50 protein-coding genes (1 of these 50 running past the window's edge) are annotated in these 57671 nt (G+C 65.4%); 33 read left to right on the top strand and 17 right to left on the bottom strand.

The genetic code is table 11. The annotated features are described in order from the left end of the window. From HOV91_RS02440 to HOV91_RS02405, 8 genes are all read left to right on the top strand, one after another. A protein-coding gene (locus HOV91_RS02440) for an acyl-CoA dehydrogenase family protein (RefSeq protein ID WP_174183769.1) crosses the window boundary here: on the top strand, positions 1–984 show its 3' portion. 204 nt of this gene lie to the left of the window's left edge; only the last 984 of its 1188 coding nucleotides appear in the window; its start codon lies off the left edge, out of view; its stop codon occupies positions 982–984. A gap of 131 nt (positions 985–1115) precedes the next feature. Then, positions 1116–2285, top strand: coding sequence for a thiolase family protein (locus tag HOV91_RS02435; protein ID WP_174183768.1), 1170 nt, complete (start codon positions 1116–1118; stop codon positions 2283–2285). 35 nt (positions 2286–2320) lie between these two features. After that, complete coding sequence (locus HOV91_RS02430; protein ID WP_174183767.1) at positions 2321–2737, top strand: Zn-ribbon domain-containing OB-fold protein; 417 nt, start codon at positions 2321–2323, stop codon at positions 2735–2737. Next, positions 2734–3879 (top strand): thiolase family protein, encoded by a 1146-nt coding sequence (locus HOV91_RS02425; RefSeq protein WP_174183766.1) that lies wholly within the window; start codon positions 2734–2736, stop codon positions 3877–3879. Before HOV91_RS02430 ends, HOV91_RS02425 begins: the two co-directional genes overlap by 4 nt. A 15-nt stretch (positions 3880–3894) precedes the next feature. Further along, the gene (locus HOV91_RS02420; RefSeq protein ID WP_174183765.1) at positions 3895–5118 is read left to right on the top strand and encodes an acyl-CoA dehydrogenase family protein; all 1224 of its coding nucleotides are present in this window, start codon (positions 3895–3897) and stop codon (positions 5116–5118) included. Beyond that, positions 5115–6131, top strand: coding sequence for a phosphotransferase family protein (locus HOV91_RS02415; RefSeq protein WP_174183764.1), 1017 nt, complete (start codon positions 5115–5117; stop codon positions 6129–6131). The genes HOV91_RS02420 and HOV91_RS02415 overlap by 4 nt, the downstream gene beginning before the upstream one ends. A gap of 49 nt (positions 6132–6180) precedes the next feature. Beyond that, positions 6181–7047 (top strand): acyl-CoA thioesterase, encoded by an 867-nt coding sequence (locus HOV91_RS02410; RefSeq protein WP_174183763.1) that lies wholly within the window; start codon positions 6181–6183, stop codon positions 7045–7047. A 253-nt stretch (positions 7048–7300) separates the two neighbouring features. Next, positions 7301–10579, top strand: coding sequence for a protein kinase domain-containing protein (locus HOV91_RS02405; RefSeq protein WP_174183762.1), 3279 nt, complete (start codon positions 7301–7303; stop codon positions 10577–10579). Positions 10580–10651: 72 nt separating this feature from the next. On the opposite strand, the gene HOV91_RS02400 is transcribed toward HOV91_RS02405, so the two are convergent. Next, complete coding sequence (locus tag HOV91_RS02400) at positions 10652–11287, bottom strand: PucR family transcriptional regulator (protein WP_174183761.1); 636 nt, start codon at positions 11285–11287, stop codon at positions 10652–10654. Between the two features lie 159 nt (positions 11288–11446). Between HOV91_RS02400 and HOV91_RS02395 the strand changes: the two genes are divergently transcribed. Further along, on the top strand, positions 11447–12037 hold the full coding sequence (locus tag HOV91_RS02395; RefSeq protein ID WP_174183760.1) for a hypothetical protein: 591 nt from the start codon (positions 11447–11449) through the stop codon (positions 12035–12037). A 532-nt stretch (positions 12038–12569) separates the two neighbouring features. Here HOV91_RS02395 and HOV91_RS02390 read toward each other — a convergent pair. From HOV91_RS02390 to HOV91_RS02375, 4 genes are all read right to left on the bottom strand, one after another. After that, positions 12570–13736 carry a hypothetical protein gene (locus HOV91_RS02390; protein ID WP_312884436.1) on the bottom strand — a complete coding sequence of 389 codons (1167 nt, stop codon included), beginning with the start codon at positions 13734–13736 and terminating at the stop codon, positions 12570–12572. 69 nt (positions 13737–13805) lie between these two features. After that, entirely contained in the window at positions 13806–14720 is a 915-nt protein-coding gene (locus HOV91_RS02385) for an LLM class flavin-dependent oxidoreductase (RefSeq protein ID WP_174183759.1), read from the bottom strand. Positions 14721–14812: 92 nt separating this feature from the next. Next, the gene (locus HOV91_RS02380) at positions 14813–16057 is read right to left on the bottom strand and encodes a cytochrome P450 (protein ID WP_174183758.1); all 1245 of its coding nucleotides are present in this window, start codon (positions 16055–16057) and stop codon (positions 14813–14815) included. Beyond that, entirely contained in the window at positions 16057–16911 is an 855-nt protein-coding gene (locus HOV91_RS02375) for an SDR family oxidoreductase (protein WP_246349723.1), read from the bottom strand. Before HOV91_RS02375 ends, HOV91_RS02380 begins: the two co-directional genes overlap by 1 nt. A 44-nt stretch (positions 16912–16955) precedes the next feature. Here HOV91_RS02375 and HOV91_RS02370 point away from each other — a divergent pair, with 44 nt between their 5' ends. Further along, on the top strand, positions 16956–17600 hold the full coding sequence (locus HOV91_RS02370) for a TetR/AcrR family transcriptional regulator (protein ID WP_174183756.1): 645 nt from the start codon (positions 16956–16958) through the stop codon (positions 17598–17600). Positions 17601–17644: 44 nt separating this feature from the next. Here the strand turns inward: HOV91_RS02370 and HOV91_RS02365 are convergent, their stop codons facing one another. After that, on the bottom strand, positions 17645–18307 hold the full coding sequence (locus tag HOV91_RS02365) for a nuclear transport factor 2 family protein (protein WP_217439310.1): 663 nt from the start codon (positions 18305–18307) through the stop codon (positions 17645–17647). Between the two features lie 41 nt (positions 18308–18348). After that, positions 18349–19107, bottom strand: a complete 759-nt coding sequence (locus HOV91_RS02360) for an SDR family NAD(P)-dependent oxidoreductase (protein ID WP_174183755.1) — start codon at positions 19105–19107, stop codon at positions 18349–18351. Between the two features lie 184 nt (positions 19108–19291). Here HOV91_RS02360 and HOV91_RS02355 point away from each other — a divergent pair, with 184 nt between their 5' ends. Then, positions 19292–20707 (top strand): phenylacetate--CoA ligase family protein, encoded by a 1416-nt coding sequence (locus tag HOV91_RS02355; RefSeq protein ID WP_312884435.1) that lies wholly within the window; start codon positions 19292–19294, stop codon positions 20705–20707. Then, positions 20704–21402, top strand: coding sequence for a hypothetical protein (locus tag HOV91_RS02350; RefSeq protein ID WP_174183754.1), 699 nt, complete (start codon positions 20704–20706; stop codon positions 21400–21402). The genes HOV91_RS02355 and HOV91_RS02350 overlap by 4 nt, the downstream gene beginning before the upstream one ends. Positions 21403–21488: 86 nt before the next feature. On the opposite strand, the gene HOV91_RS39395 is transcribed toward HOV91_RS02350, so the two are convergent. Then, positions 21489–21596: an SDR family oxidoreductase gene (locus tag HOV91_RS39395; RefSeq protein ID WP_217439308.1), complete on the bottom strand. Its 108-nt coding sequence runs from the start codon at positions 21594–21596 to the stop codon at positions 21489–21491. A 195-nt stretch (positions 21597–21791) separates the two neighbouring features. On the opposite strand from HOV91_RS39395, the gene HOV91_RS02345 reads away from it, so the two are divergent. After that, the gene (locus HOV91_RS02345) at positions 21792–22367 is read left to right on the top strand and encodes a TetR/AcrR family transcriptional regulator (RefSeq protein WP_174183753.1); all 576 of its coding nucleotides are present in this window, start codon (positions 21792–21794) and stop codon (positions 22365–22367) included. A 65-nt stretch (positions 22368–22432) separates the two neighbouring features. Here the strand turns inward: HOV91_RS02345 and HOV91_RS02340 are convergent, their stop codons facing one another. From HOV91_RS02340 to HOV91_RS02330, 3 genes are all read right to left on the bottom strand, one after another. Then, positions 22433–23173 (bottom strand): FadR/GntR family transcriptional regulator, encoded by a 741-nt coding sequence (locus HOV91_RS02340; protein WP_312884434.1) that lies wholly within the window; start codon positions 23171–23173, stop codon positions 22433–22435. Between the two features lie 341 nt (positions 23174–23514). Beyond that, a complete protein-coding gene (locus HOV91_RS02335; protein WP_174183751.1) occupies positions 23515–24117 on the bottom strand; it encodes a TetR/AcrR family transcriptional regulator in 603 nt (200 codons plus the stop codon). Positions 24118–24161: 44 nt separating this feature from the next. Continuing rightward, positions 24162–24950 (bottom strand): FadR/GntR family transcriptional regulator, encoded by a 789-nt coding sequence (locus HOV91_RS02330; RefSeq protein WP_174183856.1) that lies wholly within the window; start codon positions 24948–24950, stop codon positions 24162–24164. A gap of 129 nt (positions 24951–25079) precedes the next feature. Here HOV91_RS02330 and HOV91_RS02325 point away from each other — a divergent pair, with 129 nt between their 5' ends. The 3 genes from HOV91_RS02325 to HOV91_RS02315 all read left to right on the top strand — a co-directional run bounded on the left by HOV91_RS02325 (position 25080) and on the right by HOV91_RS02315 (position 28306). After that, positions 25080–26228, top strand: a complete 1149-nt coding sequence (locus HOV91_RS02325) for an acyl-CoA dehydrogenase family protein (RefSeq protein WP_174183750.1) — start codon at positions 25080–25082, stop codon at positions 26226–26228. A 202-nt stretch (positions 26229–26430) separates the two neighbouring features. Further along, positions 26431–27546, top strand: coding sequence for an acyl-CoA dehydrogenase family protein (locus HOV91_RS02320; RefSeq protein WP_174183749.1), 1116 nt, complete (start codon positions 26431–26433; stop codon positions 27544–27546). A 19-nt stretch (positions 27547–27565) separates the two neighbouring features. Further along, entirely contained in the window at positions 27566–28306 is a 741-nt protein-coding gene (locus tag HOV91_RS02315; RefSeq protein WP_174183748.1) for an SDR family NAD(P)-dependent oxidoreductase, read from the top strand. Positions 28307–28359: 53 nt separating this feature from the next. Here HOV91_RS02315 and HOV91_RS02310 read toward each other — a convergent pair whose 3' ends face one another. The 3 genes from HOV91_RS02310 to HOV91_RS02300 all read right to left on the bottom strand — a co-directional run bounded on the left by HOV91_RS02310 (position 28360) and on the right by HOV91_RS02300 (position 32017). Continuing rightward, a complete protein-coding gene (locus HOV91_RS02310; protein ID WP_174183747.1) occupies positions 28360–29301 on the bottom strand; it encodes an alpha/beta hydrolase in 942 nt (313 codons plus the stop codon). A 314-nt stretch (positions 29302–29615) separates the two neighbouring features. Continuing rightward, the gene (locus tag HOV91_RS02305; RefSeq protein ID WP_312884433.1) at positions 29616–31127 is read right to left on the bottom strand and encodes an acyl-CoA synthetase; all 1512 of its coding nucleotides are present in this window, start codon (positions 31125–31127) and stop codon (positions 29616–29618) included. Further along, positions 31124–32017, bottom strand: a complete 894-nt coding sequence (locus HOV91_RS02300) for an enoyl-CoA hydratase (RefSeq protein ID WP_174183746.1) — start codon at positions 32015–32017, stop codon at positions 31124–31126. The genes HOV91_RS02305 and HOV91_RS02300 overlap by 4 nt, the downstream gene beginning before the upstream one ends. Positions 32018–32157: 140 nt before the next feature. On the opposite strand from HOV91_RS02300, the gene HOV91_RS02295 reads away from it, so the two are divergent. The 8 genes from HOV91_RS02295 to HOV91_RS02260 all read left to right on the top strand — a co-directional run bounded on the left by HOV91_RS02295 (position 32158) and on the right by HOV91_RS02260 (position 43065). After that, complete coding sequence (locus tag HOV91_RS02295) at positions 32158–32934, top strand: crotonase/enoyl-CoA hydratase family protein (protein WP_174183745.1); 777 nt, start codon at positions 32158–32160, stop codon at positions 32932–32934. A gap of 46 nt (positions 32935–32980) precedes the next feature. Beyond that, positions 32981–33754 carry an SDR family NAD(P)-dependent oxidoreductase gene (locus HOV91_RS02290; protein WP_174183744.1) on the top strand — a complete coding sequence of 258 codons (774 nt, stop codon included), beginning with the start codon at positions 32981–32983 and terminating at the stop codon, positions 33752–33754. Positions 33755–34653: 899 nt separating this feature from the next. Continuing rightward, positions 34654–37380, top strand: coding sequence for a branched-chain amino acid ABC transporter permease/ATP-binding protein (locus tag HOV91_RS02285; protein ID WP_174183743.1), 2727 nt, complete (start codon positions 34654–34656; stop codon positions 37378–37380). Beyond that, positions 37373–38122 carry an ABC transporter ATP-binding protein gene (locus tag HOV91_RS02280; protein ID WP_174183742.1) on the top strand — a complete coding sequence of 250 codons (750 nt, stop codon included), beginning with the start codon at positions 37373–37375 and terminating at the stop codon, positions 38120–38122. Before HOV91_RS02285 ends, HOV91_RS02280 begins: the two co-directional genes overlap by 8 nt. A 70-nt stretch (positions 38123–38192) precedes the next feature. Beyond that, positions 38193–39464: an ABC transporter substrate-binding protein gene (locus HOV91_RS02275; RefSeq protein ID WP_174183741.1), complete on the top strand. Its 1272-nt coding sequence runs from the start codon at positions 38193–38195 to the stop codon at positions 39462–39464. 369 nt (positions 39465–39833) lie between these two features. Continuing rightward, positions 39834–40868 carry a hypothetical protein gene (locus HOV91_RS02270; RefSeq protein WP_174183740.1) on the top strand — a complete coding sequence of 345 codons (1035 nt, stop codon included), beginning with the start codon at positions 39834–39836 and terminating at the stop codon, positions 40866–40868. Positions 40869–40906: 38 nt separating this feature from the next. Further along, complete coding sequence (locus HOV91_RS02265) at positions 40907–42352, top strand: class I adenylate-forming enzyme family protein (RefSeq protein ID WP_312884432.1); 1446 nt, start codon at positions 40907–40909, stop codon at positions 42350–42352. Between the two features lie 86 nt (positions 42353–42438). Then, positions 42439–43065: a TetR-like C-terminal domain-containing protein gene (locus HOV91_RS02260; RefSeq protein WP_174183739.1), complete on the top strand. Its 627-nt coding sequence runs from the start codon at positions 42439–42441 to the stop codon at positions 43063–43065. Positions 43066–43083: 18 nt separating this feature from the next. On the opposite strand, the gene HOV91_RS02255 is transcribed toward HOV91_RS02260, so the two are convergent. Together HOV91_RS02255 and HOV91_RS02250 are read right to left on the bottom strand one after the other, a co-directional pair. Beyond that, entirely contained in the window at positions 43084–43761 is a 678-nt protein-coding gene (locus HOV91_RS02255; protein WP_174183738.1) for a TetR family transcriptional regulator, read from the bottom strand. Between the two features lie 70 nt (positions 43762–43831). Next, complete coding sequence (locus tag HOV91_RS02250; RefSeq protein WP_174183737.1) at positions 43832–45181, bottom strand: acyl-CoA dehydrogenase family protein; 1350 nt, start codon at positions 45179–45181, stop codon at positions 43832–43834. A gap of 131 nt (positions 45182–45312) precedes the next feature. On the opposite strand from HOV91_RS02250, the gene HOV91_RS02245 reads away from it, so the two are divergent. From HOV91_RS02245 to HOV91_RS02205, 9 genes are all read left to right on the top strand, one after another. Beyond that, a complete protein-coding gene (locus tag HOV91_RS02245; protein ID WP_174183736.1) occupies positions 45313–46410 on the top strand; it encodes an amidohydrolase family protein in 1098 nt (365 codons plus the stop codon). A gap of 135 nt (positions 46411–46545) precedes the next feature. Beyond that, positions 46546–47091, top strand: a complete 546-nt coding sequence (locus HOV91_RS02240; protein ID WP_217439306.1) for a PaaI family thioesterase — start codon at positions 46546–46548, stop codon at positions 47089–47091. Between the two features lie 140 nt (positions 47092–47231). Next, positions 47232–48575, top strand: a complete 1344-nt coding sequence (locus HOV91_RS02235; protein ID WP_312884431.1) for a phenylacetate--CoA ligase family protein — start codon at positions 47232–47234, stop codon at positions 48573–48575. Then, complete coding sequence (locus HOV91_RS02230) at positions 48572–49261, top strand: hypothetical protein (protein ID WP_174183735.1); 690 nt, start codon at positions 48572–48574, stop codon at positions 49259–49261. Before HOV91_RS02235 ends, HOV91_RS02230 begins: the two co-directional genes overlap by 4 nt. A 69-nt stretch (positions 49262–49330) precedes the next feature. Beyond that, positions 49331–51790, top strand: coding sequence for a GNAT family N-acetyltransferase (locus HOV91_RS02225; protein WP_174183734.1), 2460 nt, complete (start codon positions 49331–49333; stop codon positions 51788–51790). A gap of 114 nt (positions 51791–51904) precedes the next feature. After that, complete coding sequence (locus HOV91_RS02220) at positions 51905–53503, top strand: class I adenylate-forming enzyme family protein (protein WP_174183733.1); 1599 nt, start codon at positions 51905–51907, stop codon at positions 53501–53503. A gap of 191 nt (positions 53504–53694) precedes the next feature. Then, positions 53695–54711: an ABC-2 transporter permease gene (locus HOV91_RS02215; protein ID WP_174183732.1), complete on the top strand. Its 1017-nt coding sequence runs from the start codon at positions 53695–53697 to the stop codon at positions 54709–54711. Beyond that, positions 54708–55736: a hypothetical protein gene (locus HOV91_RS02210; protein WP_174183731.1), complete on the top strand. Its 1029-nt coding sequence runs from the start codon at positions 54708–54710 to the stop codon at positions 55734–55736. The genes HOV91_RS02215 and HOV91_RS02210 overlap by 4 nt, the downstream gene beginning before the upstream one ends. A 248-nt stretch (positions 55737–55984) precedes the next feature. Next, a complete protein-coding gene (locus HOV91_RS02205) occupies positions 55985–56800 on the top strand; it encodes an SDR family NAD(P)-dependent oxidoreductase (protein WP_174183730.1) in 816 nt (271 codons plus the stop codon). Positions 56801–56898: 98 nt separating this feature from the next. On the opposite strand, the gene HOV91_RS02200 is transcribed toward HOV91_RS02205, so the two are convergent. Next, positions 56899–57645: a thiolase family protein gene (locus tag HOV91_RS02200; RefSeq protein ID WP_174183729.1), complete on the bottom strand. Its 747-nt coding sequence runs from the start codon at positions 57643–57645 to the stop codon at positions 56899–56901. Between the last annotated feature and the right edge of the window lie 26 nt (positions 57646–57671).

Below are 57671 nucleotides of genomic sequence, written 5' to 3'. Positions count from 1 at the left end.
TACGGCGGACGCGGCGCGACCACCGCCCAGGAGATCGTCTTCGAGTACGAGTACGCCAAGGCGGCGGCGCCCGCGCGTGTCGGAACTCAGGCTCTCGAGCTGCTCGGGCCGAGTCTGCTGGCATACGGCACGGAGGAGCAGAAGGCCCGCTTCCTGCCGCCGATCCTGGCGGTGGAGGAGATGTGGGGCCAAGGTTTCAGCGAGCCGGGGGCCGGCTCCGACCTCGCCGCGGTGAGCACGCGCGCGTCGCTGGAGGGTGACGAGTGGGTCATCCACGGTCAGAAGGTGTGGACCACGTTCGGCCACCACGCCGACTGGTTGTATGTACTGTGCCGCACCGACCCCGATCGCAGCCTGCGGCACCGTGGTCTGACATTGCTCCTGGTTCCCGTCGACCAGCCAGGGGTGCGGATCAGTCCTATCGAGAACATCGCGGGCTCAGCGGAATTCAGTGAATGCTTCTTCGACGGAGCCCGTACCGCCGCGGAGATGGTCGTCGGAGACGTCAACGGTGGCTGGTCGGTCGTCATGGGCACGCTGGCGATGGAGCGGGGGTCGGCGCTCATGCCGATGCAACTCGCCATGCAGCGGGAAGTCGCGGCGGTGCTGGAGAACGCCAAGCGTTCCGGCGCCTCCGGCGATCCTCGGGTGCGGCAGCGTCTGGCGGATGCCTACATCGCCACGCATGTGATGGGCGCGACGACCCTGCGAGTGGTGTCGTCGATCATCGAGGACAAGCAGCAGACAACTTCGAGCGCGGCCACGATCAGCAAGTTGTACGCGGCCACGGAGCACCAGAGGCTAGCCGAACTGGCGATCGATCTGCGGGGGGACGACGCGATGGTAACCGGAGGCCTCGGGCCTGATGGACTGGATGCGGATCAGAAGTCTTTCCTGCTCTCCCGCGCGGAAACCATCTACGGCGGCACTGCCGAGATCCAGCGCAACATCATCGCCGAGCGGGTGCTCGGACTCCCGCGCTGACCGTGAACCCTGGCTCGGGCATGGCCGAGCCTGTATTATCAAGCATAATTATCTAACTAGAAAAATTGTTGGTCGTGGGTCCGCGGTTTCGTGCGCGGGGTAGTCGGCGACCACAGGCGAGAGGACATCAGATGCGTGACGCCGTGATCGTCGAGGCTCTGCGCACACCGGTAGGCAAGCGCGGCGGCGGGCTTGCCGATGTGCACGCGGTCGAGTTGTCGGCCCTGGTACTGACCGCGATCGCCGAGCGAACCGGCATCGACCCCGCGGTCATCGATGACGTGCACTGGGGCAACGTGCTGAGCGTGGGCCAGCAGTCCGGGAACATCGGCCGCATGGCGGTGCTCGGTGCCGGATGGCCGGAGCACGTCCCCGGCTTCACCATCGACCGGCAGTGCGGCTCGTCCCAGCAGGCCATCTCCACCGCGGCCGCCGCGGTGGTCTCCGGTCAGGCCGATGTGGTCGTGGCCGGCGGCGTCGAGATGATGTCGGCCGTGCCGATGGGCGCGTCCCGCGTGCCTGGCACGGGTGAGATGGGCGGCCCCGCGGTCGACAGGTACGCGAGCGAATTGGCCGAACCCGGCTTCAACGGCACGTTCAACCAGGGTTACGGGGCCGAGAAGATCGCGGCCGAATGGAACCTTTCGCGCACCAGGTTGGACGAATACTCGATTCGCTCGCACGAGCTGGCGGCAGCGGCGCAGGACAGTGGCGCCTTCGACGCCGAAATCATCCCCGTTGTGACCGAAGGCGGGACCGTGGTCGCGGACGAAGGGATCCGGCGTGGATCGACGGTCGAGAAACTGGCCACGCTCAAAACGCCCTTCATGGAAGGCGGACGGATCAGCGCGGGCAACGCGTCGCAGATCTCCGACGGCGCGGCCGGAGTGCTCGTCACCACCTCGGAGAACGCCGCGCGCCTCGGGCTCACTCCGCTCGCCCGCATCCACACCGCGGTCGTGACCGGTGACGACCCGGTCAAGATGCTCACCGGCCCGATCCCGGCAACGGCGCTGGCGCTGAAGAGGTCGGGATTGACGATCGATGACATCGACGCCTTCGAGGTCAACGAAGCGTTCGCATCCGTACCGCTGGCCTGGCTGGCGGAAACCGGTGCCGACGAGGCGAAGCTCAATCCGCTGGGCGGGGCGATCGCCCTGGGCCACCCACTCGGATGCTCCGGTGCGCGGCTCGCCACCACTCTCATCCACCACCTCGTGGGGACGGGCAAGCGCTACGGGCTCCAGACGATGTGCGAAGGCGGCGGCACCGCCAACGCGACCATCTACGAACGTCTCTGACCACGAGCACACCCTCACTGTTGCAGGAGTCCGAAATGCAAGTTCCCATCGCGACCGGCCTTTTCACGTGGCCCGATGAGCGGCCGCGACTGATCGCCTCGCGGCGTGGCGCCGACGTGCCGCCGGAATTCCCGGCGGTGCCCGGCGACGATCAGGTGCTGCTGTCCAGGTCGGGAACGTTGTACACCTGGACGACTCAGCAGTTTCCACCGCCGTCGCCGCCGTACCGGGGACCAGAGGAATTCGAGCCGTTCGCCGTCGGCTATGTCGAGTTCCCGGAGGGCATCCTCGTCGAGGGCAGGCTCACGACCACCGACATCGAACAGCTGTGGATCGGCCGGACGATGCACGTGGTCACCGTGCCGTTCCGTACCGACGAGGACGGCAACACCGTTGTGACGTTCGCGTTCGCGCCTGGACCGAGCGGGACCGAGAGCGAGGACGCCGCATGAGCAACGTATCCATCGTAGGTGTCGGGTTGCACCCGTTCGGCCGCTTCGGCGACAAGCAGGCGCTGGACATGGGCGCCGAGGCGGTGCGGGCGGCACTCGCCGACGCGGGCATCGGCTGGGAGGACGTGCAGCGCGGGTTCGCCGGCAGCCTCGAAGTGTCCAATCCCGATGCCATCGTCGGCAAGCTCGGGCTGACCGGAATCCCGTTCTTCGGCGTGTTCAACGGCTGCGCCACGGCGAACACCTCGCTGAGTATGGCCGCTGAAGCGATCGAGCACGGCGAAGCGGACATCGCGATCGCGGTGGGTTTCGACAAGCATCCGAAGGGGGCCTTCGCGGCGGATCCATCGGTCCTCGGACTGCCGTCCTGGTACGGCGAGACCGGTTTGTTCATGACCACGCACTTCTTCGGCATGAAGATCAACCGGTACATGTCGATGCACGGCATCTCCACCCAGACCCTCGCCAAGGTGGCGGCGAAGAACTTCGCCAACGGGGCGCGCAATCCCAAAGCGTGGCGGCGGACAGCGATGACCGAAGCGCAGATTCTCGCGGCCCAGTATGTCAACTACCCACTCACGCAATACATGTACTGCGCTCCGGATGAGGGGGCCGCCGCGGTGGTGCTCGCGCGCCGCGACCTGGCGCGTCGATTCACCTCGACGCCGATCCACCTGGCCGCCACGTCGCTGCGGACCCGCCGCTTCGGCGCGTTCGAGATGCAAAGCCCTTCGCTGCCCGCGAATTCGGTGCCGAGCCCGACGGTCGACGCGTCGCGCGAGGCGTTCGAGAAGGCCGGTATCGGCCCGGGCGACGTGGACGTGGCCCAGTTGCAGGACACCGACGCGGGCTCGGAGATCATCCACCTGGCCGAGAACGGCTTCTGCGCAGACGGTGAGCAAGAAAAGCTCATCGCGGACGGCTACACGGAGATCACCGGCAAGCTTCCGGTCAACACCGACGGCGGCCTCATGGCCAACGGTGAGCCGATCGGCGCGTCGGGCCTGCGCCAGATCCACGAACTCGTCCTGCAATTGCGCGGAACGGCGGGCGACCGGCAGATCGCGGGTCCGCACCAGGTCGGCTATGCCCACCTGTACGGCTCGCCCGGTACCGGTGCCGTGACCATTCTGACGACGTAGACCCGAGGAGCATCGGTGACGATCGATCTGGCGTATTCCGGCCAGGTGCAAGAGCTTGTCGCACGCACCCGCGCATTCGTGCATGAGGTGGTTCTCCCTGTCGAGGACGAATACCGAGGCGACATCACCGCCGCGGGCGGCGACGCCATGCGGGTCCGGCTCCAAGATGCGGCGAAGGAAGCTGGCGTGTTCGCCCCGCATGCGCCGGTCGAATACGGCGGGCACGGACTCGGCATGTCGGACCGGGCCCCGGTGTTCGAAGAGGCCGGGTATTCGTTGTTCGGTCCGATCGCGTTGAACATCGCGGCCCCCGACGAGGGGAATGCGCACATGCTCACGCACATCGCCGACCCGGATCAGAAGTCCCGGTTCCTGGAGCCGCTCGCTCGGGGTGCGGTCCGTTCCGCGTTCGCCATGACCGAGCCCGCCCCCGGCGCGGGGTCGGATCCGTCGGCACTGCGCACTCGTGCGCACCGAGTCGACGGAGGCTGGCGTATCACCGGCCACAAGCACTTCATCACCGGCGCAGACGGCGCGGGCTTCTTCATCGTGATGGCACGGACGTCCGGGGAGCCCGGCATGCGGGGTGGCGCAACGATGTTCCTTGCGCCTGCCGACAGCCCCGGCTTGCGAGTCGGCCGGCACATCGGCACGCTGGATCGGTCGATGGTCGGTGGTCATTGCGAAGTGTTCTTCGACGACATGTTCGTGCCCGACGACGCCGTTCTCGGCGCGGTCGACCGCGGCTTCGAGTACGCACAGGTCCGTCTCGGACCCGCCCGGATGACCCACGTGATGCGGTGGCTCGGTGCCGCACGGCGCGGTCATGACATCGCCTTGGAACGAGTCGTGCGGCGCGAGGCGTTCGGAGACCGTCTCGGCGATCTCGGCATGGCGCAGAAGATGATCGCCGACAACGAGATCGATATCGCGGCTACCCGCGCGTTGCTGGTGCGGGCCTGCTGGGAACTCGACCGTGGCGAAGCAGCGGCGAATGCCACATCGATCGCCAAAACCTATGCCGCCGAGGCGATTTTCCGAATCGTCGACCGCAGCATTCAACTGTGCGGCGGGCTCGGCGTGTCCGACGACCTCCCGTTGGCGCGTCTGTCGCGCGAAGTCCGGCCGTTCCGCGTCTACGACGGCCCCTCCGAAGTACATCGGTGGGCGATCGCCAAACGCGCCGTCGGCGCGGCGAAGAGGGCGGCGGCTCGCCGGTCGGAGTTGGCCGCCCGATGACCGCCGACGTCGACATCGCGACTTTGCACAGGTACCTGACCGGTGCCGGGGTGCCGGTCGAAGGAGAGCTGCGCCTGGAGCTGATCAGCGGGGGTCGCTCGAATCTGACCTACAAAGTCTCCGATGACACCAGTACGTGGGTGCTCAGACGGCCACCGGTGAGCGGGGCGACGCCGTCCGCGCATGATATGTCCCGTGAGTACAGCGTCTGCCGTGCGTTGCAGGACACGGCAGTACCGGTGGCGCGCACAGTCGCGCTCGAGTCCACGGGCACGGTTCTCGGCGCACCGTTCGGTGTCGTCGAGTACGTCGAAGGACAGGTGATCCGCGACCGAGACGACCTGGCGGTGATCTCGAAGGACACCGATGCGGTATGTTCCGCGCTCGTCGGCGTGCTCGCCGAATTGCACGCGATCGCACCCGAGGCGGTCGGCCTCGGCGAGTTCGGTCGCCCCGACGGATTCCTCGCGCGGCAAGTCGCGCTGTGGGCGCGTCAATGGGAGCGAGTGAAAACCAGAGAGCTGCCCGACGTGCGGTCGCTGCACAGCGCCCTGGTCGACGGCATCCCCTCGCGGTCGGGCGCCTCGATCCTGCACGGTGATTTCCGCATCGACAACACCATTCTCGATGCCACTGATCCGACCGTCGTCCGTGCGGTGGTGGACTGGGAAATGTCCACATTGGGTGATCCGCTGACCGATGTCGCGCTGATGTGCGTGTATCGGTTGCAGGCCTTCGACACCGTGCTGGGCACCGGAGCCGCATGGACGAGCGCCACGCTGCCCGCACCGGAAACATTGGCGCACGAGTATTCACGAATTTCCGGTCGAGACTTAGCGCACTGGAATTTCTATCTCGCCCTCGCGGCGTTCAAGGTGGCCGTGATCGCGGAGGGAATCACCTTCCGGGCGCAGCGGGGCTCCGACGCGGGCAACGATGCTGCGCGCGCCGCGGAGGCCACGCCGGAGTTCCTGGCCGCCGGCCTGCGCGCTTTGCGGTCCGGGCAACTGTGAACCCTGTCGCCCAGCTCGTCCCCGTGCCCGCCCATTCATGGAGATTCCGATGACCACTTCGCTACCCGCGCTGCTCGAACTGTTCGACCTGACCGAGGTCGGCCCGAATCATTTCGTCGGCCGTTCTCCGGATACCTCGATGATCCGTGTCTTCGGTGGTCAGGTTGCCGGGCAAGCGTTGGCCGCGGCGGCGCGCACGGTGGGGGAGGGTCGGCTGCCGCATTCATTGCACGCCTACTTCCTGCGACCGGGGATCGTCGGGCGGCCGATCGAGTTCCGGGTGGACCGGCTCCGCGCGGGCCGCGCGTTCGATACGCGCCGAGTCAGCGCGATACAGGACGGGCGGACGATCTTCGAGATGTCGGCGTCGTTCCATGTCCCGGAGGACGGCCCGCAACATCAATGGCCGTCACCGGTGGCGCCGCCGCCGCACACGCTGCCGACCATGGAGGAGACCATCGCGTCGGATCCGGAAGGATGGCCGGAGTTCTACCTCGAGTGGGGCTCGGTGGATATCCGCCATGTGCAAGCGGCCGAAAGCGACGCTGCCGAGACGGTCGACGAGACAACCGGCAGCAGGCAGGTCTGGTTCAAGACCTCCGCGCCGCTGCCCGACGACCCGATCCTGCATGCCTGCCTGCTCGCCTGCTTCACGGATCTGACGTTGTTGTCGGTGGTGCTCATGCCGCACGGCGTCCTGCCTCGACACGACGGTTACCAGATGGCGTCGCTCGATCACTGTGTCTGGTTCCATCGGACGCCGCGGGTGGATGACTGGATGCTCTACGACCAGGTCTCGCCCTCGGCAGGAAAGGGTCGGGGCCTGGCTCAGGGCAGAGTGTTCGCCGCTGACGGCGCGCTGATCGCCACGGTCGTGCAAGAGGGCCTGGTTCGTCCGCTCCCGGCCGACCACTGACCCCGGACCTCGGCCCGCGATGCGACCGACTCCGTCAGTCGGGGACCGGCCGAGGTGATGGAGCGGCTCGATGGTCGGGTAACACCGAGCGACGCGGCCGGGCGCTTCGCGGTGCCGGTCCGATTACAGGCCCATTGCTGCGCCGCGGCCAGAATCAGCGATACACCTTTTCGGCGATAAGCTGGACCTCGGCGAAAGGTAGACGCGTGTGGCGCGATGACCGGAGAAAAATCGGTTCGGCCGACAGCGACCGATGACCGATGACGATCTACTGCGAACCCGCCGTGAGGTAACGACGCCTGTCACGGCGGAATTGGACGCGGCGGGTTTCGAGGACGCGGTAGAGGTCGGGCGCGGCGGTTTCAGCGTGGTGTACCGGTGCCGCCAGCCGACACTGGACCGGACCGTCGCGGTGAAGGTCCTGACCACCGAGTTGGATGCGGACAATCAGGCTCGATTCCTGCGGGAACAGCAGGCGATGGGCCGCTTGACCGGACATCCGAACATCGTCACCGTCTTGGAAGCGGGCACCACCGCAACGGGGCGGCCCTACTTGGTGATGCCCTACCACCCATTGGATTCTCTGGACGCCTGGATCCGCCGTGACGGCCCGCTCTCGGTGGAGAACGCGGTGGCGATCGGGGTGAAAATCGCCGGGGCACTCGAAAGCGCCCACCATCTCGGTATCCTCCACCGCGACGTGAAGCCGGGGAACATTCTGCTCACCGACTACGGTGAGCCCGCCTTGACCGATTTCGGCATCGCGCACGTCACCGGTGGGTTCCGGACCGGCCCTGGCGTCCTGACCGGGTCGCCTGCGTTCACCGCACCGGAGGTTCTCGAAGGGGACGATCCGACCCCGGCCGCTGACGTGTACGGCTTGGGCGCCACCCTGTTCAGCGCGCTGACCGGACATGCTGCGTTCGAGCGCCGCAGTGGAGAAAACGTGGTGGCGCAGTTCGTGCGGGTCACCACCGAGCCGGTCCCGGACCTGCGCGAGGGCGGAATCCCTGATGACGTGACGGCGGTAGTGGAGTCCGCGATGAACCGGGACCCGCACCAGCGGCCCTCGGCGACAGCTCTCGGGGAGGCTCTCGGGCGCATCCAGCGGCGTCGCGGGCTCTCGGTGGGCAGAACCGCACTCACCAGCGGGCCGCGCCTCGAGAACCGAGGCCGGAAACCGCAGCTGCCGGGACGCCCGGCAGCATCTGGTCGGGGTACCGAGGGCAATCTGCCGCTCGAACTGACCAGCTTCATCGGACGGCGTACCGAGCTGGCGGAGGTGAAGAGTCTGCTGTCGGCTTCCCGGCTGCTGACGTTGACCGGAATCGGGGGCGTCGGCAAGACACGGCTGGCCCTGCGCGCTGCCTCCAGCGTGAGATCGGACTTCAGCGATGGCGTGTGGCTGCTCGAACTGGCCGACATCACGGACCCCGCGCTGCTGGTCGATGTGGTTGCCATGACGCTCGGTGTGCGCGACGAGATGGCCAGGCCACTGCTCGATGTTCTCCTCGACCACCTGTGCGAACGGGAATTGCTGCTCGTGTTCGACAACTGCGAGCAGGTGGTCGATGCCGTGGCGGAGCTGAGCGAAGCATTGCTGCACAGCTGCCCCGAGCTGCGTATCCTCGCCACCAGTCGAGAACCGATGAACATCCCGGGCGAGTCAGTGCTGCGGGTGTCCCCGTTGTCCGTCCCGGATCCAGCGCAGCAGCCGACCCTGCTGGGGATGCCCCGTTTCGACGCGGTCACCTTGTTCGCCGACCGCGCCACCGTGGCGGAACCCGGCTTCGAGCTCGACGAGGACAACAAGACCGACATCGCACAGATCTGTGCCCGGCTGGACGGGTTGCCGCTCGCGATCGAACTCGCGGCAGCCCGTATACGCGCCATGTCACCGCACCAGATCCTGCAACGACTCGATGACCGCTACGCGCTGCTCAGTCGCGGCAGCCGAACTGCCCCCACGCGGCAGCAAACCCTGCGATGGTCCATCGATTGGAGCTACGACCTGTGCGCCCAGTCGGAGCAGCGACTCTGGGCTCGTCTGGCGATCTTCACCGGCGGCTTCGAACTCGACGCCGCCGAACAGATATGCGGCGTCGGCCTCACCCCTGGCCACGCGATCGATGTCTTGGCCTCTCTGGTGGACAAGTCGATTCTGATTCGCGAGGAAACCGGCACCGTGGTGTGGTTCCGGCTGCTCGAGACGCTCCGAGACTACGGCAGAGAGAAACTCCGGGCGTCCGGCGAATACGAGGACATACGGCGACGCCACCGCGACTGGTACCTGCAGTTGATTGCGAACGCCGAAGCCGACTGGATCAGCGACCGGCAACCGGATTGGATCGCCCGGTTCGAACGCGAACAACCGAACTTGCGCGACGCGCTCGAATTCTGCTTGTCCGAAGGCGCACCGGAAAGTGCCGAGGCCGGGTTGTCCCTTGCCGCCGCACTGTTCAACTTCTGGAACTTTCACGGCATGTTCGGTGAAGGCCGTGCTTGGCTCGAGCGCGTCCTCGCGCTGCCCGGCGAACCAGTGAAACCCGCTGTCCGCGCCAAAGCGCTGCGGGTCGGCACTCTCATGGCTTCCGCTCAGGGCGACTTCTCCTCAGCGGCAGCCTTCGTGCAGGCAGGGCGAGCACTCGCCGCAGATGATCCCACTCCGGCGACCCGGGCGCAGATTGCTTATGCCGACGGCATTCTCGCGCTTACCCGCGGCGATCCTGCTCGGGCCGCATCGTCTTTCGAAGATGCCGTCGAGCTACTCGGTTCGGGTGGCGTCGAGGAATTCCGCGTACACACGCGACTCCTGCTGGGCTGGGCGAACGAAGTAGGCGGACACGCCGCGGAGGCAGCCGAGCAGTATCGGCAGGTACTGTCGATCACCGGTGCCCGCGGCGAACTGGTCAATCACTCGGCAGCGCTGCGGGGTGTGGGTGTTGCCGCACTGCGGCAAGGCGCCCGGAGTCAGGCGCGGCAGTTGATCGAGGAATCGCTTCGCTTGGATCGTCGCCTGAAATCTCCGACCGCCGCCGCGTTCGGTCTCGAGGCTTTGGCCTGGACCATCGACGCCCCTGCCGATGCCGAGCGCGTCGCGGTGCTCATGGGCGCAGCAGAGGGGCTGTGGCCGCTGGGAGGCGGTGTGCGAACGGTTTTTTCGAATTTATCCACATTGCACGAGGACTGTGCGGAAAGGACGCGTCGCACTCTCGGCGCACGCCGTTTCGACACTGCTCTCCGGCGCGGGCGAACGATGGGTGTGGACGCCGCCGTGGCATTCGCACTCGGGGAAGAATCCAGCGGTGCCGCGCGGACGCAGGGCGCTGGCCCCAAGTTGACCAAGCGCGAGCGGCAGGTCGCCAACCTCGTCTCACAGGGGCTCAGCAACAAGCAGATCGCTGCCAAACTCGTCATCTCCCAACGCACGGCCCAAAGCCACATCGAGCACGTTCTGTCCAAGCTCGGATTCACCTCCCGTGCCCAGATCGCGGCGTGGGTGGTGACGGAAGCCGAACGGGGGAACGCGTGAGGAATGCAGTGTTCGAATGCGCAACGGCGCACGCCGCCGAACCCGTGATGGAACGGCTGTGCAGGCATCCGTTCACCCGGGAGGCGACGCGGCGGATCCGCTCGCCGCCGACAGGTAACTGCGGGCGATGAGGGCCGAGCGCAGGCGCCACAGGCCGTCCGACGCGGCAGTGTCCAGGCCGGTCAGGTGAGCGATGCGTTTCAGGCGTGAGTCGATGGTATTGGGGTGCACATGCAGCATGCGGGCGGTGAGTCGCCTGTTCGAACCGTTGGCGATATGGCACGTCAGGGTGAGAAGCAGTTCTGGGTAGTCGTCGATCGGATCGAGCAGCGATGACAGAACCATGCGTCCCGGACCCGGGCGCGTCAACTGGTATTCCAGGGCCAGATCCGGGAAGCGGTGCACTGTGCCGGCAATGCCCAGCCGTCGCACCATGTCGAGAAGACCTCTGGCATGCTCCGCGCAGGCGGGTATCTCGGAGACGGGTGAGCGTATCACCGTTGTGGTGATCTGTACCCCGACCGCCTGTTCTATTGCGTGGAACAACGAGTCCAGCCGGTCGTCGGCGAAATCCGTCGGCAAGAGGGTGAGACCACCCTCGATCGATAGCATCGGTAGCGCTCGATCGTCGGTGCGTCCCACGAGTTCGGCTTCGAGCCGCAGCAGTGCGCGGTGGGCGAGGGTGCGACGGTCGGTGCCGCGGTTCATCTCGCTGGACAGCTGCGGGGCGGTCGATTCGACCCGCAGCGCGAGAACCCAATACTCTGCGGACAGTTCGAAGCCGTAGCGGCTCGCCAACTCCGGCGTGGCTTGTCCGTTGAGTAGTGCGTAGGCCAACGCACGCGCCGACGTGCGGCGGGACGGGGGGTGTTCACCGAGTTCTCGAAGGTAGCCGCGGGAAATGGTGGAAGTGAGCGACTCGAGCAGATCGAGCATCGCGGTGGTGCCTCGGCGCAGGTCTGCTCGATCCTGCCCGAATGGCTCCGAGTGGCGGTAACGGTGCGAACGCTCACGCTCGCCGGTCGATTCGATACCGCCCCGCAGTGCGCGATGGACGATGCGCAGTGCCGTGTCCAGCGGAATCCCTTTTCGGGCCCACCCTGCGGCCTGTTCCTCGAGGTGGTCTGCCTTGCCGTCCGTGAAGGGCCCATGTTCGCGACAACGCCGGGCCTTCCCATCGGCATCCGCGCGACCGTTGGGCAGCGCTACTTCAGCGGTGAAGCGGGCAACGAATTCTCGCGCGATGCATTCGATCTCGGCGATCACACCGTCTGGATACGTCGGCCACCGGACCGGGCCGTTACCCGAAGTGTCGGCCTCGATCATGCTGCCGCGCACAGCTTGCCTCTTCGACAATCAGCGCTCCTCGGAATATGGCTGGAAAACGAGGTGGACGTCTCGCGACTGCAGCGGATTCGAGCCGATTCCGGCTTCGTAGAAAATCTGCCTCTCCCATGACACCGCAAATGGTCCGGTGAAACGGGCATGAGTCAAACCTCCGAAGCGCACCGATGGCCAGCGCAGCGCTGGATTGCCGCTGTGGCCAACCGTACCGATACAGAAAAGTTATTGCAATAATTTAACTGTATAGAGGGGTTTCGTGGCGCCCGCACGCACCGGCCGTCGACCATGAGAATCGATCCAGCTACATGGCCGTGAATCGGATAGCTGATCTGTGGGGCAGACCGTCCGATCGCACGAGGTTCCTGCCAGGGCAGCGGAACGTGAAGCCGATCACCGCGCGGCGAACCGTCTGGTCGGGGACCCTGGTTCCTATCCGAGTCGGGGAGGGCCGAAGGGATGACTTGCCTCGCCTGGATGGTCCGCAAGGACTCGGGCGAGCAAGAGCTCGGGGATCGGTCCATGTGGACCGATCCCCGAGCTCTTGCCGAATGAAGTTTTCAGATAGATCTGATCTGACTGCATCACGAAGGTTCGTGTAGACGAGCGCGTCCGGATGCTTCGAACCGGCGTCCGAGGCGCGCCTCGGTTACCAGTGGCGGCGTTCCCCGTGTCCGGGAACCGATTCACCCCATGCCATCCACACGTCCGGAGTACGCGTATCGGCCGCTCGATGCATCCGTCCTTCCTGCTGCGGGTTGGGGATCCGTCCCAGGCCCTCCATACGACCGTTGGGATCGGGATCGCACGTCCATGCTTCACCGTTGATCGTGTAGTCGATCCCGTCGTGCCAGTAGCCATCGGGATTGCGCTTCACCACCGCGTCCATCGTGTGGGCGGTGGTGACCGTGCCGTCGCTGTGACCGATGACCCCGACATGAAAATCGCCGTTCCCATACAGGAAGTGGCCGACCTCGGCACTGCCGTCCTCGTAGTGGTTGGCCCACGAATACCAGGTCGTGTACTGCGCATCGTGCAGCGGGTCCCTGTCGATGTACAAACGCGCCCCCTCCGGCATCCAGGCTTCTTCCCAGAACACGAATCCGCGCACGTGTTTCCCTCCCAGGTGTCCCTCCGCCAGCCAGGTCTGGGTGAGATAGAGCAGCGAAGACTCGGGGCCGGGGAGGTACCACTGCAAGGGCGGGACGGCCAGGGTGCCCGTCACGTCGATCACGTCGGTCTCCTGATAGTTCAGGAGATCGGCGGACATCGTCAGTGTCATCGAACGTCCATGATCGTTCGCCGGAGTCGTCATTTCCATTGCGCCGGAGTCGAGAACACGCCTGGCGATTTCGTTGCTTTCGGGCGCATACCGGGGCTCACGCCGCAGTTTCATCTGTTCTGCATCTCCGGTGCTGGACAGCAGAATGAGCTTGCCGCCCAACGATCGAATATCGCCGCTGGGCTTCTGGTAGTCGCTCACAGCCGGTATCCGCCGCATATGGGAGTGCAGGCCGCCCTCATCGTCGCGGAAAGTGCCCCAGATGTAGCCGGCTTCGGGAGCAAGTCCATGAACGGTCGATTGCGCGAGGACCGCCGCGGGTTCGAATCGGCGGCCGGAACAGAGCGCTGCGTGGTTGAACGATCCGGTCGGTGAGAGGTTGGCGATGCTGACGGTCAAGTCGATTGTCCTTCTGAACTCTGGGAGTGCACTTCCGGTGTACTCCTGATTGATATCCGCCGACAGGGTGAGGGCTCGGCAGAAGCAGGGTTGAGTCTTGACGAAATACGCGCCCCCCCCGGCGGTTTCGGTCACAGTTATTACCGTAATTAGTTGGGTGCGCGAAATCAATGGCTGATAGGCGCTAGGTACCCATGATCATGTTCAGCTTCCGGTTTTGACGTCGAGATGCGGTAATACCTCTGCCGCAAACAATTCGAGGCTTGCCCATGCCTTGTCCGGCTCGGTTCCGCCGAACAGAGGCCGCAGGATAAGGTGGCCCTCCGGCCCGAGTTCTTCTGCTATCGCGAGGCATTCGTCGGGAGTGACGATTTGGTATGCGCCTCCTGCTTTCAGCTCCTCGACCGACTGGATCGGTGGATACCACTGGCTGGAACCCTGCGCAGACTGGGCGATCCAGCGTGCATAGGTGTTGCCCGCGTGCAGAAGGTTCGGGCCGATTTCGTTCCAAGCGGCGGCTGGGTCGTGCGTCACGTAGAGGAAGGTCGGCCCGCGAGGGATCCATGGACCCGGGTCGCGGCCCAGCTTGAGGCACTCGTCGCGGTAGGCAGGCCACACGATGGGATTGCCGGGATCGAAGTCGTCACCGAGGTGAGCCGCGCGTCTGGCCGAGACCTCGGCCGTTCCGCCCATGATGATGGGAGGACCGGGTACCTGGTCGGGTGTGGGCGTTACCGTCACGGCGCGTCCGTGGAACTCGAACGGCTCTCCGGTCCATGCCTTTCGGCACACGTCGACGGCTTCGATCAGGCGGGCACGCCGTTCGCCGAGGTCGATGCCGAACATATCGAATTCGGCTTCCCGATAGCCCGCGGCGAACACTGGACTGACGCGTCCTCCGCTGACTACGTCGAGGACCGCCAGATCTTCGGCGAGACGCAGCGGATGGTACAGCGGAGTGAGAAGGATGGGTCGCAACTTCATCCGTGAAGTCCGGCCCGCTACCGCGGCGGCCGCGACCAAGGGAGAGGGCAGGTATCCGTCCGGCGAAGTATGGTGTTCGCCGAAGTAGACGAGGTCGAAACCGGCGGTATCGGCCCAACCGCAGATGTCGAGCATCGATGCGGCGAGTTCCGAGGCCTTCGCCTTCGTGAACTCCGGGCGCCGCAAATCGAACGAAAGACGAAGACGAGGCATGATCTGTTCCTGGTTCAGTTCGATTTACGGTCGATTTTCAGCGGCAAGGTCGTCATGCGGACCGCGACCGATACCTCGTGGGTGAGTTCCGACAGGTCGCCCAACTGATAGTCCGGAATTATCCGATGCCATTCCTCGATCAGGGCGCGCAGTTCCATTCGCGCCAAATGGGCGCCTGCGCAGAAGTGCGGACCCACGCTGAAGGAAAGATGCCGATTCGGCTGCCGCTCTGTATCGAAAACGTACGGGTCGGTGAAAAGTTCCGAATCGGCGTTGACAGCCGGGATCAGCAGTACGATCCGATCGCCATCGCGCCAGTCGATTCCGTGGAATTCGAAATCTCCGCTTACGGTCCGTGGAAGAAGAGGTATCGCCGGATAACGGCGCAGCGCTTCCTCGATCAGTCCGTTCACCGACGGGGGATCTTCGATGAAACGGTGGCGCAAGGCCGGATCCTCGGCGAGCAGCTTGAATAGGAAGGTCATCGTGGACGCGGTTGTTCCCAGCGATGTCCCCAGCAACGTGTAGCAGAGTTGGATGACATCTTCGTCGGAAAGCGGAACCCCGTCGACGGTTTGGGCGATCAGGTAGCTCGGGATGTCGTCGGTGGGATTTCGCCGTCGTTCGGCCACAACTTCGCTGAACATCTGCTGTATCTTGCCCACGGCGGCGGCGAGTTCCGTCCCATCGCGGTCGTTGCTGCCGTTCAGTTTTCCAGGCAGTAGCCGAGTGGCCACGATGGCGTCGGCATTCTCCAACGGCAGACCCATGTGCTCCAGGAACACTTCGGCGGGAACACGCAGTGCGACGTCGGCCATGAAGTCGCACGTTCCTCGGGCGACGACTTCCTCGGCGATAGTTGCGACGGACGCGCGCGCCGCTGGTTCCAACTTGCGTACGGCACTGGGGGTCAGAAGCGGGCCGATCAACTTGCGAAGTTTCGTGTGATCGGGCGGGTCGAGGTTGGCCAGGCTGTTGGAGACTTTCGGTGGGTTGCGATAGAAGGTGAACGTCTCACGGTTCGAGAACTGGTCCGGATGCAGACACACTTCTCTCATCAGTTCATAGCGGGTTATAACCCAGAAACCGCGCGCAGCCGTGCTGTAGAAGATGTCTCCGATCTGCTGGGCGGCGAGTATCGTCCCGAGGGGGTCCTCCTTGAACGCCGGATCACATTCCGGGTCGAAGTCCACGATGGGTAGTCCAGCGGCGCGCGCGCGATCTTCGGCGCTTTCCTCTGTCGTTGCTGTCTTACTCATCAACCGACCTCCTTGGTCACGAATGCCGAGACGTCGGGCAGTCGACCGTCCCGAAGCGCATCTGTTCGAGCTGAGAGCGTGGAAACGTCATCGGACTCCGTGAAAATGCAGAATTGATGTTCATCCAATGCTTTTCGCAAGATGTCGTCTGCCATTTCGTGCGGATCGGCACCGAAGCGATTCAGAAAGTCGCGACTGGCGCTCAACACTTCCGCCGGAACTTCGACGTGGCCGTACTCGGGCGGACGGTTGCGGGCGGTGTCGGCCATGGCCGAGCGGATAGCCCCGGGTAGAGCTATCGACACACGCACGTCGGAACCGGCTCCGCGTAGGTCGTGTTGCAGTGTTTCCGCTATCGACAGCACTGCGTGCTTGCTGGAGACGTACGGTGCCCGGCCGGCCAGTGTGCTCACGGCGCTGTTGGATCCGGTGATCAGGACATGCCCGATATTTCTTTCCAGCAGTGCTGGAACGAAACTCGAAATGCCGTACACGACGCCGAACACGTTCACGTCGTATACCCAGCGCCAATCTTCGTTCGACAATTTCCATGCCGGCCCTCGCATCGCCACGCCGGCGTTCAGGCATACCACGTCCACGTGGCCGAACCGCTCGAATGCGCGATCCGCGAGAGAGGCGACCGCGGACTCCTTGGTCACATCCGTAGGCACCGCCAAGATGTCGGCCCCCTTTGCGAGCAGTTGCTGCTGAGCTCTTTCGAGTCCGTCCGCATCGATATCGGCAATGACGACGCCCATACCCCGCTCCGCCAGGGCCAGTGCGAGGCCGAAACCGAGCCCGCTGGCTGCTCCGGTGACTACTGCGACCTGAGTACTATTCACGTGCGCCTCCATTGCCACACTAGTTGTATTGCCAACAAGTATCACGGAGAGAAGGAATGAAGTCAACGACCGAAAGTGGCAGACCCACGCAAACGCAACGTCGCGAAGCTGCTCGAGCGGCCATACTCGACGCCGCGATCGAGCTGCTCGCAGAAGGCGGCTACGCCCATATGACCTTGGCCGAGGTCGGTGAACGGGCTGGGTACAGTCGCAGCCTGGCGACGCACTACTACGGCTCCAAACCGAAACTGCTCGCCGAGATAATCGACTACGTAAGGACTGGGGCTCGCCGCGAATCGGGCCGGCCCGGCCGCCGCGGGTTGGCGGTCATCGAAGCCGAGGTCGCGGATATCTTCGACGGCTTGGCAGCCCACCCGTCTTGGGTACGCGCTTACGTCATCATTGCTCACGAAGCCGCGACCGCACTGCCGGAGGTTCTGCCAGCGATCCATGAGCAGAACATCGCCCTTCGCGCCCGCATCGAATCAGCGCTCCACGAGGCCATCGAACTAGGCGAGGTACCCGGGGACCTCGATGTCCAGTCGACGACTTTCGCGGTCGCCGCTATGGTTCGCGGCGCCTTGTGGGAGTTCTCTACCGACCGCAGCTTCGATTCGGAGGCGTGCCGACGAGCTGTCCTCCAGTACGTCCGGGGTCTTGCACGCGGTGGACCGATCGCGACCAGCACGAACACCACATAGTCCTCCATCGGCATGGCGATTTCACGCGAGAGGGCACTGGCCGGTCAACCGATACCGGTCTGGCTATGTTGCCAGGTCGGCCAGGCATAGGGCAGAGTGCCGCGTCCGGTACGGCTGCGTGGCCAATGCGCAGGGGGTAGGGCGAGTGGTCTTCGGCCAGTGTCGGCACCATAAAAAAGCTGGTGGTCACGGCTGACGAAGTACCACATGCCGTGTCTGCGCTCGTACTCGTCGCCGTATGCGATGAGTTGCTGCTCCCATCGCTCGCGGCCGCCCATTTCGCACCTACTGTAAACGGTACCGGTAGCGTGTGTTCGGTCCACGAGGTTGATGACGTGGGTCGTCACCTCCAGTATGTCCACCTCGGCATCGATGTGACGACTGAATGTACTTTTGAGCGCTTCACGGCCGGTGCGCCCAGCCCCTACCGGAACGTCGTCTACGAACAGTTCGACCAGGGCGTCCAGATCCCGCATGTTCACCGCCAACGCATAGCGTGACGCAAGTTGGCGTATCTGCTCGTATGCGAGGAGCTGTTCGATTTCCGTCATCTCGCATGGTGCGGGCCGCCGCCGGGCCGGACTTCTCGCGAAGTGCGCCGACTCCGCCGGCCCATCGCTCGAGAATTCTCGCGGAGCGGACTGCTCGATCTCGCTCGCCGGAATTTCTTGTTCTTCACGCCCGTCGGCGCCGCGTTTGCTGTCCATTGATCCGGGCCTCCTGGGAGTCGGCGTTTCGGGCACGCTCGTCAGGTGATCGTGTGTCCGCCGTCTACCGCGATGTGTTGTCCGGTCACGAAACGCGAGGCATCCGAAAGGAGGTACTGCACGATTCCCAACGCATCGGACGCGTGAGCCGCGCCTTTGATCGCTTGACGTGCTTTCAGCCACTCGGGCGGTTCTCCATCGGAAGCCATCGTGTGCGTCATCTCGGTAGGGAAGAACCCTGGAGCGAACGCATTGACGCGTACGTTGTACCTGCCCCACTGGGCCGCGAGCTCGCGCGTGAGGTGTGCCAGACCCGCCTTTGCCGCACAGTAGGCGGCCTGCGGTATCACGCTGCCCATTGTCGAGATGGCCGCGATCGACGTGACATTGACGATTGATCCACCGCCCGCTTCTCGCATCGAGGGAAGACACCGTTTCGCAAGGTCGAAGGGGGCCACAAGGTCGACCTCCAATACTTCGCGAAATTCCTCGGTAGTCTGCCGAGTGGCCGGAACTCCACTACCGCTGATCGCCGCGTTGTTGACGAGGCAGTCGATACGGCCGAACGCTGTGAGGGTTTCGGCGATAAGGTTCGCGCGATCAGCTTCGACGGCTACGTCGCAACGAACGGTGATCGCCTTGTCCATGCCTTCGGCGACTTCTCGCAGGCGATCTTCGCGGCGAGCCGCAAGTGCGACGAGCGCACCCGCGTCGGCCAAACCTTGCGCAAGCATCCGCCCGATCCCCGAACTCGCCCCGGTGACGACAACTACTCTGCCGCTCACGTCGAACAGGTTCATCGGCACACTCGCTCGCGGGATCGGTGACCTAGTGGGACCGCCCGCGCGACGCGGAGGGAAGGTGAAACGGCTGACCAGTGGGTGGGACACCCCACGAACAAGGACTGTGAGATCACCTCCGGAAGGTAACACTGAAAGTAAGATTATCTATCCGATTCGGTTCGGAACGCGGTTCCTTGGACAAGTGTTGAAGTTCGACCTACGTTGTGATCTACATCTCTCCTCGCACTGTCGCGTAACCATTAAGGATTCCGACGTGGACATACCTCAGTCCGCCACGCTCGAACAGAACGTGGACGAAGCAGACCGGCGGTTTTTTCAACCCGACATCGAAACGATGCCACGTGATCGGCTGGCGGCTTTGCAGGAGCGCCGTCTGCTGGAGTTGCTGCCGACGGCGTACGAGAAATCGCCCTTCTACCGCGAACTCTGGTCATCGGCCGGCGTCGATCCGAGTCACATACGGTCGATCGATGACTTCACCAGACTCATCCCGACCTTCACGAAGGACGATATACGCGCCTACCGTGAGCGCACCGGAGATCCGTTCGGCGGACTTCTGCAGGTGCCGACCAGCGAACTCACCTCGATTACATCGACCTCGGGCACATCCGGCGCGCCGGAACTGATCCCTGACGTCTGGAAGAATTCGCCGCCGTTGCCGACCTGCTCCACTCGAGATCTGTGGGAGATCGGTGTCCGCCCGGGAGATCTCGTGATCGTACCTGCGGGCACCATGCGAGGCTTCTACGACAAGTTCTATCAGGAGATGGGATTGGTCCCGGTCTACATCGACACTTGGGTCGGACAAGGAGAACAAATCCTCGCGACTCTGCGGCGTTTCCGCCCGAGTTACGTGAACCTGATGTTGCCAACGTTCGTAGAGCTGGAGAAACTGGCGGCGACACACGACATCAAGGAAGCATTCTCGTCGGTGAAAGGCGTGGCATTCGCCGGCCAGCCGCTCGGGGCCGCGCTTGCCACGAAAGTCCGGGAGGAGTGGGGTATCGAGCTGTTCACATACGCTAGTGCCGGAGATACCGGAACCGCCTGGGAATGTCGCGAGCACAACGGTTATCACCTCTGGGAGGACTTGGTTTTCGCCGAGACGCTGGAGACCGACAGTCTCCGGCCCGTCGCTGCTGGAACGGTGGGCGAGCTGGTCGCTACCGATCTGGACAATCGGGCCGCTCCACTGATCCGCTATCGCAGTGGGGACCTCGTGCGGATCGAGCGCGAGACGTGCGCGTGCGGTCGTACCCATGCGCGCCAGTGGATCGTCGCCCGTACGGGTGACGAGACGGTCGTGGAGGGAAAACCGGTCGTGCTCAGCGAGGTGTGGGCAGCTATCGAGTCACAGGAGGAGACCGACGCCGGCCTGTTCCAGATCATCCGCGAGTCGCGGATGGTCGACCGCTTGCGCCTGCGCGTGGGCTATCAATCCGCCACACCGGTGGACCTGAACGAGCTCGCCGGTCGTTTGCGGGAGGCAGTCGTCGCGCGGGTGGGCGTCTCTCCGGAGATCGAACTCGTTCCGGTCGACGACTTGCTGGCCGCGAGTACGAGCACAGCGAAGTTCCCGAGGATGGTGAAGGCATGAGCCGGGAGTCGATGACAGCCACGATGACGGGACGGCATCCGTCGCTCGCCGGTATAGGACAGTTCACCCGGGGGCACGACCCCGTCTTCTTCGAGATCGGATGGCCAGAGTTCGAGCGCGACAGCGCCTGGGCTCGTCGACTGCTGGACATATGGAAGATCGCAAACGGTGACCACGTGCTGGTGACCGGCCGAAATTGCGAAGGACCATGGCTCGGTCCGGTGTTCGAGGCACTCCGCCAGGCGGGGATCATCTACGGTACTGCCGAGCCCTATTCCTGGGATGTTCGGCGCAGTGTGACGATGCTGCATCTGCTGCCGGTGAAAGCGATTGTCGGACTGTCGGATGAATCAGCCGATGCTCTACTGGCCGATGCTGACGCTGTGCGCCTGCTTGCCGATGTCCCGGTGATCTGGGCGCGACCAAAAGCCGTCTCCGCTCTGCGCAGCGCCGGGGTCGAGTGTGCGGCGATGGCTATGCTCGGACCCGCGTTGGCGGCTGAATGCCCGGCCCGCGACGGGCTTCATTTCGACCCGGAAGAGTGGCGATTCGCCGAGAGTTCGACCGGACTCGTGCTCACCGTCGTCGGTAATCGCCTCTACCACCGAGAACAGATCGAACTCGGCGTCCACGGTGGAGTCGTGGAAACGCCTTGCGGGTGCGGTCTCGCGGGCGCCCGCATTCGACTCGCATAGTTCGGGGTTCGAGTGCGCCTTCCGCCGCCGTATGCACTGGCAGCCTATGCGCAATTCCTAGCCGATACCGGTCCGGTTCCGGCAGCTCACATGGGCTGGTTACCCGCGCCGATCTGGAGGGTGGTACCCGTGGTGAGCCGTGCGTCGTCGGACAGGTAGGCGACCGTCGCGGCGACATCTTCGGGTTCCTGCATGCCCCGGGGCAGGGCGGTGGTAGCGCGGCGTACCGTGGCAAAGGACCAGTCGCCACCACGGGCGGATGGGCTCGCGCATCTTCTTCGGGCTGACCGAGGGCTGGTACGTGCCGGGAACGCGCGCGCCGACCCTGGGGGACCCCGCTACGGTCATGGCGACCGTGTCGCACGGGTTTCCGCATTCGAGGAGGATCGTTGGCTGAAGCGTCGGAGCCTGTGGCCGAACGGGTGGACACCCGGATCCTGCGTACCCGCGAGAGTTTGCGTGCCGCGGTCCTGGAGCTCGCGGCGGACCGGGACTGGTCGGAGATTTCGATCACCGATCTGACACGCCACGCGGGGGTCAGTCGGCCCACGTTCTATCTGCATTACGCCTCGCTGGACGAACTCGCCGCGGACGCGCTGATCGAACGCATGCGGGAGTTGACCGGTCCTGAGCACGACGTCACGGCCGGCGCGGCAGGGGTGCCGGACTGGCTGGTGAAGTTCCTGGCCGAGCTCAATGCCGACCGCGCGGTGTACCGTCGGCTGCTCGGCGCGCGAAGTGTCGCGGGTATCGCTCGTGAGATGGTGGCCGAACGGCTGGTCGAGCGGGTCTTGCTGTCACGCGGCGAGGCGGTGACCGGCGCGGAGGAATTCGCTCAGTTCCTGGCGGGCGGGATCCTCGGCTTCCTCGCCTATTGGTTGAGGTCGGTTGAGGTCGAGTCGGCGGAAATGGTGCGCGAGGCGGCGGAGCGACTTTGGGAGCTGATCCGGCGCCTGTCCGCTTGACCCGAGCGCGGGTGCGGCGCGCAGTTCGCGATCACGTTCTTCGCCCCGCGCCCGGCGGGTCGGCGTCAGGACAGGACGTCGACGAGCGTGGCTTCGGAATCGCCCACCATGTACTTGGCGACACCTTCCAGATGCCGGCGCCAGTACTTCTGGGCTGCTGGGACATCGTTGTCACGAAGCAGCTTGGCCAGTCTCGTCCAAGCGCGCTGCGCGTGACGTGCTGCCTCAGGGCCTTCGCGACCGGCTTCATGCTCGGCGATGAAGACCACGTTGTGGACTTCGATGATCTTGTACAAGATTTCGGCCATGACACTGAGTGTGGTGTTCTCGGCCAGGTCCACCAACGCCTGATGGAGCTCTACATCGTGCTGTGCGAAGGCTTCGTCGTCGTCCATGAGTTCGGCGCCTGCGCGAATCATCTTGTCGAGTCGATCGAGTCCTGCCGCGAGTGCTTTGGCCCGCTTGGTGCCCAGCATTCCGACCGCGGCGACTTCGAGCTCCGTGCGAGCGCGATACACGTCGGTCAGCGGTGTTCCCTTGTACTGCAAGAGGAGTCCGGTGTAGCGGGCGGCGACGGCGTCGTCGAGCTCGAGGACTCGTGCTCCGCCGCGTGCTCCGCGCAGCACGGTGATCAGGGATTCCGACTCCAGGATGCGGAATCCTTCGCGCAGCGTGGGCCGCGAGACGCCGAAATGCTCCATGAGGGCCGTCTCGCTGGGCAGCGGTTCCCCCGCGGACAGCTGCCCGGTGATGATGCGGCGGCGAAGGTCGGCGGCGACCAGTTCCCCCGCCTTCGGAACCCTCACTACATTCGACTTGGCCAGTTTCGCCACGAGGCCTCGCTCATCCTGTCTGTACTGTGCAACGAGATCGCGTCCGCCGGGTGGCCGAAGCCATGAGACCTTTGAACCCAATCAGTCTAAGTGTTTCAATGAAGGTACAGTAACCGCGTTCGCGACTTCGAATGCAGGCATCCGCGGAAGATCGTGTGCGGTTGACAGGGGCGGACGCAGATGTCCCCGACATTGCCTCGAGCAGCCCGGGCTCCGGGATGCGAGCCTGCCTACCTCGATGTAGGCGGCGCCTGGTTGATCGTGGTGAAGTACTGCACCGCAGCCACCCTCACAAGCGGCGCCACCTCGGTATCCTATTCGGATTCCGGGCTGTCGGGCGTGGCGAGTACGACGTCGGCACTACGCGCGAACATCTTCCGGACCAGGGCGCTGAGCCCACTCGGAGACTTCGACTTGTCCCAGAATCGCAGAGCGGTGCTGAGGCAGGTGACGGCGAGGGAAGCGACGAGCACATCGTCGCTGGAGGGTTCGCCGCGTCCCTGCTCGGCCGCGAGAGCGCGCGCGATGTCGCGTTCCCAGCGCAGGCGCGTTCGCAGGCTGCGCGGTTCGAGTTGTCGGTTCGTCATGACCATATGGGTGAGGCGGAAGATCCGCTCGTCCTCGAGATCGCCGGCGAAAGCCGCCACCGGCTCGGCGAGGGCGGCCAGAGACACCGAGCGATCGGCTCGTTCGCGAACCCGGTCGACCATGGCGGCCGCGGATTGATCCTCGTCCGCGAACAGCACGTCTTCCTTGGTCGGGAAGTGCCGGAAATAGGTCGCGATCGAGACGCCGGCCGCTTTCGCGATCTGCTCGGTTGTCGTGGTGTCGTAGCCCTGCTGCTCGAACAGTGTCATCGCGGCCGTGGCAATGTCCTCGCGGGTGCGCAGACGGTTTCGCTCTCGTAGGGTGCTCACGGCTGCTCCTCGTACTCGCGATAGTGACTCTCGAAATGAGAATCTTAGTCGAATTCGCGCGAGGCTGGGTTCGGTGATCGGGACAGCACGTCGACCACCGTCGCCGCCGAGTTGCCCACCATGTACGTCGCGACGCCCTCCAGGTGGCGTCGCCAGTGGGCTTGCGCATCGGCGACGGCGGCATCCCTGAGCAGCTCCACCAGCTTGGTCCAGGCCAGCTGTGCCACCCGATTCGCGGGGACTTCGTGACCGGAGTCGTGCTCGGCGATGAAGACGACGTTGTGCGCCGAAATGATCTTGAACAGCATCTCGGCGAGGACGTGGAGCGTGGTGTTGCCGGTGAGCTCGACCAGCGTTCGATGTAGTCGAACGTCGTGTCGTGCGAACACCTGGACGTCATCGATGAGGTCCGCGCCTTCGTGCACCAGGTGGTCGAGGTGGTCGAGGCCTGCCATGAACGCGCGGCCTTCGCCGCTGCCGAGCAAGCCGACCGAGGCCACCTCCAGTTCGGTGCGGGCGCGATAGACATCGGTGAGAAGGGTTCCCCTGTACTGCAGAAGAAGCCCGGTGTAGCGCGCCGCGACCGCGTCGTCGGGCGCGAGCACCCTGGCGCCGCCGTGCGCGCCCCGCAGTACCGTGATCAGGGACTCCGATTCGAGGATGCGAAAAGCCTCGCGAAGTGTCGGGCGCGAGACGCCGAAGTGCTCCATCAGCGCGGCTTCGTTGGGCAACGGGTCTCCTACGGACAACTGGCCGGTGATTATCCGGGAGCGCAGGTCGGCCGCAACCAGTTCTCCGGCCTTCGGGACCTTGACAGTGTTCGGCTTGGCCATTCTGGTCACGAAGCCCTCGCTCGTCTCGTAGGTGTCATGCCGCCGACCGTCGTTGCTCGTGCTTAATGAGTTAGACTGTTGAACTAATATAACTGTTGAATCTCACTCTTGCCCCATAGGAGTTGCAGCATGCGCCGGACCATCTTCGAACCTGAGCACGACCAGTTCCGCGCCACCGCCAGGTCGTTCTTCGAGAAGGAATGCGCGCCCCATACCGAGGAGTGGGAAGCGCGAGGCTACGTCGATCGCGACGTGTGGCTGAAGGCGGGCGAGCTCGGGCTGCTCGGTTGGGAGATGCCCGAGGAGTACGGCGGAGCGGATACCAAGGACTTCCGTTTCAACGCCATCCTGAACGAAGAATTTCATGCCACCGGAACGGTGGGGATCGGGCTCGGCGTCCAGAACGACATCCTGGCCGGATACTTCCGCGATCTGACCACTGAAGAGCAGAAGAAGCGCTGGCTCCCCAAGTACGTTTCAGGTGAGTACATCACCGCGATCGCCATGTCCGAACCGGGTGCGGGCTCGGATCTGGCGAACATCAAGACCGCCGCGCGCAAGGACGGCGACTCCTACATTCTCAACGGCTCGAAGACCTTCATCTCCAATGGTCTGCTGGCCGACCTCGTCGTAGTGGTGTGCCGGACCGACTCCGATGCGGAAAAGCCGCACAAGGGGCTCAGCCTGCTGGTCGTCGAGACCGGAATGGAGGGCTTCAGCCGAGGCCGGAAGCTGGACAAGATCGGCCAGCGCTCCGCCGACACCGCCGAACTGATCTTCGAGGATGTCCGGGTGCCCGCCGAGAATCTCATCGGCGAGGAGAACCGAGGCTTTTACCACCTCATGAACAATCTCCCCGCGGAACGGCTCGGCATCGCCATCCACGCGGTGGCGCAGGCCCGACGTGCGCTCGAACTGACCATCGGGTACGCGCACGAGCGGGTCGCCTTCGGAACCCCGATCGGGAACTTCCAGGTCAACAAGCACGCCATCGCGCAGATGAAGACCGAGGTCGACGTCATGCAGACCTATATCGATCAGTGCATCCTCGCGGTCAACAGTGGTGAGCTGAGCGCTGACGAGGCGGCGGGCGCCAAATGGTGGGCGACCGAGACGCAGTGGAAGATCATCGACCGGTGCCTGCAGTTGCACGGCGGATACGGCTACATGAACGAATACGAGATCGCCCGGCTGTGGCGAGATGCGCGGGTGCAGCGCATCTACGGCGGTACCAACGAGATCATGCTCGACATCGTGGGCAAGGGCTTGGGCTTCTGAGTGGACATCCGGGCGCGCCGACGCCGGCGCGCCCGGATGGTGTTCGGTTCCGTCGAGTCGGCCGGGCGTCCGCCATCTTCCCCATGCGCTTTCCGTCCTCCAGTGGAGTCCGTCGGGTGGTGCCGCACCTCTCCATTAATTAGTTAATCTATTATACTTATTGTAGGTATCAAGGTGGTGCTCCCACGCCCGAGGAGGCTCGATGGTTCTGTCGTTCACTGATGAGCAACTGGAGTTGCGCACGGTCGTACGAAAATTTCTGACGTCTCGGTCCTCCGAGGCGCAGGTCCGGGCGCAGATGGAGACAGCAGAGGGCTTCGATCGTCAGGTGTGGCGCGAACTCGCCGAGCAGATCGGGGTTCAAGCGCTGGCGATCCCGGAGGAGTACGGAGGCGCCGGTTTCGGCTTCGGCGAACTCGCCGTGGTGCTCGAGGAGGCGGGTCGCTCGCTGCTGTGCGCTCCGCTGTTCTCCACAGTCGTCCTCGCCGCGAACACCCTGTTGCTGTCCGGCGACAAGGAGGCATGCTCGAAATACCTCCCTGGCATCGCGGCCGGGGAGACGATCGCCACCCTCGCGGTCATCGAGGACAGCGGAGCATGGCACGAGGAGCGGATCTCGACCTCGGCGGTCGCGACCGCCGAGGGCTGGCGTCTCGACGGCGTCAAACGCTACGTGCTCGACGGCGCCGCCGCCGATCTGGTGATCGTGGTGGCGCGCGGCCCCGAGGGAACATCACTGTTCCTGGTCGAACCCGGTGCGCCGGGGCTGGACATCCAAGAGGTTCCCACGCTCGATCGCACGCGCAGGCAGGCTACGATCACCCTGCGCGACACCCCGGCCACACTGCTCGGCGAGGCGGGTTCGGGGTGGACTGTCGTGTCCGGCGTACTCGATATCGGTGCCGCCGCGCTGGCGTGTGAACAGGTCGGCGGCGCGGGACAGGTCCTCGACGCCACTGTCGACTACCTCAAGGTGCGTGAACAGTTCGGCAAGCCTATCGGGTCGTTCCAGGCCATCAAGCACCGTTGCGCCGACATGCTGGTGGAACTGGAATCCGCGCGCTCAGCCGCCTACTACGCCAGTTACGCGGCCGCGACCGGCGCGTCCGATCTGCCTGTCGCGGCCTCCACCGCGAAGGTCTACTGCTCGAAGGCCTTCTATCACATCGCCGCCGAGGGTATTCAGCTCCACGGCGGCATCGGGTTCACCTGGGAGCATCCGGCGCACCTGTACTTCAAGCGCGCGAAGGGTTCGGAGATTCTGCTCGGCACCCCGTCCCACCATCGCGAAGTCCTCGCACAGCGCATCGGTTTGTGAACACGGAAGGGGAACGCATATGACTCGTGCGGCAGTACTGGTGACGGGTGCCTCCCGCGGCATCGGACTCGGCATCGCCGAACGCCTGGCGGCACAGGGAACGAGCCTGACCATCGCGGCCCGTCGTGCCGACGCACTGGAGGCGGTGGCCGTACGGTTACGCGAACTCGGCGCGCCGAGGGTGGTCGCGGTCGCCGCGGACATCGCTGAACCGGAACAAGTGGAGACTGTGGTCGCCGCTCACGAGCAGGCCTACGAGACCATGGGCGCGCTGATCCTCAACGCGGGAGTCGGCAGCGCGGGCCCGGTCGCGCAGTATCCGCTGCGGCGCTTCGACAAGACCGTCGCGATCAACCTGCGCGCGCCGCTGCAACTGCTGCAACTGGCTCTTCCCGCACTGCGCAAGGCCGCCGCACAGGATCCGGCGCGTGGGGCCAGGATCGTCGCGCTGGCCTCGCTCACCGGTGTTTTCGCCGAACCCGGTCTCGCGGTCTACGGCGCGACCAAGGCGGCCTTGATCTCGATGATTCGCACGCTCAACACCGAGGAGTCCGGAAACGGTATCGCCGCCACCACCATTTCCCCCGGCTACGTGGATACCGACATGAGCGCGTGGATCCGGGACCGGATCGCACCGGAGGAGATGATCTCGGTCACCGATGTCGTCGAGTTGGTGGACGCGCTGCTGCGCCTGTCCGCGCGCGCCGTAGTGCCCGACATCGTGGTCTCACGCGCGGGCACCTCGGGCTATATCGCCTGACCGGTGCAGCACACGCTGCCGCGCCGGCACTTCGGGGGCGGCAGCGTGGCAGCTCAGGCGTCGAATACCGCGCGCACGGCCGCGCATAGTGCGGCCAAGTAGTCGCGGGAGACCCCCGCCTTGGGAAGTATCTCGTCGAAGCCGTGGAAGGCGCCCGGCACCTCGAGCACCTCACACGGCACGCCGGCCTCGCGCAGGCGTTCGGCGTAGGCGAGATCCTCGGTGTGGAACAGGTCGAGGGTGCCGACGCCGATCCAAGCGGGAGCGAGTCCCGTGAGGTCCTCGCGGCGAGCGGGCACCGCGACAGTCGGATCGGCGTCGCCGAGATAGGCCTTCCAGCCGAATCGGTTACACGTGACACTCCACAGCCGGAAATCGCTGTTGCGGAGGTCGTCACCGATGGAGCGGTCATCGAGCATCGGATATGACAGTACTTGTAGCACCGGCTGTACGCCGCCGCGATCACGAGCGGCGAAAGCCAGCGCGGCCGTCAGTCCGCCACCCGCGCTGGACCCCGCGACAACTATGCGATCCGCATCGACGTCGGGCTGGTCTCCCAGCCATTGCAGCGCGGCGTAGCAGTCGTTCAGGGCGGCCGGGTATGGATTTTCGGGCGCGAGGCGGTAGTCCACGGCCGCGACGACAGCACCGAGTTCGGTGGCGAGATGACGGCACAATGTGTCGTTCTGTCGTGCGGCGCCCATGACATAGCCGCCACCGTGCACCCACAGCAACCCTGGTCTCGGTGACGGACCGGGCTCGGGCCGGTGCACTCGGACCGGAACGTCACCCGTCACTCGAACCACCTCGGTGTCGCGGTCTCCGGTGAAGGAGATGAGACGCCGCACCAGCGGCAACAACGCCGGGCTGAACGTGCGATCCGGCAGTACGGTGGCGGCCAGTCGCAGATCGGGGTGGAAGTGCGACGGATTCACTCGGGAGCGGAGTGCGGCTCTCGAGGCTGCCGTGCGTCCCGGCGCTCTTGGTGCGGTCATGTTGGTAGGTCCTATCTTGTCGGAGCAGGTCGGTGATGAGTCGAGGCGTGATGGGCGAAGGTGGTCCAGACTTCTGCCTCCTTCACTGCTCTGGCTCCCGCGCTGACAGGGCTCTTTATTCCGCACTTTATAGAGTGATCATTCAACTAGACCATTCGTAAGCGAGCGGATTCCCAGATGCGTGCCTCTACGATCATCGATGAACGTGGGTCGCAACGTCCCTAACAATCGCCCGGTAGGGGAGGGATGCTGGATCGGCTGCGGCGTGTCGGGACGTGCTGGAAATCTTCCGACGATGGTCGCCACGCCGTGGTTCAGCTCGGTTCGTCGCTGATGAGGTGCTTTCGCAATTTGCCGGTCGGGGTTCGGGGAAGCTGCTCGGTGAACCGAATCTCGCGTGGCATTTTGTACCGCGCCAACCGGGTGCGGCAGTGCTCGAGTAGCTCGTCGACTTCGACGGCCCCGCTCTCGGTCGGCTGGATCACCGCCACCGCCCGGCGGCCGAGGTCCGGATCGGGCAATCCGATCACGGCCACATCCAGTACGGCGGGATGCAGGATCAGCACGTCCTCGATCTCCCGAGGATAGATGTTCACCCCGCCGCTGATGATCAGATCGGTTCTGCGGTCGGAGAGGAAAAGATAGCCGTCTTCGTCCAGATAACCCAGGTCGCCCACGGTGGCGCGACCGCTGCTGTCCACCACCGCCGCGGACCGGCCGGGATCGCCGCGATATCGGAAGCTCGTTCCGCCGTCGAACCACACGGTGCCGATCTCGCCGGTGGGCAGTTCACGTCCGTCGTCGTCCAGGATCAGGGGGCGTCCGAGCAGGGGTCGTCCGACGGACCCCGGTTTGCGCAACCATTCCTCGGAGAAGATGGCCGTGGCGCCCATACCTTCGGTACTGGAATAGAACTCGAACAGGATAGGGCCCCACCACTCGATCATCGCGCGTTTGACCTCGACCGGGCACGGAGCGGCGCTGTGGACCGCCATCCGCAGCGAGGACAGGTCATACCGATCGCGAATTTCCGGCGGCAGTTTCAGCATCCGCACGAACATCGTCGGGACCCACTGCGAATGCGTGACGCGATGGCGTTCGATCACGCTCAGCGCGCGCTCGGCGTCGAATCGTTCCAGCACCACGACGGTGCCGCCGCTGCGATGCACGCCCATACTCCAGCCAAGGGGTGCGGCGTGATAAAGCGGCGCGGGACACAGGTACACGTCGCCGGCCTGGAAGCCGAGAAGTTCCCGTAGCCAGCGGCCAGGAGGGTCCGGATAGGACCCCAAGGGTCCTCCCGGCAATGGGCGCTGTATTCCTTTGGGTCGACCCGTCGTCCCGGAGGAGTAGAGCAGGAAATCCCCTTCGCGCTGATCCGGGATCGGGTTCGTGGGGAACTCGCCGAGCACGGCGTCGAGTTCTTCCCAGCCGCTTCGCTCGCCGAAGGGGTCGACCACGAAGCGGTGTGGCACCTCGGGTGCGGCGGCGTCCGCGATATCGAGCAGGGCCGCGGAGGTGAACAGCGCCGACGCGCCGCTGTCGCGCAGGATGTATTCGGTCTCGGGTGCGGTGAGATGGGAATTGACGCCGACGTAGTAGAGGCCGGCGCGTTGTGCCGCCCAAGAGATGACCAGGAAGTCGGCCCGGTTCTCCATCAGCAGCGCGATTGTCGAGCCCGACATCAGGCCACGGGCGCGAAACAGGTGAGCGATCGCGTTCGACCTCGACTCGAGCTCACCGAAACTCACTCGCACACCCGAGGGTTCGATGATCAGGGCGTCCCGATCCGCCCAATCCGGTGGAAACAGCGCGTCGTCGGTCACGGCTGATCTTTTCGGCTCGGCCTCGGCTTTCCCGCGGTTCGCCAGTCCTCCACGTCCTCACCGGGTTTGGCGGCCGGGAATTTGTCGTCATGCAGCGCCGACCAATGCGCGTGGTTGAGTTGGTGCAAGGTGAAGCCGTGCCGCAGCGAGTTGGAGAATCCCATGTGATCGGTCGCGTCGTTGACGAGATCCTTGACGATCAGATTCGACATGGTGGGCCTGGCGGCGATCCGCCGGGCGAAGGCGAGCGTCCGCTCGGCGAGTTCGGCGCGGGGAAACACCTTGTTCACCATGCCGAGCCGGTAGCCTTCCTCGGCATCGATCGAGTCGCCGGTCAGGAGCAGCTCTTTGGCTTTTCGCGGCCCGAACTCCCAGGGATGCGCCACGTACTCCACACTGCCCATGCCCAGGCGAGTGCCGACGACGTCAGCGAAGATCGTGTCGTCGGCGGCCGCGACGAGGTCACATGCCCACATCAACATCAAACCCGCGGAGATGACGTTGCCCTGTACCTGGGCGATGGTGATCTTACGTAGATTGCGCCAGCGCAACGTGTTGTCGAAGTAGTAGTGCCATTCCTGGCGCATCCGCTGTTCGACCACGCCCGGCCGGGTGCCGCCGTGGATCCGCATGGTCGAATGCTGGTTCGGGCCCGGTTCGATCTCCTCTCCGGCGATCGCCGATCCCATGTCGTGGCCTGCGGAGAAACTACGTCCCGCTGCCGCGAGAATGATCACCCGGACGGTGTCGTCCGCCTCGGCCTCGAGGAACGCCGCGTCGAGTTCGATCAACATGCCGCGGTTCTGCGCGTTGTGGACCTCTGGTCGGTTCAACGTGATGCGCGCGATCGTTCCGTTGTCGAGCTTTTCGTAGTCGACGTAGTCGGCCATAGTTCCTCATCCGCGTCGTCGGGGTAGGCGTGGTCGGTAGCGGTCGTGGGAGACTGCTGATAGGTTAAATAGCTATATAGTTATACTATACGGTCTAGTGGTGATCGTCTCACCGGTTCCCCAGCCAGGAAGGTCGTGTCGTGTCGGAGCAGTCCCCGCAACCCGCTGTCATCGTTGAGCAGCGCGATCGTGTCCTCGTGGTCACGATCAACCGGCCCTCGGCCCGTAATGCGATCAACACGGAGGTCAGCCAGGGATTGGCGGCCGCCATGGACCGGCTCGACAGTGATGCGGGCCTTTCGGTGGGGGTTCTCACCGGCGCCGGGGAGAACTTCTGCGCGGGTATGGACCTGAAGGCGTTCCTGGCGGGTGAGAGCATCGCCGTCGAAGGACGCGGACTCGGCTTCACCGAGGCCCCGCCCCGGAAACCGGTCATCGCGGCGGTCGAGGGTTTCGCCCTGGCCGGCGGCACCGAGTTGGCGCTGGCGACCGATCTGATCGTCGCCTCGCGCACCGCGTCGTTCGGGCTGCCCGAGGTCAAGCGCGGCCTGGTGGCCGGTGGCGGCGGCCTGCTCAGACTGCCCCGGCGCATGCCCTACCAGATCGCCCTGGAATTGGCGCTGACCGGCGAGAACTTCTCCGCCGAGCTCGGCCATCGGTATGGGCTGGTCAACCGCTTGGTGGAGCCCGGCAAAGCGCTCGACAGCGCGCTCGAACTTGCGGCGCTCATCTGCCGCAACGGCCCGCTCGCGGTCGCGGCGACCAAGCGGATCGTTGTGGAATCGAGCGGTTGGTCCGATGAAGAGGCCTTCGACCGGCAGCGAGAAGTGTTCGCGCCGGTCTTCGAGTCCGCAGATGCCCGCGAAGGAGCCGAAGCCTTCGCGCAGAAGCGCGATCCGGTGTGGGCGGGCAAGTGAACCGCACTGGCTCATCGCGATGAATACGACAGTGAACGGAGAAGACATGACAATCCCGGCGAGCGATGTCGCGCTGGTGACCGGTGGCGCGGGAGGTCTCGGCGAGGCCGTGGTGCGCCGTCTGCACAAGGCGGGAGTCAAGGTGGTCGTCGCCGACCTCGCGGACGAACGCGCGCAGGCGCTGGTCGACGCTCTCGGTGCAGGCGCCGTGTACCAGCGCACCGACGTGACCTCCGAGGAGTCCGTGCTGGCGGCGCTCGAGGCCGCCGCTGCGCTCGGCACGCTGCGCCACGTCGCCATCGCCCACGGTGGTTGGGGTGTGGCCGAGCGAGTGGTCAACCGCGACGGCAGCCCGGCCACGCTGGAAGGCTTCACCAAGACCCTCGACCTCTATCTGGTCGGCACCTACAACGTGCTGCGGCTGGCCGCGGCGCGCATGGCGACGAACGAACCCACCGCGGCGGGTGAACGAGGATCCGTGGTGTTCACCGCGTCGATCGCGGCTTACGAGGGCCAGATCGGGCAGTCCGCCTACGCGGCCGCCAAGGCGGGTGTGGTCGGCCTTACCCTTGCCGCCGCTCGTGACCTGAGCACCCTCGGAATTCGGGTGAACACGATCGCGCCCGGCACCATGCGCACCGCGATCATGGAATCGGTCGGCGATGACGCGCTGGCCAAGTTCACGAGCAACGTTCCGTTCCCGAAACGGCTCGGCGAACCCGAGGAGTTCGCCGCTCTGGCCGAGCACCTGCTGACCAACGGCTACGTCAACGGTGAAGTGGTCCGGCTCGACGGCGCTCAGCGTTTCGGTCCGCGCTGATCATCCTGCAAGCGGCTGCTGCCCGGCGACAACGCGCGTCGAGCAGCAGCCGTTTCGCTTGTCCGGGGTAGGGTGCCGCGAGATTGCGGTCCAGCGGCCTTCCCCGTCTCCTCGGCGCCCCTGTGGGCGTGCAGTGCGTCGATGAAACCGTGTGTCCGTGTCCATCCCCATCGAAAGGGTGACGGGGCGGGAACAATGTTCCCTGGGTCATACCGCGCGAGCCGCTTACGGTGGGATCTGGATCTGCTGTCGATCCACCTCACCGCGAAGGGGCAGACGTGGACACGACCTGGCTCGAAGTGTTGAAAGTCTGGGCCGCGACCAATGTGGACCCGACTTTCCACGCGAATCCACTGCGACTCGATTTTCGCCCGGAAATGCACGGCGCATATGACTTTCGCCGATGGTGTGCACCGGCGCATCGGCTCACGCCTGGCCCTACTGCAGTCGTGCATTCCGATCGGGGAGGCTCTTGTGTGAGTTCCTCTGTGCAACAGCAATATCGACGCGCTGACCTATGACCATGCGGCGGTGCGTGCAGTGACCGATCTCCCGCTAGCGCTGCGATTCGGCTTTGCCTCGAAAACGGCATTGCCTGGAACACACGCTGTGTCACGGGACCGGCCCTGAGCTGCTCCCGATTGCAGGGATGACGGCTATTCGAGCCTCGATTCCACTGAACTGGCGGCAGACATGAGCCGCGCACGCCGGGATCGCCTGCTGGCAGCGCGCTCTCGTCATCGAGGAGTAGTGGGGCCGCGCTATTCGCCGAACAATTGCCAGATGTGTTCGTAAGTAGTCGAACCTCTTGTGCGTGTGGTCTGCATCACGTACATTCATTTAAATCAACTATCTGATTGCGTCGGAGTTTCGCCGCGCAATCGAGGGATCGGAGTGGGATGGAGCATCTGACCTTTCTGCTCTTGGGCTTGGGAAGTGGTGCGGTCTTCGGAGCGCTGGCGCTCGCGGTCGTGCTGACCTATCGAAGCTCGGGAGTCGTCAACTTCGGGGCGGGTGCGATCGCGCTGCTCACGGCGTACTTCTACGCCTTCCTGCGGCAGGGGCAGCTGATGATTCCGCTACCGGGATTCCCCCAGACCGTGGATATCGGCGCACCCTTGGGGCAGTGGCCCGCGATGGCGATCGCCACCGTGATCGCCGCCGCGATCGGCGCGCTGCTCTATTTCGCGGTGTTTCGTCCGCTGCGCACCGCGCCCGCGGTCGCGAAGGCGGTGGCCGCACTCGGGATCGCGCTGCTGGTCCCGGCGCTACTCGCGCAACGGCTGGGCACGGCGACGGTCGCGGTCGATCCGATCTTTCCCGACGAGGTATGGGAATTCGACGACTTCGTGCTCCCGCACGATCGAATCTATCTGGCGGTTACCCTCGTCGTACTCGCCGCGGCACTGGTTACCTGGTTGCGGTTGAGCCGGTTCGGTCTCACCACGAAGGCTGTCGCATCCTCCGAGCGTGGCGCCTATCTGAGTGGGATGTCACCGGATCGGATAGCGGCCTACAACTGGATGCTGAGTTCGGCGGTGGCCGGTGTCGCGGGAATCCTCATCGCACCTATCGCGTCCCTGGCGCCGGTCTCCTACACGCTGTTCATCGTTCCCGCGCTGGCCGCGGCGGTGATCGCCCGGTTCGAGATGATGGTGGTCGCCGTGCTGGCCGGGATCGTCATCGGGATGGTTCAGTCGTGGCTGCAGTACCTGACAACGCTGTTCTCGGCGCTGCCCGCCACGGGACTGTCGGAGCTCGTGCCGTTGACGCTGATCATCGCCGTCCTCGTGCTTCGAGCGCGACCGCTACCCAACCGGGGCGCGGTAATCGTGCAGACTCTCGGGTCCGCGCCGCGGCCGAGTCGGCCATTGGTCAGCACCGCGGTGGTCGCGATCGTCGCTCTCGGGTTGCTGATCGTGTTGGACGACCGCTGGCGGAACGGCCTCATCGTCTCCCTCATCATGACTGTGATCGGCTTGTCGATCGTCGTCGTGACCGGATACGCAGGGCAGATCTCGCTGGCGCAGTTGACGATAGCGGGCGTCGCGGCGTTCCTCGTCGGACCGCTGACGCGAGCGTGGAATCTTCCGTTCCCGATTTCGCCGCTACTGGCGGCCCTCATCGCGGCAATTGTCGGCGTGTTGGTCGGATTGCCTGCGCTGCGCATACGTGGACTCGCGGTCGCGGTGGTCACGCTCGCGATGGCCTACGCGGTGGAGGCCGTGTGGTTCCGGAATACCGATTTCGTCAGTTCATCGGGTACTACCACCGAACCGCCGACATTCCTCGGCTTCGATATGGGCATCGGCGGTGGTGCGGACTATCCCCGCGTCGCATTCGGCGTCCTGTGCCTCGTAGTGGCCGCCGCGGTGGGCCTGGCGGTGGCGATGCTGCGGCGCAGCCGATTGGGGTCACAGATGCTGGCCGTGCGCGCCAACGAGAAGTCCGCCGCAGCGGCCGGTGTCAACGTGGTGCTGGTGAAGGTGACTGCGTTCGCGATCGGTTCGTTCATCGCGGGACTCGGCGGGGCGTTGCTGGCATACCAGCAGCAGTCGGTGATCTACGAGCCGTTCTCGGCGATGAATTCGGTCGCCTTCTTCGCGGTCGTGTATCTGGCGGGCGCCACTTCACTGTCCGGCGGTGTGCTCGCGGGACTGATCGCCGCGAGCGGTTTGCTCTACATCGCCATCGACGAGGTTGTCGGCGCGGGCGCCTGGTACCCGAGCATCGCCGCACTCATGCTCATCGTCACGGTGATCGTGAACCCGGAGGGAATCGTCGGTCCCGCGCACAGTCTGATCGCTCGACGGCGGACGAGTGGAACCGTCGCCTCATTGACTCTGGAAGACGACGTCGAACAGGATGTCGTGGAGTCGGCATCCGCCGGTGGGGGCGGCACCGCTCTGCGCGCCGACGGAATCTCGGTGCATTACGGCGGCGTCGTCGCGCTCGACGGTGTGGCGCTGGAGATTCCAGAGGGCAAGCTGGTGGGCCTTATCGGTCCGAACGGCGCGGGCAAGACCACCTTCATCGACGCGCTGTGCGGATTCTCCGAATACACCGGCACGGTGGAATTGCAGGGTAAGCGAATCGACACCCGATCCCCGTATCAGCGCGTTCGCGACGGCCTCGGCCGGACCTTCCAGGCCTTGGAGTTGTACGACGACCTCTCGGTCCGGGAGAACGTCAAGGTCGCCGTGTGGACGGGGGACGGAGGCCGGGCGACCGGAGAGTCCGCTTCCGTGGATCGAGTGCTCGACCTCGTCGGTCTCGCCGGGGCAGGCGGTCGTCCGGTCAGCGAGCTGTCCCACGGGCAGCGTCAGTTGGTCTCCATCGCCCGTGCGCTTGCGGGTAATCCCTCGGTGCTGCTGCTGGACGAACCCGCCGGCGGTCTGGACAGCGAGGAAAGCCTCTGGCTGGGTAGACGTTTGAAGCGGATCGCCGCCTCGGGTATCGCCGTGCTGATGGTCGACCACGATATGGATCTGATCTTCGGGGCCTGCGATCTGGTCTACGTTCTCGACTTCGGAAAGGTCATCGCGGTGGGCGAGCCCGATGAGATTCGGACGAATGAGCGGGTCGCGGCCGCGTATCTGGGAAGTGAGGTCGCGGTCGATGCCTGAGCAGCACAACACAGAAACCGGAATGCCCGTCCTGTTCGAATGCGCCGGACTCGCTGTGGGCTACCACAACACCATCGTGGCGCGCGACATCGATATAGCTCTTCCGGCTGCCACGGTGCTGGCGGTGCTCGGCCCCAACGGTGCGGGCAAGACCACATTGCTCAATACGATGGCGGGTTTCCTGAAGCGGCAGAGTGGGACGGTTTCGGTCGGGCGGACGACGCTGCGCAACGGTGACCCCCGGCATGCCAACCAGAACGGACTGGTGCTGGTTCCGGATGACCGGGCTCTGTTCACCGATCTGACAGTGCTGGAGAACCTGAAGGTCGCCCGCAACGACGGCAAGGCACACGAGGCGACGCTCGAACTGTTCCCCTCGCTGCGTAAACGCTTGAAAGTGCGGGCGGGTGACCTGTCCGGCGGCGAACAGCAGATGCTGGCCGTGGCCCGTGCGATGGTGCAGCGGCCGACGGTCCTGCTCATCGATGAGATGAGCATGGGTTTGGCTCCCGTGATCGTCGAGGAGTTGTTGCCCGTCGTGCGGCGCATCGCCGATGACACCGGCGCGGTGGTCGTCCTGGTCGAACAGCACGTGCGGCTGGCATTGGAGATCGCCGACGAGGCCCTGGTTCTGGTCCACGGCGAGGTCCGGCTGCGTGGCTCTGCCCAGGACCTGCGCTCGGATCCGCAGCGCCTACGGGATGTGTATCTGGGTATGGGCGCTGCGGCGCACCCAGGCTGAGTTCCCGGTCCCCGAAGCCACGAATGTAACCGCTGACCGTTCCCCGGTCCGCGTCACCACAAGGAGAGAAATGAAGGGTGAACTTCACCGTACCCGGCGCGCCGTCATCGGCGTCGCCGTTGCAGCACTCGCGATCGGGACCGCCGCCGCGTGCGGCAGCGACAGCGACACATCGGCGGGCGCGGGCACGGCCGACCCGGCGGTGCTCGGTCCGCCCAACGCCGCGACCGCGGATGTCGTCACCATTGGATTCATCGGCGAAGGCAAGTCGGCCGCCGTGGATGCCAGCGCTGAGTTCACCGCTGCGCAAGCCGCGGTGGCCTACATCAACGAACACCTCGGCGGTCTGCGCGGACACCGGGTACAGCTGAAGACCTGCGAAACGAAGAGCAATCCGGCCGCGGCCACTGACTGTGCCAACCAGATGATCAGCGCGGGCGCCGTCGCGGTCGTCGAAGGCGCACTCGGAAATGTGGACCAAACCATAGATGTGCTCGCACCCGCGGGGGTCCCGCTCGTGTTGAACTATGCGACCTCGCAGAAATCACTGTCCTCCCCGAACGTCGTGACCTTGATGAACGGTGTGTCGGCGATCTTCGGCACACCGGCGGCACTGGCCAAGGAGAAGAACGTCACCAAGTCCGCGCTGGTGACCATCGATGTGCCCGCCGCTACCGGCGCCGCCAATCAGATGGGCAAATTGGCCTTCGGCAACGCCGGGTCCGCGTTGGAAGTGGTGACCATCCCGCCGGGCACTCCCGACGTGACCTCGCAGATCACCGCCGCCAACCGCAATGATCCCGGCCTGTGGACGGTGCTGGGAAACACCAACTTCTGTAGCGGTGTTCTGAAAGCCATCAAGACGGTCGACCGTGGCGCGACCATCGTCGTCAACGATCGCTGTGTCGACAGCACCATCAGTTCTTCCATCCCCGGCGGGTTCGAGGGGGTCCAGGTGGGCACCACGGCGAACCTCGACCCGGCCACCGATGACATGAAACTGTTCCAAGCGGCGATCGACAAGTATCAACCCGGCCTGCGGATCGAGTACAACGCCGCGGGTGGCTGGCAGCCGATCGTCGGGTTGGCGCGCGCGCTGAACGCGACACCGGGCCAGGAAGTCACCCGGCAGACGGTGGCGGAAGGGCTTCGCTCGGCGCCCGCCCAACCGTACCCGCTGACCAACGGCATCCAATTCCAATGCAACGGGCAGGCATTCCCGCTCTCGCCGAACGTGTGTTCCTCCGACATCATCGTCGCCACCGCTGACAAGGGCGGCGTACTGCGCGACTACCGGATCCTGCGCGCGGACGCCTCGCTGTTCACTCCGCCGTCACGCTGACGGTATGACATCGGCGTGTGGAGGCGGTCACCACCATCGGTTTGTGGCCGCCTCCACACGCGTGTCCAGGTTTGTCGGATTCCACCGGCGATGTCCTGCCGCGAGAGAGTCCGGGCTCGAACGAAAACGGCATTGCTTTCCGTGCATCGGCGAATTACGGTAATGATAGTGACCGAAACAGTCGGCGATCGGTTCGCGATCCGAGGTCCGCGTCCGCGCCGCGTCCAGCGCCCGCGGGGTGTTCGGTTGTGCGTTGGAAGTCGATGCCGGGTCGGCTGTGCGCAACGCGTCGCGGTTCGTCGTCGGCGTTCCCACCATGACCACACCCTCCGCGCATATGTCCGCTGACAATTCACAGAAGGAACGAACGTGACCACTACCCTGACCGATCTCGCTCCGACCGGATCGTTCAACCACGCGGCCCTCTGCTCGGCGCGCCGGTTCGAGCCCGCCGAGGTCCTCGCCGAGAACACCACCATTCACGGGCTGATTCCGGAAGCCGGGTACATCTGGGGCACCTTGCGCGACGACGAGGGCGGCCTGCACTCGATCATGCGTCGTGTTCCGGCGGTGCGGGACAACAAGAAGGCCGGTAGCGACATCCGCTCGCTGGGCGGCAAGCTGATCCTGCTGTCCAGCGCGGGGGGCGACGAGCAGTTGCGTCTACGCCGGGAACCGAAGTACGCGCCCGAGAGCAATGATCTCTCGCGCCGAGTCATCGACTCCGGCGCGCTGGAGTTGGCGGCCGCCGCGAACGAGCACGGCCGCTCCGTGGCGCTGACGCTGTCCACCGACTCCATGCATTACCAGGAGACCGACGTCATCGACGTGACCGGCAGCCGGATCGCTCCGCCGTTGCAGTGGTTCCTCCCCGGCCAGGACTCGTCGCTGCTCTACCTCACTCAGACCTGGCTGGTCGAGGGGGACCTGGCAGGTAAGCACGTGCGCGGATTCCTGTTCTGGGAGGAGGCATGGATGCGCGAGGGCGGTCGCCTGTACGTCGACAAGGATCCGCTGCACGACGCCGAGTACACGACCTGGTACTCCTGGGCCAATCACTACGACGACGGCAGCGCCGAGGTCGGGCACTTCCTCTTCGGCAACGGCGATTTCCATGTCGGTGTCATCGGCCGCAGTGACGGTACGGTGACCACGGCGCACACCATGGAGGCGGTCATCCGGCGCGACGCCGACGGCTACTGGCACGATGGCATCGACTACACGATCAACGGCGAGGCCTGGATCTGCGAGCCGGATCCCAACGGCCGGATGGAAGGTCTCGGCGTAATCCCGAATCCGCAGCAGGAGGGCCGGATCCACCGCGTCTCCGACACCAGGGTGCCGGACGTGTGGATGGCCTGGGGTGAGACCGTTCCGGGGAACGGCGAACGTCGCCGCTGGTGACACGGTCCGCACGGCCCACATGGGGTACGAGGAGTGACGTGAGCGGAGCGGTCGAGTACGCGTCGTTGCCCGCCGCGGCCGCCCGACGCAGCCCGGACAGGGTCGCGCTGCGGTTCGAGGGACAGATGTGGACCTTTCGCGAGTTCGACCGAGCGGTTCGACGGGTGGCGGATCGACTCGCCCGCGCCGGGATCCGGCCGGGCACCCGCACCCTGCTGTTGGTCGAGAATCGACCGGAGTACATCTTCGCGCAGTTCGCCCTCGCAAGCCTCGGCGCGACCTTTGTGCTCCCGAACCCGTACTGGACAGATCACGAGATCGGCCGGGTTATCTCGACAGCGGGTGCGCGTGCGGCGATCTATTCGGCGCGGCACCGCGTGAACGCCGACGGGCTGCCGATCGCGGTGCCGATCGAGGATGTCGCCGCCGCGGCGGCGGGTGGCGCGATGGTGCCGCGGCCCGCCGCGGCGGCACACCCCCGAGCCGAACTGTGTATCCCTTTCTCGTCGGGGACGACGGGCTTCCCGAAAGGTGTCGTGCACACCGTCGCGAGCCTGTCGGGCGGTATCGGTCAACTGGTCACGCATCTGGGCTTGACCGATGCCGATCGGCTGCAGATCTCCCTGCCGTTGTGCCACATCTTCGGCACCTCGATGATGGGTGCGGCGCTGTCGGCGGGGGCCGAGGTGACGTTGTTCGAGCGGTTCGATTTCGACCGTTGCCTCGACCAGATCAAACGGGATTCGGTCACGGTTTGGCCGCTGGCGGGGGCGGTGGCGCATCGACTGGCCACGCTGCCGGAGCTGAGCCGCGCTGACTTTCCCGGCCTTCGATACTTCATGTGGGGCGGAAGCGCGGTTCCGGCGCATCTGGCGCAGACGATCACCTCCCGCACGGGCGTGGGATTCCTGTGCTCCTACGGCATGACCGAGGCGTTCGCGGTGGCGTTCAATCCGGTCGAGCAGCCGCAGCGGTGGCGTTTGGATTCCCCGGGATTCGCCTGCGCCGGAAACGAGTTCCGAACAGGGAACAACGGCGAGATCGAGGTGCGCGGGCCGTGCGTGGCCGTGGGCTACACCGATCCGGCAGCGAACGATCCGTTCCTCGAAGGCGGATGGTTCCGCACCGGCGATGCGGGGCGCATCGACGAAGACGGACGTCTGTGGATTTCGGACCGGCTCAAAGACATGATCAAGGTATCCGGCTTCCAGGTCGCGCCCGCCGAAGTCGAGGCGGAACTGATGCGGCATCCGGGAGTCAGCGATGCGGCGGTCGTCGGCCGACCCGACGAGCGCCGCGGCGAGCGCGTGGTCGCCTATGTCGTATGTTCCGAGCCCGTGTCGGAGCACGAGTTACGGGCGACGGTCGCAGAACGTCTGGCCACTTACAAAGTGCCTGCCGAGATCATGATCGTCGACGAGCTGCCACGGACCGCGGCGGGAAAACTGCAGCGGTCGCGCCTGCGGGAAGGGCGCGGTGACTGATTTTGCGTTCATTTCGTGCGGGCGCTGTCCGGTCGTCCCGCCACCACGCCGGTGATTCGTAGCCGAGTGCCCCTTACAGTCGAGAAATGAAGCACACGCAGTACCCGCCGCCGTATGCGGCGGACCGCAGGCGTACCGGGCGTCCGCTCGACGCGACGGTGGAGCAACGGGTGCTGCACGAAGCCAGGGCCGAACTGGCGTCGGCGGGGGTCGACGCATTCAGTCTCACGGCGGTCCTGCGACGGGCGAAGGTCGGCAACAGCGGCTTCTATCGCCGGTGGTCGAGCGCGCGGGAACTCATCATCGACGCGTTCGCCTCGATCGCCACCTGGCCCGAAGTGCCCGACCTGGGTGATCTGCGTAGTGAGCTACGCGTCCTCGTCGATGCCTTCGACCGGCCGGGAGCCTGGACCGGTCTGCAGATACTGTTCACGTTCACAGGTCAGGCAGCCCGGCATCCCGAGCTGTACGCACACGTCCAGCGCACCGTCATCCACCCCGGCAGTCAGCGAGTGGCCGCCGTGTTCGAACGGGCCCGTGCACGTGGGGAATTCACGGAGGGGACCGATCCGAAAGCACTCGCCGCGGCTTTCATCGGTGCCTTGACCGTCGTCGAACAGTGGTCGGTCAGTACGAGCGGCGGTTTCGGCACCGATCTCGAATCCGTGCTGGACACTTTCTGTGCCCTGGCCGCGCGACGCAGGCCGGAGTAATGGCCGTGACACGGCGGTTCAATCGCTCACGTCCCCAACGCGCTGATGCTCCGCGACACGGACGCGCAAACCGTCGATGAGGGTGTCGATGCCGAATTTGTAATAGTCGGCGCCGTGCAGTCCGTCCAGGTGCGGTAGCACCGTCGCGAGGGCGGGCGGCAGATCGGTTTCGTCCTTCGGCACATCGGCCATGGCCACCTGGTATCGACCGAACAGATACGTGTGAATCAACGAGTAGGACAGCAGGACCTGTCGTTCCGGCAGCCCGGCGCAGATGAGGATCGCCATGAAGGCGTCGACCAAGCGGCGATCGGTGTGCAGCATCCGTTGCAGGAGTAGTCCGGCGATGCTCGGCTGTCTGCGTAGTTGGGCGTCGATGCGATCGATGAGCAGCCGGAGCCGGACATCCCATGTACCGTCCTCATCGGTGGGGATCGTCACGTCGGCGAGTGTGCGCCGCGCGACCAGGTCGAGCAATTCCCGTTTGTCCGCCACGTAGGAGTACGCGGCCATCTGGGAGCGACCGAGTCGTTGAGACAACCGCCGCATCGACAGTGCGTCGAGCCCATCGCCCCGGATGATCTCCAACGCGGCGTCGACGATCTGGTCTTCGGTCAGCGAAGGCGGACGCCCCCTGGTCCGCCGGGACGCCTTCACGGAATCTTCGACGTCTGTCAGGCGGTCGTGCGGTCTCACGGGGGGAGTGTACTCACCCGCTCCCGTGGAGCGGGTGAGTGCGACCCTCGGCCTGCTGTCGCGCACGAGATCAGATTCCGAGGCGTTCCAGCAGCCGTTCGTGCGCCAGGGCGGGGCCGCCGAGCAGCAGATCGGTCTCGCGCGCGCGGGTCGAGATGGCGTCGACGTCCGCGGTGTCGAGGCCGTCGGCCACCGAAGTGAGCCGCAACGACACCTGCCGCACCGCGTGCGAGCATCCGATATGCGCCATCGCCGCGGCCGCGGCGCTCGCCTCTAGATCGTCCTGACTCTGGAGTTTGACCGCCCGGTACCACAGCGCGGTCGCGCCTGCCCGCAGCAATTCGAGTTCCGCGAGTTTCCTGGTGTATCCCCGCCAAGCCTCGCTGTCGGTAGCCGAGGGCAACACCTCGACCAGGCATTTGAGCGCCCGATCCACGATGCCCATCTGCTCGGCTGCCAGCACGGTGGTGGCCCGGTCGAGAGTGCGATTCATGATGCGGCCGCCCGCACCCTCGCGTCCGATCAGAACCGCGGGAGTGTTGTCGAAGCCCATGCGCGCGAGCGGACGCGATTCATCGAGCGAAGGCAAGGTCTCGACGGTCAGGCCCGGCGCGTCGTGGCGCACGAGGTAGAGCGAAGGACCGCCGATGTTGCGGGCGATGACGAAGATGTTGTCGGCCGCCGTGGCTCCGGGCACATACCACTTCTCCCCGGTGAGCTGCCAACCGTCTTCCGTCGCGGTCGCCCGTGTCCGCACCAACGCCGGATCCCAGGATCCGGTCTTCTCGGCTGCCGCCAGTGTCGAGTGGCGGACGTCGACGCTGTCGTCGTTCGGTGCGGCCGCGACGGCGAACGCTTGTGCGCCGAGTCCGGCGGCGGGAAAGTAGTCGGTGCGAGAGAGCGTGTAGCCGGCCGAGTAGGCGACTCTGGCGAGGCCGGTCGACTGCGGCCCGAACGCCTTCTCCTCCCAGGCATCCTCGGCAAGGAGCGAGGTCAGCGCCTCATTGCGCTCGATCACATGGCCGGTGACGTCGACGGCGAGAGTGTCCAGCGCGCGGGCGGCCTCGGCCGTGAGGTCGCCGGTTGCCCGGACCAGGGGCAGCAGCGGCTCGCGGAAGGCGTTGCCCGCGTCGGCGAGCAGCCGCGGCCCGAGCACCTCGGCGATGAATTCGCCGGCCGCGGCCAGTACGCGGGCCTCGGCGGCGTCGATGACGGCCGCCGGGGACTCGACCTCGCCGACTCCGAGTTCGCGGACCGCGACGAGCCCGGTGAGCAGCTCGCTGAGTTTGCGTCGCAAGGCCCGGTCGTCCCAGGTCCAGGTCGAGCGCATCAAAGCGGACAGGGTCTCCTCGTTCAAGGTCGCGAGGTAGTGATCGCGTTGTTCGCGACTGAGTGTCGTGCTGCCCGTCGTCGGTTCCATGGCGCCTCCCGTGGTTTCGGTTGAAGTGTTCGGTTCACACGATTGCTTCTTTTCGTTACAGTGTAAAGTATTGGCGGGTAGTTCCGCGGACGCGGTACGGGCCCGCACGACGTTCGAACGAGGAGATACCTATGACAGAGGCGTTGCACGCGGTCGAGGAACAGCGTGAGCAGGACAAGATCTGGGCGCATTCGGGGGATTCCCACCTGATGGAGCCGGAGGATCTGTGGACCTCGCGCCTGCCGAAGCGGTTGGCGGATCGTGCGCCGCGTTCGGAGCGTGGTGAGAAGTACGAGATCGTCTATATCGACGGTACGCAGATCGATCGCCAGCTCAACGACTTCATGGACGCCATGCGCCCGCCGGGGTTCAAGGATCTGGACATCCGGCTCCAGGATCTGGATCAGGAAGGTGTGCGTAACCAGTTCGCCTTCCCGTCGATGGGTTTCTGGGCTTGCACCATCCGTGATCCCGAGTTGGAGAACGCGGTGGTGCGTGCCTGGAACGACTGGGCGATGGAAGAGGTGATGGGCAAGCAGGATCGCATCTTCGCGCCCGCCATCGTGCCTCTGATGGATGTGAAGAACGCGGTGGCCGAGGCCGAGCGTGCCGCCGAGATGGGCTTCCAAGCGTTGTTCTTCCCGTGTGGCATCGATGACGATCGGGCCTGGGGTTTGGACTTGTGGGAACCGCTGTGGACGGCTGCCGAGGAATTGCAGCTTCCACTGACCTGGCATGTCGGCACCGGTGCTGCCAACGTGGTCTATCGCGGCCCCGGCGGCGCGGTAGTGAACTACATGGAGACCGGCTATCCCGCCATGCGGGTGATCACCCACCTGGTCGCGGGTGGTGCGCTGGATCGGCACCCGGATCTGAAGGTGCTGGTGGCCGAATGTGGCGCGGGATGGGTCCCGGCGGTGGGCGACCGGATGGATGAGGCCTACCGGCAGCACGGCATGTTCGTGCGTCCCCGGCTGTCGCGTCTGCCGAGCGAGATCATTCGCCAGCAGGTGTACGCCTCGTTCCAGCACGACATCAGTTCCGTGCAGATCATCGAGGACACCGCGTACGACAACGTGCTGTGGGGCGACGACTACCCGCACCTGGAGGGCACCTACGGTCACACCCAGCAGACGCTGCACTCCATCTTCGACGGCGTCGACACCCGGATTCGTGATCGTGTGTTGCGTGGCGCCTTCGAGGAACTGTTCCCCCGGGCTGCCGCCTGAGCGGCCATGCCGAACGCGGGCGCGCTCGAAGCGCGCCCGCTCTGCGTTGTGAGGCCGCTGCCGGCCGGCTCGATCCGCGCCCGGCGCTCTCGGCTACCCGAGTGTCGGGTTCCGTCGACATCGAAAGGTACTTCCATGACCCAATCCGGAACGAACGACACCACATCCTCCGCGGGTAGCGCCGCGGTCGCGGGCGACGATCCGTCATCCCCGTTGCATTCCCCCCGCTCACCCGCGGGAGTGCGACTGTGTTACGGGTGCGCCCCTCGCAACGAGTGCCGCCTCGGGGTCGAGCGTGAACAACTGCACGACGATGGCGTCGTGGTCAGCCACGTGGTGTGCCCGGAATCTCACGAGGGCGGTCCCGGGGTCGCACACGGCGGTTGGACCGCGGGCGTCATGGACGAGCTCGTCGGGCACAGGATGATGTTGAAGCACGAGTTCGCGGTCACCGGGACGCTCACCGTCAAGTTCGTGCGGCCGGTGCCGGTCGGGTGGACGCTGATCGGGCGTGCGTGGACTGTACGCACGGAGAACCGGAAGGTTTTCGTCCGAGCCACATTGCAGTTGGAGAGTTCGGGCGCGGTTCTGGCCGAAGCCGAAGCCATCATGATCAAGCGACCCGACACCCACTTCGAGCAGCACGAACAATGGCTTCAGTCGCAGCGCGGCGACCGCTGACAGATATCCGCCCCCTCCTTCTATACAGGTATATATTTTAACTGTTAGGCTGTGTGCCGTATCACGCTTACGGGAGTGGCCGAGTCGCTATGGCCCCCGGCACACACAAGCGTGACGATGCCCCGGCAATGGAGGAGACTGTGACTATCAGTGGGTTGGAAGAGCCACGCAAGACTCTCGACGGCGAGGTCTACGAGTTCCTGGAACCGGAAATCGAGACCGCCTCGCGAGAGGAGATCAGGGCAGGCCAGGAGGCCGCGGTGCTCGAACTGGTTCGGTACGCGTGGGACAACTCGCCCCTGTATCGAGAGCATTGGAGCGCCGCCGGTGTGTCACCGGACGACATCCGCAGCCTCGAAGACTTCACCACCAAGATCCCGACGATAACGAAAGACGAGATCAAGTCCTTCCGGGCGCGCACCGGCGACCCCTACGGCGGGCTGCTGTGCGTGGACCCGAAGGACCTGACGTCGGTGACGACGACCTCGGGAACGACCTCGGCGCCCGAACTGCTTCCGGAGATCTGGTCCGAAGCCCCTCCGTTGCCGGCCAGTTCGGCCCGCGACCTCTACGTGCACGGCCTGCGAGCCGGTGACCGCGTTGTCGTCCCGGTCGGGACGTTCCGCAACTACTGGGACGATTTCTACTCCGCGCTCGGCTTGGTGCCGGTGTTCGCGAACAGCTGGCTCGGCGAGGGCGAAGCTTTGCTCCGCGCCATCCGGAAGCATCAGGTGGCCTACATGCAGGTGCACCTGCCCGCCATCATGGAGTTCGAGAAGCTCGAGTCGAAGTACGACCTGCGCGAGGCATTGGCATCGGTGAAGTTCTTTGCCTTCGCCGGCCAGCCGATGGGCGCCGCGCTCAAGCGGAAGGTCACCGAGGACTGGGGTGTCAAGATCGTTCAGTACACCAGTGCGGGCGATACCGGAACAGCCTGGGAAGGGCCGGATTTCGACGGCTTCCAGCTGTGGGAGGACACCATGCTTCCCGAGGTCCTCAACACGCTGACCGGCGAGCCGGTGGCGGACGCGGAGATCGGTGAACTGGTCGCCACCGACCTCGACAACCGGGTCGCGCCCTACATCAGGTTCCGCTCCGGCGACCTCGTGCGCGTCACCCGTAAACCGTCTCCGACCGGACGGACACATGCGCGCATGTGGTTGTCGGGCCGCCGCGGCGACGAGACCGTCGTCGACGGCAAGGCGATCGTTGTCGGCGACGTCTGGCGGCTGGTGGAGTCGCTGCCCGAGTTGTCCGACGGCATGTTCCAGATCATCCGATCGAACGACGCCATGACCAGATTGCGGCTCCGGGTCGGTTACGCGCCCGAGCGGACCTCCGATGTCGCCGATGTCGAGCGCCGGTTGACCGAGGTCCTCGAATCCGAGCTCGGCGTCGGCGTCGACCTGGTCATGTTCACGGTCGAGGAAATCCTGCAGTTCAGCTCGAGCGTCGCCAAGTTCCCGAGGACGGTCAAGGAATGACACGGAAGACAATGCTGGAAGCCGCCGGGCGCGCGCCCAAGGCTCCGATCTACGGAATCGGCGTGTGCCCTGCGGGCGATGGCTTCATCGACTACGAGATCGGCTGGGACGATCTCGAGCGCGATGTCGCCTGGGCACACGAGCAACTGCTCGCCGCGGGCGTGAACGGGGACGATCATGTGCTGATCACCACGCCCAATCACGAAGGTCCCTGGCTGAGCCCCGTTGTGCGGGCGCTGCGGAGAATCGGAGCGACTTACACACCCGCCGAGACCTACAACTGGGATTCCGCGCGGTTCCTCTCGGTACTGGACCGACTTCCGATCACGGTGGTCATCGGGCTCGGCGATGAGACGCTCGGTGCGCTCAAGGCACAGAACCCTGATCTCGGAGCGTTGTTCGAGAAGGTCCGCGTGATCTGGGCGCGGCCGGACGCGCACCGTGAGCTGGTCGCCGCCGGTGTGAACTCCACGCTGATGGCCCTGCTCGGGCCCGCGTTCGGGCTCGCCCAGCCCGGTGATCCGGGTGTGCTGCGAGTCAACGGCGCCGAATGGGCGATCCGCGAGTCGGGGGGCGAATTGGTGGTCTCGACCACCGATGCGAGGTCGGCCCGAATCACCGACGCGCCGACCGGCGTGCGCGGACGGGTGACCGCTGACGGCGACACTCTCCTGATCGAGCTGTGAGCCCTGGGCGCTCGCCCTCCGGCGAGGGCGAGCGCCCGAACAGTACTGGTGCCGACGAAAGGCTGCGGTGTGGAGCTCGGTGAACGGAACGAAGACGAAGGCACGCCAGGGTTGCTGCGGGACGGTCGCTCGGTACTCGTTCGCCGATTGACGACGGACGACCTCGAACTCATCGTCGATTTCAGCAAGCGGCTGTCGCGCCGTACGATCTCGATGCGCATGCTCGGGCCGGTGGTGACGCTGGACCGAGCGGGGTTGGCCCGGTTCATGCGTTTCGATCCCGCCGGACCGGTCGCACTGGTCGCCATCCACGAGAACCGTGCTGTGGGAGTCGCGGATTTCGCGCGGGTCGACGGCCATCCCGATCGCGCCGAGGTCACCTTCACCATCGCCGACGAATTCCAGTCCGTCGGCCTGGGCGGATTGCTGATGGAGCATATCGCCGCGGCGGCGCGGGACCACGGGATAGCGGTACTGGAAGCGGATGTCCTCGCGGAGAATCTCGCGATGATCCGCACACTCGAGAGCTCCGGGTACGCGGTCGAGTTGGGACCGCCGGGGGCGGTGTTGCACGCGGATATCGCGATCGCGCCCAGGGCGCAGGTACTGGCACGCTCGGATCGCAGAGAACACCAGTCCGTCCGTTCGTCCATGCAACGGATCTTCGATTCCCGCACCGTGGCCGTTGTCGGCGCGGGCCGCGGGGAGGACAACCTCGGTCGCGCCGTCGTCAAAAATCTTCTGGTACATGGATTTCCGGGCCGGGTCTATGCGGTGAACCCGAACCGGCCCGCCGTGATGGGTTTGCCCACCCATCCCACCGTCAGCGCCATCGGAGAACCGATCGACCTGGTTGTGGTAGCGGTCGCGGCCGACCTGGTCCCCGAAGTCATGCGGGACTGCGCCGCTGCGTCGGTGGGGGCCGTGGTGGTGATGTCGGTCGGATTCGGCGAGTTGGGCGAGCGTGGTCGCAGCGCGGAGTTGGACATGGTCCGGTACGCACGCGGTCAGGGCATGCGGGTGATCGGCCCCGCGAGCATGGGAATCCTGGCCCAGGAAGGCGTGCGCCGACTGGCGGCGACCTTCTCGGTGTCACTGCCCGAGCCCGGCGTGGTGGCGATGGCCAGTCAGTCCGGAACGCTGGGGCTGTCGGTGCTGGAGCACGCCCGCCGCATCGGGCTCGGTATCTCCAGCTTCGCCTCGCTGGGACGCTCGGCCGACGTGTCCCCCAACGACCTGTTGCAGTGGTGGGAAGAGGATCCGACGACCTCGGTGATCCTGCTCGATCTCGAACGTTTCGGCAACGCGCGCAAATTCGCGCGTCTGGCCCGGCGCGTCAGCGCGCGCAAGCCGATCGTCGCCGTCACCAGCGCGGTGCAGGCGTCGCCGAGCGGCGCGGTCGGTCTCGATCTCGTCGACAGTGGTACGGCGACCGACACTCTTCTTTCCCAGACAGGCGTCGTCGCCACTCGCACGCTCGCGGAGATGTTCGACGTAGCAAGGCTTTTCGCCCATCAACCGATACCGCGCGGTGACCGGGTCGCGGTGGTCACCAACGCGAGCCAGCCCGGCGCGTTGACCGCTGCCGCGTGCCGGGCGGCGGGTCTGCGCATCGCGGTCGTCGAGGAATCGACCTCGGCCGCCCTGCGCGATCTCGGCGTGAGCGGCGTATCGGCCGACTTCTTCGACCTCTCGCCCCGCGCGGAAGCGCCACTGTACGAGGCGGCACTGCGCGCGGTTCTCGCCGATGACGGCGTCGACTCGGTCGTCGCGCTCTTCACGCCACCGGTGGTGCAGAGCCCGGACGCGATCGCCGCGGCCATGGTGCGCGCCGCGGGATCGGCCTTGAACAAACCTGTGGTGGCGAGTTTCGACGGCACCGAGGGAGTGCTGTCCTCCGACGGGGAAAGCCGTACGCTACCCAGCTACACCTTCCCCGAGGCGGCAGCTGCCGCGCTCGGCCGGGCCACCGCGTACGGCATATGGCGCCGACAGCCCGCAGGCGTGGTGCGAGAGCCCGCAGGAATCGCCGCCGATCGCCTGCACGCCGTCATCGATCGCGCCGGGATCGGCGTCGTGGGGGCCGACGAGACCACCGAAGCGCTGGCGGCTGTCGGTCTCACCGTGGCGCCGGAGTCCGAGCTCTCCGGGCCGCAGGTGTCGGTCTCGGTGGTGGCGGACCGCACTTTCGGACCGTTGCTCGCTTTCGGCGTGCTCGGCGATCCGATCACGTTGTATTCCGACATCGCATTGCACATCACTCCCGTCAGCGACCTCGACGCCGCCCGCATGGTTCGCTCGGTGCGCGCGTTCCCGCTGCTGGCCGAAAGCGACGTGGACGGGCTGGTCGATGCGATCCTGCGAGTAGCGTGGCTGGTCGAGGAATTGCCGGAACTGGCCGAGTTGCGCCTGTCGCCGCTCACCGTCGGTGCCCCCGGCAAAGGCGTGGCGGTGCGGGCGGCACGACTGGTCCTGGAGCAGCCCACCCAGGAGCGTAGGCACCCAGAGGCGACGCTCCAGCGGCCGTGATCGGCTCAGGCATAAGGATCAGCACGCCGTCCGCCCTCGGTCGGCGTTCGGCACGACATATGGCGGGCGCCGCCGGTCGGAACGGAATACACATATGACAAACGGAATACACATATGACATCCGCCGAACAGACGAACCCTGCCGAATTCCTGGCCGCTTCGGTCGAGGTGTCGCACGACTCGGTCGGGACCGCGTTCATCCGGACCGTGCGATCCGCGCCGGAGGCGCCCGCGTTGCAGCTTCTCACTCCCTCCGGCGTCGCGTCGCTCAGCTGGGCAGAGCTGTACCGGCGAGCGAGCGGGGCGGCGATGCGGTTGCGAGAACTCGATCCCGAGCGTGGCAGGGTGGCGCTGATCGCCTACAACAGCATCGACTGGATCGTCGCGATGTACGGGTGCGCGCTGGCCGGCCGGTCCGTTGTGCCGATCAGCCCCGCGGCGACCGACGCCGAGGCCACCCACATGCTGAATTTGGCGCGGGTGACCACGGTCCTGGTCGTGGAGCGGGTCGGTCAGGACCACACCGTCGCCAGACTGGAAGGCGTGGCGCGGCGGCTGGCGCGTCCACCCGAAGTGCGCGATATTGCCGAATTCAATACTGTCTCCGATATTCTCGTGGAACCCGCGCACGTCGATGCGACGGACGAATTCCTGCTCCAATTCACCTCGGGGACCACCGGAGTACCGAAGGCAGCTGTGCTGTCGCATCGGGCCGCAATCAATTGCGCGCAGGTCTACGCTCGCGGCTGCACCGTCCGCACGGGCGAAGTGTGGCTGAATCCGTTGCCGCTGTTCCACGTCGGCGGCTTGGTGACGGGGCTGCTGGTGGCCATGGCGCACGGCGGCGCCTACATCGTGCTCGACCGGTTCTCCACGGAAGTCGCGTTGCGGGCGTTGCGGGAAATCCGTCCGGCGCTCGTCGGTCTGGTGCCGACCATGATCATCGACCTACTCGCCGTGCCCGGGGTGTCGGCGTCGGACTTCGCGAGTGTGCGGCTGGTGATCGCTGGCGCGACCGCGGTCGATCCGGGATTGATCGCGGAGATGGAGAATCGGCTCGGCATCACGTTCATGGTTGCCTACGGCCAGAGCGAGGCCCCGGCGATGGCGGTCAGTGCGCCGGAGGATTCGCCACGGGTCCGCACTCGGTCGATGGGGCGCTGCCTGCCCGGTCGGGACTACCGGATCCGCGACAACGACGGCAATACGGTCCCGTTCGGTGTGATCGGTGAGTTGTGCGTGCGGGGACCGCTGACGATGACCGGGTATCTGCGGCCCGATGGCGGTGTGGACCCCGCCGCCGACGAGCAGGGCTGGCGGCGCAGCGGGGATCTGTGCTCGATGGACGCCGATGGGGTGCTGACCTTCCACGGGCGCATCCGCGAGATGATCATCCGCGGTGGGCTGAATATCTTCCCCGCGGAGGTCGAGCGCGCGCTGTCGGCGCACGAATCCGTCACCGAAGCAGCGGTTTTCGGCGTCCCTGACATCAGACTCGGCGAGCGCGTGGTCGCCGCCGTGCTGGCCGCGGTGGAAGACGAGGTCGACATCGAGGGGGTGAGGGCACTGCTGGAGGACAGGTTGAGCCGCTACAAACGACCCGCCGAATTGATCGTCGTGCGCTCGCTACCCCGGACCAGTACTGGCAAAGTCCGCAAACATCAGCTGCGGGAGTGGTACCAGGAGGGCACGCTCATCGACAGGTGCGGGTAGGCGGCGGCGCCGGCTGACCCGCGGGGGAGAGCAGCGGTGAGAAGAAGCGGGGCTCGTTCTGGAGCGGGGTGGGTCCCACGGGCGATGCGCGCGTGTGGTGTGACGTTCTCCACCCTAGCCGGGCCGCAGTTATTTTACATTTGTAGTGTAGTTTACAGATGTAAAATAACACTGGTTCGAGAGGGAGATCGATGGCCGAGTCGCCGAGCGGCGGCACCCGCACGAGTACCGGATCAACGGTGAAGATGCTGGTCGGAGCGCTGCTTTTCCCGTTGTTCATGGCACTCGCGTTGCCCGGTGCCTATCTCTACGCGTTTCATGAACCCCAACCGCGTGAGATGCCTGTCGAGATCATCGGCGCCGACCGGGATTCGGCACGGCTGGCGTCCGGACTGGCGACGAAGATGGCGCCGTCGTTCCGGGTCACCGCCGTGGCGGACGCGGACACGGCCCGGCGGCATCTGGACGACCTGAGCAGTCGTGGCGCGTTCGAACCCACGACCGGCACGCTCTACGTCGCGAGTGCGGGCAGTCCGCTCGCCAAGGCGACAGTGGAGACCGCGTTCGGCTCCGTCGCGCAGCAGCTCGGGACCGAACTCACGGTTCGAGATGTGGCGCCACTGCCCGAATCCGACCGTCTCGGTATCAGCCTGCTGTTCGTCGGCCTCGCGGCGATTCTCGCGGGCTTCGTCACCGCGACCGTGCTGAACGTCGCCGTGAAAGACTTGTCCATCAGGACGGAGATGATGATCCTCGGCGTGGTCGCGCTCATCGCGGCGGTGATCACCACCTTCATCGCCTATTCCGCGTACGGCGCGTTGTCCGGGCACCTGCTCGGGGTCTCGGCGCTGGTGGCATCGGGCACGGTCTGCGCGGGCCTGGTGCAATCCGGCGGCGTCAAGCTGATCGGACCCGGTATGACGGTCATCGGTGTGACCGTGCTCGTGATACTCGGCATCCCCGCCTCGGGAATCGCGGTACCGGTCGAGATGGTCCCGTCCCTGTTCGCCGACCTGCATTCCTGGTTGCCGACGTCGGCGGTGCTGGACGGACTGCGGCGGACGCTGTACTTCGACGGTGGCGGTATCGAGTCGGACCTGCCGATCATCGGACTCTGGATCGCCCTCGGCGCGGGCGCGATCTGGCTGTCCACCCTGCGGTCGACGAGCGAACGCGCGGCGGTCGCCGAACAGGAAGGTGCACGATGACACACGATCGCCTTGCCCGGCGCCGAATCGTTACGGGCGTGCTGACCCTGCCGCTGTTCTTCCTGATCGCACTGCCCGGGCTCTTTCTCGGCGCACTGCACTCACCCGCACCGCACGAGGTGAAGGTGGCCGTCATCGGTGACACCGCGCAGGCGCGGGCCGTGGCCGAGCAACTTTCCGTGCATGCGGCGGGTTTCGAGATCCAGTCGGCTACGGACGCGGAATCCGGTCGAACCGCCGTGCGAGACCGCGAGATTCGCGCGGCCTACGATCCCGCGACCGGCGATCTGTTCGTCGCGTCGGCCGGCGGGATGCAGGCCACCGAGGCCGCCCGTGCGCTGTTCGCTGCCGTGGCGCAGTCCGGGGGTACGCCGCTGCATGTGCAAGATGTGGTGGCGTTGCCGGACGCCGATCGGCTCGGCACGAGCGCGCTCTATCTCGGGGTCGGCGCCATCGTCGGCGGGTTCCTGTCCGGCTTGATCGTCGCGATGGTCGCGCCCGGCCTGCGGTCGCGTGCCCAGGTTTTCACCGTGGTGGTCATGTCCATCGTCGTAGCCGGAATCGAGACATGTTACGGCTGGGTTGTTTTCGACATATTCGCCGGTAACGCGGCGGCAGGCGCGGCGATCTTGGCCGGTATCGCGCTGGTCGCGGGATCGGTGACCTTGGCCGGGATGCGTCTGATCGGACCCGCCATGGTGATGGTGTCGGTGCTGGTGCTTGTGTTGGCCGGAGTCGTGGCGTCCGGACTGCCGGTGCAGCTGGATATGGCGCCCGCGTTCTACGGTTGGATGCACGAAGTACTGCCCACCGCGCGGGGGCTCTCGGCGCTGCGCAGCGTCTGCTACTTCGAGGGCGCAGGCATTATGGGTGACGTGATCGTCATGGCGGTATGGGGCGTGGCGAGCGTGGTCGTGCTGGCGGCTACCCGCGGGAAAGCCACCACCCCCGGACTTGCCGCGCTCGCGGACGTCGAGGCCGACGAGGCCGTGGTCGTGGGTGCCGCCGCCTCGGCATCAATGTGACCCTGGCGGAAGCCGGGACGCGACCGCATCATAATTAGTATATTAGTTGTCCTATAACCGACCGGAAAGCCATCGGCAGGCACGTCTGGCGGTCGGGTTCGCGTTTCGACTCGATCCGCTGCAGGCGGTCGATGAACAACTCGGGTTCGAACGCTTTGTCCTGCGGCTCGAACGCTTTGTCCTTCGGCTCGAACGTTGGAAGCGGCGCCGGGTGCCGACGCCGAGAACAGTGAAGGAACCTACTCGCAATGGGCAAACTCGATGGCAAGGTCGCGATCATCACGGGCGGCGCCTCCGGAATGGGACGAATCGCCGGGCAGTTGTTCGCCCGTGAGGGGGCGAAGGTAGTACTGGCCGATATCAACGCCGAGGCGGGCAAGCTCGCCGCGGAGGAGATCGCGGCAGCCGACGGCGAAGCGCGATTCGTCGAAGCCGATCTCACGTCCGAGAGCGACATCGAGGCGTTGGTCGCGACGACGGTGGACAGCTACGGTCGGATCGATGTCCTGTTCAGCAACGCCGGTGTGAAAAACCCGCTCGGACCCGCGCACACCATCAGCGAGAAGGACTGGGATTGGGTAGTGGACACCAATGCCCGAGGCACCTTCTTCTGCGTGAAGCACGTCGCCCCGCACATGGTCGAACAGCGGTCCGGCAGCATTGTCATCAACGCGTCGGTGGCCGGATTCTTCGCCCTTCCCAACCAGCCCGCCTACAACGCCTCCAAGGCGGCCGAGGTCCATTTCGGTAGGAGCGTGGCGGCTGAATACGGCCGGTACAACATCCGGTGCAATGTGATCTGCCCCGGTCCGATCGGCGGTGACTTCGCCACCAAGTACATCTATCGCGATGAGGAAGAAGCGCAGCGCGGCAAGCGAGGTGTGGGCGAACTGGTACCGCTCGGGCGTCTCGGCTCCAGCGAAGAGGTCGCCAACGTGGCGCTGTTTCTCGCGTCGGAGGATTCGTCATACGTGACCGGAGCGTCCATCCCTGTGGACGGCGGGCTCACGCTCGGACTGGACGTGATCAACATTGCCACCAGGTTCGGCCAACAGTCGCAGTAGTATCCGCGCGGCGATACGTCGAGCAGCACCGGTCGAGCCGTCATGACCGTTGAATGGTTGTGAGCGTCGTCCGGTGCTGCACCCGCATCGGGGGGCGCTCAGTCGGCTCGCAGCACGATGCCTTGAGCGTTGAAGAAAAGCCCGCCGGGAGACAGCAGGGCCGATCGTGCGCCGCTCACCTGTCGGTCGCCCGCGTCGTGGCGAAGCTGGAGAACCGCTTCGTGGACGTGTCCCGCTCCCTGGGAGCCGCCTTCGGACAGGCTTCCGCCGTGCGGATTGATCGGCACACGGCCGTCGATGAGCACACGATTCTCGCGCTCGTCCCAGTGTTCGCGCAGGAAATCGCCCGCTTCTCCCGGCTTGCAGAACCCGTACTGTTCCAGACAGTGGAGGGTGATGATCGAGAAGCCGTCATAGGGGAACAGGACGTCGAAGTCATTGATCGATAGCTCACTGCGCGCCAACAGGGCTTGCGACGCTACCGTTTGCCCGGTGTGATCCAGGCCCGCGACCAGATGCTCTTCGGGATGCGACGTCAAACCCATCGAGAGAGCGTGCACCAGGACAGGTCTGTCGGCCAGGTCTGCCGCTCGTTCGGCCGTGGTCACCACGAACGCGTCGGCCCCGTCCACGGGCACATCCATGTCGAACAGGCACAGCGGTTCTCGGATCATCCGCCCCGCGAGATAGTCGTCCATCCCGAGGGGGTCGCGCATCACGGCGTTGGGATTGCGCGCCGCGCCGGCGCGGCCGTTGAGAGCGACCAGTCCCAGATCCTGTCGACTGCGGCCGAACGTCTCGAGGTATCGGGCGGCCCAACCGGCATATCCTGTCGCGCCGAACATGCCGTACGGCTCGGACTCGGTATGCC

The organism is Nocardia barduliensis (assembly GCF_013315795.1).
Taxonomy (GTDB): Bacteria; Actinomycetota; Actinomycetes; order Mycobacteriales; family Mycobacteriaceae; genus Nocardia; species Nocardia barduliensis.
The sequence above is the reverse complement of the archived record's forward strand: the minus strand, read 5'-3'. Positions and strand labels throughout refer to the sequence as shown.

Bases quoted from the DNA above. Each gene is read 5' to 3' on its own strand.
- HOV91_RS02435 (WP_174183768.1), top strand. From the start codon at position 1,116: ATGCGTGACGCCGTGATCGTCGAGGCTCTGCGCACACCGGTAGGCAAG.
- HOV91_RS02430 (WP_174183767.1), top strand. From the start codon at position 2,321: ATGCAAGTTCCCATCGCGACCGGCCTTTTCACGTGGCCCGATGAGCGG.
- HOV91_RS02425 (WP_174183766.1), top strand. From the start codon at position 2,734: ATGAGCAACGTATCCATCGTAGGTGTCGGGTTGCACCCGTTCGGCCGC.
- HOV91_RS02415 (WP_174183764.1), top strand. From the start codon at position 5,115: ATGACCGCCGACGTCGACATCGCGACTTTGCACAGGTACCTGACCGGT.
- HOV91_RS02410 (WP_174183763.1), top strand. From the start codon at position 6,181: ATGACCACTTCGCTACCCGCGCTGCTCGAACTGTTCGACCTGACCGAG.
- HOV91_RS02405 (WP_174183762.1), top strand. From the start codon at position 7,301: ATGACCGATGACGATCTACTGCGAACCCGCCGTGAGGTAACGACGCCT.
- HOV91_RS02400 (WP_174183761.1), bottom strand. From the start codon at position 11,287: ATGAACCGCGGCACCGACCGTCGCACCCTCGCCCACCGCGCACTGCTG.
- HOV91_RS02385 (WP_174183759.1), bottom strand. From the start codon at position 14,720: ATGCTCGACATCTGCGGTTGGGCCGATACCGCCGGTTTCGACCTCGTC.
- HOV91_RS02380 (WP_174183758.1), bottom strand. From the start codon at position 16,057: ATGAGTAAGACAGCAACGACAGAGGAAAGCGCCGAAGATCGCGCGCGC.
- HOV91_RS02375 (WP_246349723.1), bottom strand. From the start codon at position 16,911: ATGGAGGCGCACGTGAATAGTACTCAGGTCGCAGTAGTCACCGGAGCA.
- HOV91_RS02370 (WP_174183756.1), top strand. From the start codon at position 16,956: ATGAAGTCAACGACCGAAAGTGGCAGACCCACGCAAACGCAACGTCGC.
- HOV91_RS02365 (WP_217439310.1), bottom strand. From the start codon at position 18,307: ATGGACAGCAAACGCGGCGCCGACGGGCGTGAAGAACAAGAAATTCCG.
- HOV91_RS02360 (WP_174183755.1), bottom strand. From the start codon at position 19,107: ATGAACCTGTTCGACGTGAGCGGCAGAGTAGTTGTCGTCACCGGGGCG.
- HOV91_RS02350 (WP_174183754.1), top strand. From the start codon at position 20,704: ATGAGCCGGGAGTCGATGACAGCCACGATGACGGGACGGCATCCGTCG.
- HOV91_RS39395 (WP_217439308.1), bottom strand. From the start codon at position 21,596: ATGCAGGAACCCGAAGATGTCGCCGCGACGGTCGCCTACCTGTCCGAC.
- HOV91_RS02330 (WP_174183856.1), bottom strand. From the start codon at position 24,950: ATGGCCAAGCCGAACACTGTCAAGGTCCCGAAGGCCGGAGAACTGGTT.
- HOV91_RS02325 (WP_174183750.1), top strand. From the start codon at position 25,080: ATGCGCCGGACCATCTTCGAACCTGAGCACGACCAGTTCCGCGCCACC.
- HOV91_RS02320 (WP_174183749.1), top strand. From the start codon at position 26,431: ATGGTTCTGTCGTTCACTGATGAGCAACTGGAGTTGCGCACGGTCGTA.
- HOV91_RS02315 (WP_174183748.1), top strand. From the start codon at position 27,566: ATGACTCGTGCGGCAGTACTGGTGACGGGTGCCTCCCGCGGCATCGGA.
- HOV91_RS02310 (WP_174183747.1), bottom strand. From the start codon at position 29,301: ATGACCGCACCAAGAGCGCCGGGACGCACGGCAGCCTCGAGAGCCGCA.
- HOV91_RS02300 (WP_174183746.1), bottom strand. From the start codon at position 32,017: ATGGCCGACTACGTCGACTACGAAAAGCTCGACAACGGAACGATCGCG.
- HOV91_RS02290 (WP_174183744.1), top strand. From the start codon at position 32,981: ATGACAATCCCGGCGAGCGATGTCGCGCTGGTGACCGGTGGCGCGGGA.
- HOV91_RS02285 (WP_174183743.1), top strand. From the start codon at position 34,654: ATGGAGCATCTGACCTTTCTGCTCTTGGGCTTGGGAAGTGGTGCGGTC.
- HOV91_RS02280 (WP_174183742.1), top strand. From the start codon at position 37,373: ATGCCTGAGCAGCACAACACAGAAACCGGAATGCCCGTCCTGTTCGAA.
- HOV91_RS02275 (WP_174183741.1), top strand. From the start codon at position 38,193: ATGAAGGGTGAACTTCACCGTACCCGGCGCGCCGTCATCGGCGTCGCC.
- HOV91_RS02260 (WP_174183739.1), top strand. From the start codon at position 42,439: ATGAAGCACACGCAGTACCCGCCGCCGTATGCGGCGGACCGCAGGCGT.
- HOV91_RS02250 (WP_174183737.1), bottom strand. From the start codon at position 45,181: ATGGAACCGACGACGGGCAGCACGACACTCAGTCGCGAACAACGCGAT.
- HOV91_RS02245 (WP_174183736.1), top strand. From the start codon at position 45,313: ATGACAGAGGCGTTGCACGCGGTCGAGGAACAGCGTGAGCAGGACAAG.
- HOV91_RS02240 (WP_217439306.1), top strand. From the start codon at position 46,546: ATGACCCAATCCGGAACGAACGACACCACATCCTCCGCGGGTAGCGCC.
- HOV91_RS02230 (WP_174183735.1), top strand. From the start codon at position 48,572: ATGACACGGAAGACAATGCTGGAAGCCGCCGGGCGCGCGCCCAAGGCT.
- HOV91_RS02220 (WP_174183733.1), top strand. From the start codon at position 51,905: ATGACATCCGCCGAACAGACGAACCCTGCCGAATTCCTGGCCGCTTCG.
- HOV91_RS02215 (WP_174183732.1), top strand. From the start codon at position 53,695: ATGGCCGAGTCGCCGAGCGGCGGCACCCGCACGAGTACCGGATCAACG.
- HOV91_RS02210 (WP_174183731.1), top strand. From the start codon at position 54,708: ATGACACACGATCGCCTTGCCCGGCGCCGAATCGTTACGGGCGTGCTG.
- HOV91_RS02205 (WP_174183730.1), top strand. From the start codon at position 55,985: ATGGGCAAACTCGATGGCAAGGTCGCGATCATCACGGGCGGCGCCTCC.
- HOV91_RS02200 (WP_174183729.1), bottom strand. From the start codon at position 57,645: ATGTTCGGCGCGACAGGATATGCCGGTTGGGCCGCCCGATACCTCGAG.